Below are 57,671 nucleotides of genomic sequence, written 5' to 3'. Positions count from 1 at the left end.
ACCCATGAATTAAAAACCCCATTAACCTCTATAATTGGATATGCAGATTTTCTTCGTTCAACATCATATGATGAAAAAATATTTATAGAAGGCTTAAATCATATATTTAAAGAAGGAAAAAGATTAGATGAATTATCATGGAGAATGATGGATTTAATATTACTTAAAAGAGAAAATTTTACAATGAAACAAGAGAACATAGAAGAGATATTATTAGATTTAAAATATGCTCTAAAGCTTAAATTACAGAATAAAAATATAAAATTAATAATATGCTGTAAGCATCGTGAAGTTGTTGTGGAAAAAAATTTAATTAGAAATTTAATTAGTAATTTAATTGATAATTCTATTAAAGCGTCAAAAGAAGGTAGCAATATATATTTAAATGTATACAAAAATGAAGAAGATAAAATTATATTTGAAATAAAAGATGAAGGTATAGGAATTTCAGAAGAAGATATACCTAAAATTTTTGAAGCTTTTTATATGGTGGACAAATCAAGAAGTAGAGCTAGTAATGGGGCGGGAATTGGACTTACTATATGTGCTGAAATATTAAAAATTCATGAAGCTAAATTAGAAATAGAAAGTAGACTAAATGTAGGTACAACAATAAAAATAATATTTAAGTAGATATTACAACTACTTTACAACTAAAATATAGTTCATATAAATACCTACTGTATACTTTAGTTGTAGCAAGGAATTAATTAAGTTTAAGCTTGCAACTAATTTAAAGGAGGAACAAGATATGAAATCAAAAACAATGGTAGCATTAGGCCTATTGGGAGTGCTAAGTTTAGGAGGTATTAGGGTTTCAGCAGAAACATTGAAAAATGCAGTGCCCAAAAATACATTGATGACTGAAAAAAGTATTACACAATCATCTAATGCAGGAGTTGATGAAACTAAGTTAAAAGAAATAGCAAAGAATGCTTTTGAAGACTATTTTAATGAAAAATTAGATACTAATAATTTAAAGGGATCTATGAATTTAATTAAAGCAAATGCTAAGTGGAATTCACATGGAAAAGATTATTATCAAATAGTATGGAATAATGGAGACAAAGATTATTATGCAAATGTTGAAATGGATGGAAAAATATTTGATATAGCGATTATTTACAAGAAGGCAGCTAATTCTCAAAAGGTTACTTTAATTGAACTAGAAGAGGCTAAAAAAATAGCAGCTGACTTTATAAGGGAGAAAAACTTAGTAGCCAACAGTAGCGAGCTAAAATTCTTAGGAGAGGCAACAATCGGACCTGAAACATGTGGTGTTGTATATGAAGGTGAAAAAGGTACTGGTATACTTGTTTCCGTGGATTCTGCTACAAAAAAAGTAAGAGGTTTTGTATATAAGACTTTAGAGGATGCTAAAAAAGCTGTAGAACTTAATGATTTTAGAAATAATGGTATTCTTGGATAAAAAAATAGGTTATACAAGGGGAGTTAAATGGAAAGGATATAAAGTTAAACTTAGTTAAAGTGGCAGAAAATAAATAAATATAAAAACATAATCATGATTAAATGGAATGTATTAAAGATGATGTAAAAAAGTTTAAAAGCAAATAAAAAGCATAACTCTTACAACTATTGTACGAGTTATGCTTCAAATATTATTTATTTAATTGTTCAATGATATGTTCAAAACCATATTTTTTATAATCCTCCCAGAATTTATTACGGATTTCTGGCAACTTGACAGGTTCACTTAAACGTTGCTGCTCTGCAAGGGATTCTTCCTTTGGGCGCTTTTCGTATTTCAATTCTTTACTACATTTCTCAAGAAGCTCAGCACCTTTTTTATTGTTAATTAAAATTACAGAAACGCCTCTTTTATCCATCCATTCAGGAGCGTACTTTTCAATCCCCCAATAATCTGCAATGGTAATGTCTGATGCACGATGTATATCCGTAAATGGGCATTGTCCACAAGAAGGACGTGTTATAGTCTTTTCTCCGAAGAAAAGTTTATAAAATCTTTCATCGTTATGGATCTCCTGGCTTTGGGAAGTGGTAAATAAGAAGGATTTGTTGCTATTTTCTCTACTCCAATCAATTATCTTAGATCTAAATTGAACACTTGTTAGTTCTCCTCCATATTCTTTTTCTAATAGCTTTTTATAATCCTCCCAAACTAAAGGACTAGGGATGCTATGACAAATCAAATCGCATATATATAGATTTTCAACCAAGGATGAATCTCCCATATATCCCCTTAATCCTGCAGCTTGGCATGGTGTTCCAGTGAATAACACTTTTCTTTTATCCATTAAGTCCTTTTTTATTTGTTGAAAAATATCCCCCATGTTGCTCTGTACATACTTGGATACTCTCATTCTATTTCTCTCTTCATAATTTTCTGCCCTCTTATGCAGCACATGAAATTCATCGTCATAGTCAACACCATAAACTACTCCGCCTTCTTTAAGTATTGCATCGGAAATTGCTGTAAAGGCTCCTCCAGACGTGGAATTCATTAAAACTTCTTCTGATTTGTGTTTAGCTACTAAAAACTCAGGTATAGCTTTTTCTTTATAATTTCCATTGTAAATTAGAGGACAAACATTTACACAGCTATGACAGTCTATACATAGTGATTCGTCTATAACAGGATATAAAAATCCTTCTTCATCTGGTTTCATACAAATTGCTTGTGTAGGACAAGCATTATAGCATGCGCTACAACCACAACAATCTTCTTTTTTTAAATAAACACTCTCCATTATAAATCTCTCCTTTGCTTTAATAAAAATATAGATTATTTGAAGGTTTTAATTTATGCAGACAGTTGAAGTTTATTACTCCTGCTAAAATATCTTAAATATATAAAATGTGTGAGCGGCAATATATATAAATAAAATCCATAGGGAATAAAGCCACTCATGTCTATATTCATGGAACTTGTAACAACAAGGGGAGTAACGCTCCAAGGAATTAGTGCAGAAAGCAAAATTGCAGAATTTTCTAGATCAAGAGCAAGCTTATCAGCTTCAACTTTATTTTCACTATAACAATCTTTCATAATTTTGCAAGTCATTACAGTTGAAGTTGGCTGGTTACAACTAAATGCTCCAGTCAGTATACTTACTATTGAAGTTAAACCGAACAACTCATGTTCTCCTAATTGTCTTTTCAATAATATTCTTTTCATACCATCATAAATTTTAATCTCCTCAAATAAGCTAGAAAGTGAGAAGGAGACAATGGTTAGTAGGCATGTTTTTAACATGGATAAAATTCCTCCTCCTTTAATTATGTTTTGTAATGAATTGCCACTTTCTAATTTAAATCCAAAGAAAATATGATAAATAATTTCACTTAGTTGATATTTTTGCAAAAATATGCTTAAAAATACAGCTGAAAATATACTAAAAGGAATAGAAACATTAATTTTAACTTTAAAAATAGAAAGAACTACTATTATTATGGCAGGCATCAACATAATTGGCTGTATGTGAAACTCGTTTAATAGTTCATTAGCCAGATTATTATTGAAAATATTTAGAGGCTCATAAATTGATAATGAAAAATAAAATACTATTGCAAGCAAAAATGGAATAATTGATGTTTTTAACATGTTCTTTATATTAGTAAATAAATTTGTGTTAGTTAAAGCTACAACTAATGCAGCGCTTGAGGATACTGGTGAACATCTATCACCAAAGTAGGCACCTGCAATTACTGCTCCAGCCACCATGTTCAAATTAACATTTCCACTTTTAGCAATAATCAATAGAGGGATTCCTACAATACTGGCAGTACCTAGTGAAGAACCTATTAAAAAAGAAGTTATTGAACAAACTAAAAATACAGAAAGAATAAATGTATTTGGTTTTATTAGATTTGTACAATAATACACAATTGCAGGTATTGTCCCACAAGAAAGCCATGTTGCTGTTAGAGCCCCAATTAAAATTAAAGTCTTTAAAACTATGAAGGACTCCTTTGCTCCCATAAAAGATATTTTAAATATATTCTTTATTGTAAATCCTCTTCTCAAGCAGATGACTACAAATATTCCCCAGCAAATAAGGAGCATATATCCAATTGAGAGATTTTTAAATACGCCAAAAATTAGTAAACAAAAAGAAGTTATCAATCCCAGATACATTTCCATATATTACACCTATCCTTCTAATGATTTTCAAGCTGATAATTTAGAATATTCCTTATTTTTATAATAACAAATAAAAATATATACTTAAAATACTAAAAATGTATTACAATTATATTAATTAAGTATAAGTAACTATTAAAGGGGCGATGGTTTTGGACATTAAGTCACTTACGTACTTTCGTACAATTGTGGATGAGGGAAATATAACAAAAGCAGCTGAAAAACTACATATGGCCCAACCGCCACTCAGTAACAGCCTTAAGCTTTTGGAGGAGGAACTAGGAGTTAAACTCCTTGAAAGAAATACACGAAAGCTTCAGGTAACTGATGCAGGAAGAATATTGTATCGAAGATGTGACCAAATGTTAGAACTAATGGACACTACAATTAAGGAATTGCGGGATTTAAATGAAGGACTTGAAGGAACATTATCTATTGGAATTATTTCTGCCTGTTCAAATACTATTTTACCATCTAAAATCCATGCTTTTAATTTAAAATATCCTAAAATCAATTTTGATATAAGGGAAACAGGTTCAGATAATATAATAGAGTTATTAGAACGTGGAGTAATAGAGATTGGAATTATAAGGTCACCGTATAACTTGGAAACCTTTGAATCCATATTATTACCTGATGAACCGATGGTAGCTGTTGCCAAGGACAATTATTTAAATCATATCAATACGGAAAGTATTTTACTGACTGAACTTGCTGATAAACCATTATTAATACATCGTAGATATGAAAGGATGATTTTAGAGACTTGTCGCAAAGCAGGATTTGAGCCAAGGATACTGGGCAAAATTGAGGATACAAGTTCAATTTTATTATGGGCATATACTGGCATAGGAGTAGCTATTATTCCGAAGGACTGGATAAATCTTGTTCCAAATACAAACTTAAAATATAAAGAAATTAATGAACCATCTTTAATAACAAGGACAGCCATTTTGTGGATGAAAGATAGGCACTTATCCCGTGTTGCTAGAAACTTTATTAAAACTTTTAGTGAACAAACAAAAATATAGTATTGGAATTTTAGTTTGGATGAGGCATGACGCGCCTGGAATCTGTCGCAACCGTATTATATTGTACATGTTTCATAGAAAGGGGTATGGGGAGATTGAAAATTAATAAGTATGTTTTCTTGATTACAATGTTTACAGTATATATTTTGATTGGGATGGCACCATGGTTTAGGATAAAACTTGCTCCGCCAGTAGAGATGTCAGAATTTAATGGAAGGATGTATTATTTTTATAACAATTTTATTCACGCCTGGGGATTTAAAGTAATCGTTGCTTTAATAATTGCAACTATAGTAAGTTTAATTATAAGAAAAAGAGCAATCAATAACTAATTTCAGAGCTTTCTTAAAAGCAACCATCACTTTGGGGAAAACGGAAATATTGTTAACTTGTAAGTATCTTAAGAGATTAATTCATCTTTATGGGGGTGTTAAAAGGTGAAGGCTTCAGATAAAAAAATACTTATTATTGGTGCGGGTGTTATTGGAAGCATATATGCTGTAAACCTATCAAATGCTGGATATTCTGTCAATATGCTTGCTCGTTCTCGTAGATTAACTGAACTAGAAGAAAAAGGACTTACTTTTTATAATAATAAGACTGGTAGCATAGATAGGGCGCATGTGAAAATTATTAATAAGCTTTATGATGATGACATCTATGACTATGTTTTTGTGACTGTTAGATATGAACAAATTGAGGATGCGCTTTGGGGAATAAAAAATAATTGCAGCCGCAATATAGTAACTATGGTCAATAACCCTTTTGGATACGGCAAGTGGGGGGAGATAGTAGGAAAAGAAAAAATCATACCTGCCTTTCCAGGAGCTGGAGGGAAAATTGAAAACGGCATTTTATATTATAAGCTAACATCAAGGGTGATTCAGCCTACCACATTTGGAGAACTTTCAGGTGAAAAAAGCACAAGGATAACAGAACTTTATGAGATTTTAAAATCAGCTGGATTTCCTATAAGCATTTGCAATAATATGGACCCGTGGCAGAAATCTCATCTTGCTATGGTGATACCCATGGCTAATGCAATATATTTTGACGGAGGGGACAACTACTCAACAGCTAGAAATGTGCAGGCAATGCGCAACATGAGTTTATCTCTAAAAGAAAATTTTAATTTCCTGAAATCTATTGGAATCATTATTACTCCTATAAAGTTGAACATATTTAGAATATGTCCTACATGGTTTTTAAGTTTCATACTTAAATCTGTATACAAAACTAAATTCGCTGAAACACTTATTAGCAATCATGCTAATAACGCTAAACATGAGATGGACTTGCTGAGTAATGATTTCAATGAGTTAGCTAAAGGGAACGGTGTTTCTTTGAAGTATTTACACTCAATGTAGCGTTATTTACAGTTTATCATTAATAAAATATCCTGCCTTAGATACTCTAGGCAGGATAAAAATTTGTTATTGTAGCTTTTAAAGTTCCTTTTCCACTGTTAACATATATATGTTCATTAGATGCGGGGAAGTTTATTGAATCATTGGGATTTAATTTATAAGTTTCATTGTTTGCTTCTAATGTTAATTCTCCTTCTAATACCATAATATATTCCTGGCATTTTTTGGAATGACCTACGGATTTATATGAGTGACCTTCATCAAGTTCAATTTGAAAAAGTTCAAAATTACGATAGGGTGTACTAGTGTAGTAACAATATACTCGATAGTGGCCTTCTTCGGTAAGCTGGACTTCAATATCAGATTTCTTTATAATGTGAGTATCATGTTCCTTTTGTTCAAGTAATGAAGTATAGGAAACTTTTAATCCTTTAGCTATTTTCCATAAAGTGTTTATAGTTGGATTAGTATCGCCTTTTTCAATTTGAGATAGCATGACTTTACTCACGTCAGATAGCTCGGCAAGTTGACCTAAACTTAAATTTCGTTCAGTGCGAAGTGTTTTTAAGTTTTCTGCAATAATAAAATTTATATTCATTAAGGTAAAACCTCCTATAATCTATTGACAATTATAATTAACAAAAGTAAAATATATCTAATGTTAAATATATTTAACGTTCGTAAATTATTATAACGCAATCGCTTAAATGATACAAGAAAAATGAAAAAATATTATTCTAATATTATATTTTATAATTTTTAAAGGAGGATATTACTATGATAACAAGAGAAGAAGCATGGAATTTACTTAAGGAATACAATAAGGAGGAGTTTCATATTCAACACGCTTTGACAGTGGAAGGTACCATGAATTATTTTGCAAAAAAATTAGGCTATGGAGATGAAGCAGAATTTTGGTCTTTAGTTGGACTACTTCATGATTTAGATTTTGGAATGTATCCAGAAGAACATTGCATCAAAACTCAAGAAATTATGAGAGAACGCGGTATTGATGAAAGATTAATAAGAGCAGCAGCTAGTCATGGATATGGACTTTGTTCAGGAGAAATTCCTAAACCAGAGCATGAGATGGAAAAAGTATTATTTGCAGTGGATGAACTTACGGGATTGATTGGTGCAGCTGCAAGAATGCGCCCATCTAAGAGTGTTATGGATATGGAACTTTCAAGTCTTAAGAAAAAGTTCAAGGATAAGAAATTCGCCGCTGGATGTTCACGTGATGTAATTAAGCAAGGTGCAGAGATGCTTGGTTTGGATCTAGATAAATTATTTGAAGAAACAATTTTAGCTATGCGTTCTTGTGAAGAAGATATTAATAAGCAAATGGAAGCCTATAATAATTAGCAAATACATTTATGTTAAAGAAAATTAAATAGAAAAGAATAATACAGTATTTATGTTGCAATTAGTTGGAAAAAATTATAATATTAAATTAAGAGATAAGCCTCTCATATCTGTGCAGAAAATGAGAGGTTTTTATAATAATTATCTACTATACTATTATTTATAAGGGAGATGGCTTAATGGAATGGTTAGAAAGACTAAACGAATCGCTTAAATATATTGAAGCAAATCTAGATGGAGAAATTGAATATGTAAAGGCAGCAAAAATTGCCTACTGTACTGTATATCACTATCAAAGGATGTTTCCATATATAGCAGGAATACCGCTATCAGAATACATAAGAAATAGAAGATTAACAAGAGCTGCCCTTGATTTGCAAAATGGAGATAAGGTAATTGATGTAGCATTGCGTTATGGCTATGATTCTCCAACTGCTTTCAATAGAGCCTTTCAAAAGATACATAATGTATCACCTTCAGTAGCACAAAAAGAAGGGACAATCCTAAAAGCATATCCTCCTATTAGTTTTAAAATAACAATAAAAGGAGTAGGGGAAATGGAATATAGTATAGTTAATAAGGAAGAAATTAGAATAGTGGGAGTAAAAGCACTATTAGAAAAGAATATTGACAAAAATTTTGAAGCTGTACCTAAGCTATGGCAAGAATCATCACAAAATGGAGTGATTAATGACATAGTGTCTCTTATGGATGAAAGTTCTAAGGGGATATTAGGGGTTAGCGCTTGTATGGATGCTTTAAATAATTGGGAATATTATATAGCCACAGAAACAAATAAAGAAGTTCCAAAAGGTATGTACGAATATATAATACCAGCAGGCACTTGGGCAGTTTTCCCTGGAGAGGGAGCTATGCCAACAGCAATTCAAGAAATTGAAAGAAGAGTAATTACAGAGTGGTTGCCAACATCAGGGTATGAATATGCAGATGCACCAGACATTGAATTATATTTAAATCCAGATCCAACTAATGCAAAATTCGAAGTTTGGATACCCGTTAGAAAAAAGTAATATAAAAAGTAATATAAATATGAAAAGTTATGGCCTTATGTAAAGAGCAGAGAAAGAGTTTGAATTAAATAAAATATTATTAAAGACTAAGAAATAAGCCAATGATATGGAAGGTGTCATTGGCTTATTTTAGATTAACTGTTATTTTTTTAAAGCACCATTGACTCTCACCTTACAGGAGGAAGTATTGTTTAGATGTAATCAATATCTTATGTAAGAAGGGAGTAAAGTAATGAAAAATGTTATTGAAGTGGAGCACTTAAAAAAGAGTTACAATAATAAACTGGCAGTAGATAATCTTTCTTTTAGTGTAAAAGAAGGAGAATTCTTTGGGTTGCTTGGTCACAATGGAGCAGGAAAATCCACAACCATTGATTGTATTCTAGGCTTAAAATCCTTTGAGGATGGAAAAGTAAGAATATTAGACATGGAGCCAGTAAAAAATAGAAAAAAACTATTTGAAAGGGTAGGAGTACAATTACAACAATACTCCTACCAAGATAGAATAAAAGTATTGGAATTATGTGAAGAAACTTCAGTGCTTTATAAAGAAGCAGATGATTACCAAAAGCTATTAAAAGAATTTTCATTAGACAAGGTTAAGAATCAATATGTATCCACTTTATCAGGAGGAGAAAGGCAAAAGCTATCCATATTATTAGCGTTATTACCAAGACCAGAGGTTATTTTCTTAGATGAATTAACAACAGGGCTAGATACAGTAGCTAGAAGAGAGGTATGGAAACAACTAAGTGAGTTAAAGGAAAAGGGAGTAACCTTACTATTAACTTCACACTATATGGATGAAGTTGAAGCCTTATGTGATAAAATATGTATTATAAAGAGTGGAAAAGAAGTTATTAGTGGAACCGTAGAAGAAGTTATTTCCGCCAGTCCATATGCCAAGTTAGAGGAAGCTTATTTATGGCATATGGGAGAGGAGGAGATAGTATGAGAAAGTTTTTAACTTTAGTGAAGATAGAGGGAAAGCTAGCATTAAGAGGAATTGATGGAGTATTCTTTGGCATATTCATGCCTATTGGGATTGCAGTGTTAATAGGTATGATTTCTGGAAATAAACCAGCTTATGCTGGAGCGACTCATAGCTATATTCAAGAAAATATTCCCGCTCTTATTACTGTGGGAATATGTGCAACTGCATTTATGGGAATACCACTGGGAATAGCAGATTATAGAGATAAAAAGATATTAAAGAAGTATTTTGTTACCCCTGTTAGTCCTGCAATAATATTATTTGTACAAGTGGTTCTTAATATGATTACAGCAATTGTATCAAGCTTATCAGTGTTGATCGTAATGAAAATATTCTTTGGATACAAAATGAATGGTAATGTTAAGGGGGTTATATGTGCATATTTTTTAGTAATGGCATCTATGTATGGCTTTGGAATGTTAATTGCAAGTTTGTGTAGAAACATAAAACAGGCAAATCTAGTATGTACACTAGTTTATTTTCCAATGCTATTTTTATCTGGTGCAACAATTCCTTTCTCAATACTACCTAAACCATTGCAGTATTTCTCAAATATACTTCCTCTATCACAAGGGATTAAGCTATTAAAAGGATATGCTTTAGGAATAGAAACAAATTTACAGGCGCCACTTTTAGTAATGATTATTTCAACAGTTATTACAGTAATACTTTCTATTAAATTATTTAAGTGGGAGTAAGGGGGACAAAGTTTATGGATAACATGTATAAATGTGAGCATGAGGAAGAAAGAACTCTATATAAGATAGGACTATTTTCACAAATGAACAGGGTAACAATTAAAACTCTTCATCATTATGATGAAATTGGACTTTTAAAGCCTGCTTATATTGATGACTTTACAGGATATAGATATTACTCTTCAGCAGAAATTCCAATGCTTCATGAAATATTATCCCTTCGTCAAATGGGATTATCATTAGAGGAAATAGGAAAGGTTCAAAAGGGAGTATCTGTAGAAGCCTTATTAATTAAAAAGAAAGCAGATCTTTTAAAGAAGATTGCAGAAGAAACAATGAAGCTATCTCAGGTGGAATATTATTTACATCATAAAAATGAAGTTGGAGATTATAATGTTATTTTAAAGGAATTGCCAGAGGTTATTGTGGCATCTATGAGAACTATTATTCCTAGCTATAATAAATTACTCGAAATTATTCCTCCAATGGGAAGAGAAATGGAGAGGCTTGGGTGTGTTTGTGCAGTTCCTGAGTATTGCTTTAATATTTATCATGATGGAGAGTATAAGGAAACTAATGTAGATGTAGAAATATGTGAGGCGGTTACAGAGAAAAAAGAAGATTCTCATATGGTTAAATTTAAAAAGATAGATAAGGTAGAAACTGCAGCTTGCGTATTACATAAGGGTTCATATGACGGATTTCCAAAGGCTTATGGAGCAGTAATGCAATGGATGGAGGAAAATGGTTTTGAATTAATAGATTTTCCACGAGAGTCTTATATTGATGGAATATGGAATAAAGATTCTGTGGAGGAATGGTTAAGTGAAATACAATTCCCAGTGAGAAGGAGAATAATAAATTCTTAGAAGTATAAACTAAAAAGAGTCGAGTTATTACAAAAGTTTATATCTTAAAAATTATAACTTCTATGATTTTCGTTTCATGTAAAAAATAAAAGAAGAAAGGGAGATACAATGAAAGAAGGAAAAGTAACAATAGAAACAGGATTGAACTTGGAAAATAGTTATGCTCACCTTCCAAAAATATTTTTTACTAGACAGAGCCCAAGCCATGTACCATCACCAAAATTGTCTGTACTGAATTATCCCTTAATAGCATCCTTAGGACTAGATGCCAAAGCACTAGAAAGTGCTGATGGAGTAGATATACTTGCAGGAAGCAAGACTCCAGAAGGGTCTACACCTATTGCTCAAGCCTATGCAGGACATCAATTCGGGCATTTTACCATGTTAGGTGATGGGAGAGCTGTTCTTCTTGGGGAACACATCACTCCATTAGATGAGCGATTTGATATTCAGCTTAAGGGTTCAGGTAGAACTTCATATTCACGAGGAGGCGATGGGAAAGCAACGTTAGGTCCAATGCTAAGAGAATACATTATAAGTGAGGCAATAAATGCACTAGGTATTCCTACCACCCGTAGTCTAGCGGTGGTTACAACAGGTGAGTCAATAGTAAGGGAAAGGGAACTACCTGGTGCAATACTAACTCGTGTAGCTTCTAGTCATATACGTGTTGGCACATTTCAATACGTTTCCCAATGGGGTACAGTTAAAGAACTTAAAGCCCTAGCTGATTATACTTTGCAAAGACATTTTCAAGAAGGGGAGGATAAAGAAAACCGCTACCTTTTCTTGCTTCAGGAAGTAATTAAAAACCAGGCTGAGCTTATTGCAAAATGGCAACTGGCTGGCTTTGTTCATGGAGTAATGAACACCGATAACATGACAATTAGTGGAGAAACAATTGATTATGGTCCCTGTGCCTTCATGGATGTCTATGACCCTGGAACTGTATTTAGTTCCATTGATACTTATGGTAGATATGCTTATGGTAATCAACCTAATATTGCTGCCTGGAATCTTGCAAGGTTTGCTGAAACACTGTTACCATTGTTGCATAGCGATGAGGATGAGGCTCTCAAGCTAGCACAGAATGCGATTTCAGATTTTGCTAATTTGTATAAGGATAATTGGCTTTCTGGAATGAGGGCAAAACTTGGAATATTTAAGGAAGAGTCTGAGGATGAATACCTAATTGAGGGTCTTCTAAGTATAATGCAGAAATATGGTGCAGACTATACCAATACCTTCCGTGCATTAACTTTTGATAAGAGGGAGGATACTGCACTGTTTGGTGCAACGGAATTTGATAAGTGGTATGAGCTATGGCAGGAGAGACTAACAAGACAAGAGGAATCAAAAGCCTCCTCAAAGCAGCTTATGCAAAGGAGTAATCCAGCAGTAATACCACGTAACCACAGGGTAGAAGAAGCGCTAGAAGCTGCAGTGACAAAAGGAGATTATAGTGTGATGGAGCGACTTGTAGATGCTCTTTCAAAACCCTATGCTCACTCTAGAGAGCAGGATTATTACGCTACATCGCCTGAACCATCAACTTGTGCGTATCGAACCTATTGTGGAACTTAATATAAAAGTAAGCTAGTAAAATACATTGAGTTTTACTAGCTATTTTTATGTAAAGACATAAATAACGCTTAAGTGTGTTAAAAAAATAACTAACAAACCAGTTCATCTTCAACTAGCTATTTTTTAATATGCCTAATTTGACAATAGTTTGTCAGATTAATTCTGTTGAGGGTTTTCATACAATTAAACACATAAGCAATACCCTTGAAATATTAAAATAGCTTATGAAATCAAGTGTTTAGAAGGAAAGAGCTATTTAAAGCAACAATGAATAAGAGATGGGAAACAAATAAAAAAAGTATAAGAATATCTATAATAGCAGCACATATAAAAAATATGATTATATTAACTATAAACTAAAGTTTGAGATAATTTTAACGATATATATAGTAGATAGAATATTTTTAAAAGAACCATATCACGTTATAACATATAGGAGGTGTTTTATTATGGAAGTAAATTTTCAATATGAAGAAAATAATTATTTCCAAATTGAAACTATATCTGTAATAGGAAAGTTTAATGATTATGATCATAACAAAGGGGTTATGGTTAAAGAGAATAATAAGTGGACATTTAAATGTGATTTACCAACAGGTGAGCATCCCTATAGATTTCTTATTAATGGGGAATTAAGACTTAATGATCCAACTGCAAATATATATTTACCAGATGATAATGAAGAACTTTGGTCTATAATTAAGATTAATGAAAATGGCCAGAGGATGTACAATAATACTCAATATACAACACATATAGAAAATTACAATATAAGTTCTGTAGTAAGTGAGCAAGAAAATATGGTGAATAAAAAAGTTTTTAATGTAGCTTTAGATAAGAAAATAGTAACAAGATTTCAATTCACCAATGTAACAGGATTACACACTGTAACAACAGCATGGTATACACCTGTAGGAGAGTTATTCCAAGTAACTGAGAATAATTTATTTACGCCACCAAATGATGAAGAACCAATAATGTTGTGGTTTTGGATGGATTTAACAGACAATACCCGTGAATATCCCCTTGGAAATTGGACAATGAGATTTTTTATAGATGGTGAATTTATATTAGAAGACCAATTTAAATTATGGAAAAATTCAGCATATTCATCACAAGGAGAAATAAGATATTAGTTTGTGAATGTAGCTTTACAAGATATAAGCACTTAGTAGTGATTATATATTATTTAACAAATAAAAAAGAAAAGGATGTGAAAGGGTATGAAAATAACTAACAATGTTAGTCTAAACGCAAATATTATCAACAATGGCAATGATAATAAGATCAAAGATAGAAAGGTGGAAAATACTAATCCCAGTTCAGATGTACAAATTACTAACATGAAAGCAGCTAAAGATGAATATAAATCGTCAATTGTTAATGCTGTGAAAGACTCTTCAGAGGTTACATCTAAAGAAAGGAAGACAACTAAGAGTTCAATAGGAGGATTTTTTAAATCAGCAGCTAGTAAATTTTATTTTGCAACTAGTGAGGTTTCAAAATTTGTTAAGACAGCAGTTTCTGTAGGTGAAAGTGTTATTAAAACAGTAAAGTCGGTGTCAAATACTGTTGTTGATACAGCTAAGGTTGTAGCAAAAACTATAAAAGACATGTCAGATTCAGTAACTAAAAAAATAACAAATAGTGCATCACAAATAGCTAGTACCTTTAAGCAAGTAACAACTACTGCCGCCGATTTGAAAAAAGCAGCTGAAGATACTAAAAATTCAGCTACATCTCTAATAAATACAATGGTAAAGACAGCGGTCACAGTAGGGAAAGATGTTATAGAAGTAGCAGGAAAAATTAAAGTGTCGGTGGATGGAATTAAAGGTGAGTGGAACAATCCAAATAGCGGCATTATAAGTAAAGTAGTTAAAACTGGTGGAATGATCAAAGTTGGAATAGACTCCATAAAGGAACCAATAAAAGAAATAAGAAATACAATTCCAACAGGATATAATGAAATTAAAAAGAATTATAAAGACATAAAGAATAATATTGAAAATTCACTGTCTTGTATTCAAGAAGTTAAAAAGGCAGTTGTATCAGTTAGTAAGGATGTAATTGATACAGCAAAAACAGTTATAACTGAAGTTAAAGATGCAAGCAAAATTGTAGTTGATAGCATAAGCAATTCTTCAGCTAATATAAAAAACATAGCTAAAAATGGATATAATGAAATCAATGAAACTATACAAAAATCACGTAATGATTATGAAAAAGATAGGAATAATCTAGAAAACAATAGTGGCATGATACCTGTATTAGCTTAAAGGGTTTTATATAAGAATAATTAAGTAATAATAATTAAATAATAATAACGGCAGCGTGTTAAATTGAAATTTAATGCGCTGCTTTTTATCAATTACTTATGATAAAAATATTCCAACCACCGATTTAAGTGTGAGAAAATTTAAAATGTTTATTGACATACAGTAAAATAAGTTATATTATAAATACATAATATCAATTTGATATTATCTAACTGAGATTAAGTTGAGGTGGAAAATAATTTTGGATAAACATTTTATAGATAAGGAAGAAAAATTCTTAAAAAGTTACGATGAGAATGATTATAAAAGACCAAGTGTTACAAATGATATCATAATATTGACAACTGATGAAAAGGAAGAAGATAATCTCCGAAAGGTACCAAAAAGAGGAATGCAGGTTGTTTTGATTAAAAGAAATGACCATCCCTATATAGGTAAATGGGCGCTTCCAGGTGGTTTTGTTGGTGTAGAAGAAAGCTTAGAGGTAAGTGCTAAGGGAAAACTTAAGGAGAAGACAGGAATAGATAATGTTTATATAGAGCAGCTCTATACTTTTGGAGATGTTCATAGAGATAAAAGAACAAGGGTTATTAGTGTAGGAAATATTGCTTTAGTGGAAAAGAGCAGCATAAGGTTAAAAGAAGGGGATCTGCAAAATAAAAGTGAATGGTTTTGGGTAGATAAAACCCTTATTAGTTCTGAAAAGTATGAAGAGTATATAGAAAACAAACATCTTCTATCTCTTAAATCCATTGATGAAACAATAATAATGAATTATGAAGTAATAGAGAAAATCGGAAGAGACATCTTTAGAAGGAAGGAAACATCTTATAGGTTATTAAATAACTCTACAGAGGAATTGGCTTTTGATCATTATAAGATATTAGATTATGGAATAGATAGATTAAGAAATAAAGTAGAGTATACGCCAATTGCCTTTAATCTTTTGCCAAGAGTATTTACTGTAAAGGAACTGCAGAATGTCTATGAAGCAATAATGGGAAGAGAAATTTTAAATTTCAGAAGAAAGATGGGAGAAATGATTATAGAAACTGATGAAAAAATAGAGGGTAAACCCTTTAGGCCAGCTAAGGTATTTAAATTTAATGAAAATTGGGAGCATAATTTTTAAAAATGGGGAGATTATAAAATGATTTATTTTAATAATGAGAGAGTTGATATTAAGAAATTTCCTAATGGTGAATCTCTGATTCATAGTGAAAATTTAAAGTTAAGAAGTGGTGATAATGAGATTAGAGTTTGTTTTGAGAAGGATGAAGATATAACTCATTTAATATTTTTAAAAAGCCATTTAGATGAATTAAGAATAAAATGTAATTTAATACTTCCCTATATGCCGTACAGCAGAATGGATAGGACCGAGGGTATAACTATTTTTACATTAAAGCATTTATGTAAGCTAATTAATAGCTTAAACTTCGAAAGCGTAACTATTTATGAGCCGCATTCAGAGGTATCAACCGCATTGTTAGATAGAGTTAAGGTAGTGAATATGTCTAAAATGTTAGCTGAGAGCCTCTTAAAAGAATTGAATAATGGAAAAGAAGAGGTATATTTAGTTTATCCTGATGCAGGTGCAGCAAAGAGATATGGGAAAGAAATAGACTATGAAAAGATTTTAACTGCAAACAAAGAACGGGACTTTAAAACAGGATTTATTAAGAAATTAGAGATAAATGGGGATACGGAAAGTAAAAGCTTTAAGGCAATTATAGTGGATGATTTATGTTCAAAGGGTGGCACTTTTATGCTTACAGCTTCTAAGCTAAAGGAAATTGGGGCAACGGAAATATATCTGGTAGTTACCCATTGTGAAAATACAGTTTTTCAAGGTGAGCTTCTAACCTGTGATTTAATAACGGGTATATATACAACCAATAGTATTTTAAGTAAAGACCATGAAAAAATTAAGGTGTATAAAATTTAAGGGGGTATTTATTATGACAAAACTATTAGTAATTATTGATTATCAAAAGGACTTTGTAGACGGAACACTAGGATTTGAAAAAGCGGTAACCTTAGAGCAAGGTATATATGATAAGATCAATAAATATTTAAAAAACGGTGACAAGGTATTGTTCACTTACGATACTCATTATGAAGAATATTTACAAACTAGAGAGGGTAAAAACTTACCTGTGGTACATTGTATCAAATGTACTGAGGGTCATAAGCTGTATGGAAAGATAAATGATTTCTCAAACTCAGAGAATACAATGCATTATGAAAAAAAGGGCTTTGGGATATCTCCAGAGGATATGCTTCAAATAGCTAATGAAGTAGGAGAGGACATTAAAGAAATTGAGTTAGTTGGAGTTGTTACTAATATATGCGTAATTAGCAACGTGGTACTGTTTCAGTCCCAATATAGAGAAGCTGACATCATAGTAGACGCAAGCCTTTGTGCCAGTTTTGATGAAACTTTACATGAAAAGGCATTAGATGTAATTGAAGGCTTACAGGGAAAGGTAATTAATAGGGGGAAATGATTATGACAAACCCATTGTTATTAACGGATTTTTATAAAACAATCCATCATATGTGCTATGCACCGGGAATGATTAAATTAGTAAGCTATTGGACTCCGAGGATGTCTCGAAAAGATGATATGGATAAAGTTGTTATGTTTGGGCTACAGCCTTTTATAAAGAAGTATTTAATTCAGTACTTTAATGAAAATTTCTTTCAAAGTGATAAAGAGGCAGTGGTTTCTGAGTATAAAAGAATTATATCTAAAACCATGGGAAATATGGCGGCAGATACAAAGCATATAGAAGCTTTGCATGATTTAGGGTATTTGCCAATACAAATTAAAGCTGTAGCAGAAGGCTTGAGGGTTAATATTAAAACGCCAATGATTGAAATTACTAATACCCATGAGGATTTTGCCTGGCTAGTGAATTATTTAGAAACCTTTATGAGTTGTAATATATGGCAGCCAATGACAAGTGCCACTATTGCATATAGGTACAGAGAAATAATAAAAAAGTATTTTAATCTTACTGTAGAAAATGGTGATATAAAAAAAGCTTGTGGAGATTTTAGCATGAGAGGTTTTAGCTCTGTGGAAAGTGCGGAGCTTAGTGGTGCAGCACACCTGCTTTCATTTGTAGGAACGGCAACAATACCTGCCATCAGCTATTTAGAGGAATATTATAATTGTAATATAGAAGAGGAAATAGTTGGACTAGGAACACCTTCTACAGAACACAGTGTAATGTGCAGTTACGGAGAAGATGAATATAAGGCCTATAAGAGATTGATCACTGAAGTATTTCCAAATGGAGTTTTGAGCATAGTATCTGACACCTATGATTATTGGAATGTTATAACAGATATACTTCCAAGGGTAAAAGAAGATATTATAAATAGAGATGGAAAAATTGTTATTAGAGGGGATAGTGGAGATCCGGTAAAAATAATTTGTGGGGATAAGAATGCACCAAAAGATAGTGAGGAATATAAGGGAACTGTTGAGCTACTATGGGACATATTTGGTGGTGAAATCAATTCAAAAGGATATAAGGTTCTAAATAGTAAAATAGGGACAATTTACGGAGACAGCATAACTGTAGAAAGATGCAAACAAATCTGTGAAGGCTTAGAGGAAAAGGGCTTTGCAGTAAATAACTGTGTATTTGGGATAGGTTCATACACCTACCAATACAATACTAGAGATACTTTTGGATTTGCTTTAAAGGCTACCCATGCAGTAATAGATGGTGAAGAAAAGTTTATCTTCAAGGCTCCAAAAACGGATAAAGATAACTTTAAAAAGTCACAAAAGGGAATGTGTTATGTATATAGAGAAGGACAGGATATTTTATATAAAGATGAATTAACTTTAAAAGAGCAAGCAGAGTGTAAGGGTAATCTGCTAGAAATTGTATTCAAAGATGGTAAGTTGATAAAAGATTATTCATTATCGGAAATAAGAAATAGGCTACACGAAAGGTTTTAATAGCATTCTAACAAGATTTTAAATAATATTATCATAATATAAGAAACTATTTTTCGATTTTCAATGGAGGGGTAAAAAGTGAGAAAAGATTTTAATGAAGAAAGGGAATGTAAAAATATTATAAATTGGATTAGGGAATATTTTAAAGCTCAACCTAATGCTAAGGGAGCTATTATTGGAATTAGCGGTGGAAAGGATAGCTCCGTAGCAGCTAAGTTATTAGTTGAAGCTTTAGGAAAAGAAAGAGTATTTGGAGTATTAATGCCAAATGGTGAGCAGAAGGATATAGATGATAGTTTAAGGGTTGTAGATATTCTTGGAATTAATTATAAAATAGTTAATATAGAAAAAGCCTATAATGGATTATTGGAAGCTATTCAAGAGGAAAGTTTATCTATTGATGCTAAAGTCAATATTCCTCCGAGACTCCGAATGACTACTCTGTATGGAATTGCAGCTAACATGCACTATAGGGTATGTGGTACTGGAAATAAGTCAGAGGGCTTTGTAGGATATACAACAAAATGGGGTGATAATGCTTTTGACTTTAATCCTATAGGAGACCTAACTACTGAAGAGGTGGTAGCAATAGGAGATGTTTTAGGATTACCTTATGAATTGGTTCATAAAACCCCAAATGATGGGCTGAGCGGAAAATCTGATGAGGAAAAATTAGGCTTTACCTATCGACAAGTTAATGAGTATATAGAAAATGGAAGCTGTGGAGATAAAAAAATAGATGAGAAAATCAAGTTGAAGCATAAGTATAATGAACATAAGAGGAATTTGCCACCAAAGTATGAGCGAGCATAAGATAAGAATGACTCAACATATGGCAGATGCCTGCACTATGTTAAGTCATTTCATCTTCTAAAGTCTCTATCATCAGCTTGGTAATATAATGCTTCTCTTCTTTTTGGGCAATATCAGAAATTAGATACTCCTCAAAAGAGTAATCCCCCAAAATAATTCCATTATCATCGGCATAATTCAGCATTTTTTCATAAGCAATGTATAAGTCATAGTATGCTCCTTCAAAGTATGTACACAGATAGGTTCCTGGCTTGCGGATTACTGTTTTTCCAGGTAGAAAGGATTTAGCATTAATATATAAATGAGAAAGGTTTGTGAAATTATTCTTACGCAGATTGTTCACCGACATGATGCCGCCCACAGATTCTTGAACAGTAATTCCTAGCCCTTGGCAGAATTTAATATATTCCTGCATAAAGTTGGCGAAACTTTTATTAGGGGAATTTTCCATATTATCAGATGGAAGAATAATTTGTGGGGGTAGGGTTTCTAGGTAGATTTTATCGTGGCTGTTTATGCCTTCTGTAGTCATAGCTTTCATATTTTGAATATTTCGTTGTATATCCTGAAAATATTTTATCTTTTCATCTACTTGTTTACTTTTTTCTTCTAGCAAATCTAAGAACATGGAGGGATTGCGCTGTTCGAGATAGATTTTTATGTCCTTTAAAGACATTCCCAGTTTTTTTAGGTTGGTGATAACAGAGAAGGTAAAATACTGATGGTAAGAGTAATAACGGTAACCATTTTTCTTGATGATTTCCGGTTTGAACAAACCTATGTCATCGTAGTGAAATAGAACATGTTTTTCCACATTGCACATTTTAGCAAATTCCCCAGTAGTAAAAAATTTTTCCTTCATTTTTAAAATCTCCTCTTGACTATAAGGTAACATTATAGTTTATCATATTATATATTCACGGGGAAAGCAAGTATTGATTTTAGTGCTTTTTCTTATGCATTCAATTTGATCTTTAATCTTAATGATTGCTCTTGGAGGAACTTGAAAGCCTTGTTCTTCTAATATAACTACAATTTTAAAATATGCTTTAATTGTTTAAGTGTTCTTTGCTTCATTATTTACAGATTAAAAGTAGATAGGAGCAAGGATTATGAAATATGAAAAGGCACAAAATATATTGCCAGAAGATGTAATTGAATTAATTCAAGAGTATATAGAGGGTGGGTATTTATATATACCTGTAAAATGTGAGAATAAGAAAGCTTGGGGAGAGAATAGTGGTGCAAAAGATAGTTTGAAGGAAAGAAATAGAGAGATTTTTGATTTATACAATCAAGGAATATCTATTAAAGAACTTGCTAGGCAGTACTACCTTACTGAGCATAGTATTAGAAGAGTAATTAGAGAAAAAAACAAATAATATAAATACAAATCGGTATTTTAATATTATTAATATAGATAATTGAATACCGATTTTTTTATTTGCAATTTTAGAATTAAATATGAACGACTTTGATACATAATCATCTATGAACTTGAGAAGCGAGACAAGCTAATGATATGATGTGACTAGAAGGATCAATCTTAGATAGGTGAATTTTAAATTTTCTCTTGACTATAAGGTAACATTATAGTTTATCATATTATATATTCACGGGGAAAGCAAGTATTGATTTTAGAAAAGATCACTAACAAGAGAGGGTTGAATATGAAGTTAATTTTACAGTATTTAAAAAACTACAAGCTATATGTATTCTTCAATATCCTAGGGGTACTTGGATTTGCTACAGCAGAGCTTGGGATTCCTACAATTGTCTCAAATATGATAGACCGAGGCATTGTATTGAACGATAGAGCTTATATTTATAAATTAGGTGTTCTCATTCTGACGGTAGCCGTTATAGGTGGTATTGGGAACATTGTGCTGACCTATTGCAGTTCCAAGGTGAGTACGTCAATTACAAGAGATATAAGAAATGATATTTTCAAAAAAGCACAGGAATTTTCTCATACAGAATACAATAAATTCGGTGTATCCAGTATGATTACTAGAACAACCAATGACGCTTTTATCCTTATGCAATTTATCAATGTTCTACTTAGAATGGTGCTTATAACACCGGTGATGATTTTAATCAGCATGTTTATGGTAATAAAGACAAGCACCACATTGTCTATGGTAATCGGAGGTTGTATTCCTATTATCTGCTTTGGAGTATATCTCATTGCTAGGACAAGTAACCCAATCAGCACTAAGCAACAGAAGGGAATGGACCTGTTAAATCGTATTACTAGGGAGAATTTAACTGGAGTTAGAGTTATACGTGCATTCCGAAAAGATCGCTATGAAACTCAGCGATTTTCTGAAGCTAATGAAGATTACGCATCTAATGCGAAAAAGTTATTTAAGCTGATGTCTGTTACGCAGCCAGCTTTTTTTATGTTATTAAATATAGGAATTGTCATTGTATTTATCTTATCTAGCCGCATGATTGATGCAGGCACACTACAGGTAGGAAAATTAGTAGCATTCCAAGAATATATGTTCCATGCCATGTTTTCTATGATGCTGTTTTCTATGGCATTCGTTATGTATCCCCGTGCAGAAATCAGTGCCAAACGTATCCAGGAGCTGCTGGAAGAAGAACCGCTTGTTCAAAATCCGGAAAATGCAGCAACTCATGGAGATGAAAGCGGAACCTTAGAATTTGAACATGTAACTTTTAAGTATCCCGATGGTGAAGTACCTGTGTTACATGACATAAGTTTTCAGGCAAAAAAAGACGACACCATTGCTTTTATTGGAAGTACCGGTAGCGGTAAAAGTACATTAATAAATTTGATTCCTAGATTCTATGATATAAGCGAAGGCAGTATCAAAGTAGATGGAGTGGATATTAGGAAATACGATTTAATGTCATTGCGTCAAAAAATCGGTTTTATTCCCCAAAAAGCTCTATTGTTTTCTGGCAGTATCAATGAAAACATACGCTATGGTAAACATGATGCTGTACAATCTGAAATAGAGCACAGTGCTAAAGTTGCCCAGGCTTATGATTTTATCGCAGATAAGCCAGATCAGTTTGAGGAAATGATAGAAGAAGGAGGAAGTAACGTATCTGGTGGACAAAAACAGAGGCTGAGCATTGCAAGGGCTGTTGTAAGAAAGCCAGACATCTATATATTTGACGATTCCTTTTCCGCATTGGATTTTAAAACAGATGCCAAACTGAGAAAGAGATTAAAAAGTGAGACTACAGGTGCTATTACCCTGATTGTGGCCCAGAGGGTATCCTCCATTATGGATGCTACGAAGATTATTGTACTAAACGAAGGAAAAGTGGTTGGTATGGGAACTCATGAGCAGCTACTAAAAGACTGCGAAATTTACTATGAGATAGCGGCTAGCCAGATGTCAAAGGAGGAATTGGAACGATGAAGAAGAAAAACACTGGTATTAAACGTTTGGTTCCCTATTTGAAGAAATATAATATAAAAATTATCTTAGCAATATTATTAATTATTGTAGCTTCCTGCTTGATTGCATTAAGCCCAACTTTAGAAGGGATGATTACCACTCAGTTATTTTCCGATGTTATGGGAGGACGAGGGGTGGATTTTGCAAAAATCAATAAAATTATCTCAACTCTAATCTGTGTCTATGTGGCAGGGGCTTTAAGCAACTCTGCTTATCAGTTCTTATTGACCGATGCAATCCAAAGCGCTATGGTGGATTTGAGAAATGACGTGCAAGGCAAAATCAGAAGACTTCCTATTTCATATTTTGATAGAAATGCACTGGGAGATATTTTGAGCCGTGTATCCAATGATATGGAGACTATTTCCAATGCTCTTCAGCAAAGCTTTGCCCAGATTTTAAATGCTATCTTAGGATTGAGCCTTGCGGTATATATGATGTTTAAGATTCAATGGGTAATGGCTCTGTCTGCGGTGGCAATTATAGGAGTTTCCGCTATCATATCCAAGGTGATCGTTAAAAAATCTCAACCAATATTCCAAAAGCAGCAGAATGCTCTGGGACATTTAAACGGCGTTGTTCAAGAGAAATTTACTGGCTTTAATGAAATTAAATTATTCGGAAAACAGGAAGATACATTGGAAGAACTTATGAATGCCAATGAAGAACTGTGTGAAAGTGGTTTTAAAGCTCAGTTCATCAGCGGATTAATGTCCCCACTTGTAACCTTTGTAACTTATATTGGAATTGGTTGCGTAACCATTGCAGGCACATTTTATGCCATTGCGGGAACCATTACTGTAGGACAGCTCCAGGCATTTATCCGTTATATTTGGCAGGTAAACCAGCCTATGTCCCAGATAACTCAGCTATCCGGAGCAATTCAGTCCTCTGTAGCGGCAATTCACAGAGTTTTTGAATTCTTAGATGAAGAGGAAGAAGTGGAAGGATTAGAAGAAATAGAAGAAGTAGAGATGATAAAATCACATAAAGAAGTGCAGGGAAATGTGTCCTTTGAGGATGTGGCATTCTCTTATACAAAGGAGAAACCTTTGCTTCATGATCTAAATGTGGAAGTAAAAAGTGGTCAGATGGTTGCAATAGTAGGTCCTACCGGTGTAGGAAAAACTACATTAATCAATCTACTGATGAGATTTTATGATGTTACCGGTGGATCCATTAAGATAGATGGTGTGGATATTCGCCATATGAAACGTGATGACCTTAGAGCAAAATTCGGAATGGTTCTTCAAGACACTTGGCTCTTTAATGGCAGTATTAAAGAAAATATAGCCTATGGAAAAGAAGGCGCCAGCGAAGAAGAGATCATCCGTGCTGCAAAGGTGGCAAATGTCCACCACTTCATTACCACCCTGCCTGAAGGCTACAACATGATACTGAATGAAGAGGCCAGCAACATCTCCCAAGGAGAAAAACAGCTTTTAACTATAGCACGTTCCGTTCTTTGTGATCCACCTATCATGATTTTGGATGAAGCCACCAGCTCCGTGGACACAAGGCTGGAACAAAAGCTTCAGGATGCCATGAGAAACATTATGAAGGGCAGAACTTCCTTTGTAATCGCCCACAGATTGTCTACAATTAAAAATGCAGACTTAATCCTGGTAATGAGCAATGGAAATATCGTGGAGCAGGGAACTCACGATGAACTACTAGAGAAGAAGGGATATTACGAACAGCTTTACCATGCGCAATTTGAAGATATGGACATAGCTTGATAATATTTTCTTTGTATTCAATTAAGCTAAATACAAAGGCAACAACGTCAATATATTAAGTCTATAAATATATATGATAAAAGTACAATAGCTCTTGCTTGTATAGAGAATACAGGTAAGAGCTATTTTTATGCCTTTATCCTTTACATTATTTATGGAAAATTATATTGACAGAGATGGAGTAGAATTGTATTATAAGTATAACAAGTTATACAAATATTAAATTATAATAAAAAGTAATACTAGAATGAGAGGGATATATGTCAATGAAAAAAGTAGTAATTGTAGGTGGGGGTATCAGTGGTCTTACAGCAGGTGTGTATGCACAGAAGGCAGGCTTTGAATCTGAAATATATGAAAAACACAGCATTGTAGGCGGTGAGTGTACCGGATGGGATAGAGAAGGATATCATATTGATAACTGTATTCATTGGCTTATGGGTACCACAGAAGGTACGGAACTTAATAAAATTTGGAAGACGGTAGGTGCTATTGGTGATGGAGTAGAGGTTATTACTTCGGATAGAATGTATACATCTGAGTTAAATGGAGAGAGCATTACCCTTTGGAAAGATTTAGAACGCACTGAGGAAGAGCTGATTGCGTTATCGCCTGAGGATGAAGAGGAAATAAAACATCTTATGAAATTTGTAAAAATGTCAAAGAAGGTAGAAATCCCAGCAGGGAAGCCACCTGAACTGATGAATCCTATTGATATGATTAAAATGGGAGTGACCATGAAGGAAAGCATGGCTGTTTTTAAAGCCTATGCTGGCATGGATAGTACAGATTTGATAAATCGATTTAAGCATCCACTAATAAGATGTATGGTTACTGATTTTGTTACAAAGGAATCTTTGGCAAGTTCATTTCCTATGGCTTATGGTAATTTTATAAGTGGAGATGGTGGCATACCAAGGGGTGGTTCAAGGAACATGGCATTTCGTATGGAAGAAAAATATAAAAGTTTAGGTGGTAAAGTATTTACCAATGCTAGCGTAGAAAAAGTGATATTAGACAATGGAAAAGCCACAGGAATTCAGTTAGCGGATGGGACAGAGATTCATGGGGATTATATTATATGTGCTTGTGATACAGATTATACCTTTGGACATTTATTGGACAAATCCTATATGGAGCCATTAATGAAAGAAATGTATGAAAATAGGAAAGCATATCCTGTCTATGGAATGTTTCAGGTTGCATTTGCAGTTGATAGTGACGTAGATGTAGTTGGATCAGAGAAAATCATTGACTTTAGTGATTCACAATTTGCCCCATGGGTAAATGACAGACTTACCATTAAATCCTTTGCCTATGAGCCTAGCTTTGCACCTGATGGCAAGCAAATTGTTCAGACCTTGTTAGGTCTTACAGAGGAATCCTATGATTACTGGGTAGAACTTTATAAGGATAAGTCCAAATATCGCGCTAAAAAAGAAGAATTTGCAAATATAGTTTTAAAAAAGGTGGAAGAAAGATTTCCAGAATATAAAGGGAAGCTAAGAATTTTGGATATTTGGACACCTATGACATATAAGCGTTATTGCAATGCATATAAGGGTTATAATCAAGCATTTATGATTACAAAGCATAGTGCCAAGATTCCCTATCCATCTGCGTATATTAAAGGGCTTGACAATGTAATCTTAGCAGGTCAATGGATAAGCCCACCTGGCGGACTTCCAGGTGCAGCAATTACCGGGAAATATGCAATTCAAAGAATTCTTAATAAAGAGAAGCGAAGTATTAAAATATAGAAAAGATGAAATTGAAGAATGTCTCTTTTTCACTGAAATAGAGCTACGACAATAAAATCCTCGGGAGTAATATCGAGGGTTTTGTTTTTGTTTAAATAGTGGATAAGTTCTTCCCCTAAAGGATAAGGATTTCTAAGAAGCAAAGCTTCTAAGAACTCTCTTAATAAGCTTCAGTTGGAGTAAGTATTCCTTTTAAGCAAACTTCATCTGAAGCTAAGAATCACTTGATAAATAAATGGACATTTTATAATATGTAAACAAAATGAAAAAAGTTAAATAAAGTGCAACAAATTATAGTAAAGTTAAATAAAATACAACAAAACACTTGACGGATGCAAAAGGAATTATTATAATTTGATTATAAACTAATTTTGAAAGGATAGATTTTTTATGGAGAATCAATTTTATACAATAGATAAAATCGCAGAAATGTTAGGTATGCATCACAAAACTATAAGAAAGTTTATAACAGAAGGTAAGCTTGGAGCAAGCAAAGTTGGAAAGCAATGGAGAATTTCCGGTCATGATTTAAGTGTCTTTATGGAAAAAAATAATGTTAATATTAATGATAAAAAAACCAGTCAAGGGTCAAGTATTGATTTTTCTACTAATGGAGAAGAAGGTGATACTGTACAGAAAAAGATAAATGTATCAACCGTTGTAGACATCAGCGATATAGATAAAGATGAGTATATGAGGGTATCAAACACTCTTATAGCTATGATGAACTGCAAAGACCCTAAAATGGGAAAGTCTACAATTAATATGAAATATGATGATAAAGAAAACAGATTAAAAGTAATATTGTGGGGAAGTACGAAATTTACTGAAGGTATGCTCAGTACAATTTCACTCATAGTATACCAAAAGGATTTATAAGGGGACAAAAATAATGAATTATAAAGTAATAAAAAAATACAATAAAAAATATATTGAATGTATTTCTTTGGAAAAACAAATTTCTTCAGAGCAAGATATATTAGATATTATTTCTATATGTATGGAGAATGATGTGAATATAACAATATTCTACGACAACGCATTTTCAGAAGGTTTCTTTAATCTTAGAACCGGGCTGGCAGGAATAATGTTGCAAAAGTTTATAAACTATAATATAAAACTTGGAATTGTTTTAGATGAAGAAAAAGTTAAGGGTAGATTTAAAGAAATGGTCATTGAATCTAATAATGGAAATCAATTCAGGACATTTAAAAGTATTGAAGAGGCTGAATTTTGGATTTCAGAATTATGATATAATTATAAATATTATAGTAATAAGTTATTGAAGTTAGTTGTTATGATTTTGTTAGATATTGTGAAATAAATGGAGGAATTATGAAAATAGATAGTATTATTTTTGACTTGGATGGGACCTTGTGGGATTCCACAAGCAGTGTTGTAGATTCTTGGAATAAAACATTAGATAAATATGATGAAGTAAAAAATAGATTAACAGTTGATGATATGAAGGGAGTTATGGGATTAGTAATAAGTGATATTGCAAAAATTTTCTTTCCATACTTAGAAGATGCTAAGAGATTTGAAATAATGAAAGATTGTTGTGAGAGTGAATGCGAACATCTAGAAAAGCACGGAGCCATCTTATATGATAAATTAGAAGAAACTTTAGAGGGATTATCAAAAAAGTATAATCTGTTTATTGTTAGTAACTGTCAATGTGGATATATAGAATCATTCTTTAAATCACATAGATTAAATAAATATTTTATAGACTATGAAAACGCAGGTAGAACAGGATTAACTAAAGGTGAAAATATAAAATTAATAATAGAAAGAAACAATTTAAACAATTCAGTATATGTTGGAGATACTGAGGGGGACTTAAAGGCAGCGAGATTTGCTGGTATACCTTTTATTTACGCAAGATATGGTTTTGGACAGATTAAAGAGTATGATTATGTTATTGATAGTTTTGATGAACTTTTGAAATTGATATAAAAGTTAAATTCATATTGTGTGGAAGAGTAGAGCCTAGATATAGGCTCATTTTTTTATCCACATTAATCTTCAGCCTCCACAGGATTTTCTTTTGCACGAAATACTTCATTGGCAAAATGTTCAAAGGCCTCAAAGCTTTGAATGGCTATTCCACGGTCCACATCTGCAAGTAAAAGTAATGTATCACCGGGTTTGATTCCAAATAAGTCTCGTGCTTCCTTTGGAATTACAATCTGACCCTTTGCTCCAACTTTTACTGAGCTCATGTACTTACCTTCATGTTTATTATCAGATGCTTTATTGTTACCATCGTCCATGTTGTTATCTCTCCTTTTTCTTAATCTTGAGTTATACAATAGAGTAAATATCATACTTTTGATACTTATCATACTGCAAAGAAGTAAAAGGGTCAATAGTGAAATGTCTACTTGTATGTGTATTCCAAGAAAACTATAATTAATTATATAATGCCTGGATATCAATTACCAAAAACTAAGAGAATGGATTCTAATCTATAGATTCATAATATATTTAGGGGGAAAAAGCATGGCGAGGAAATATAATTTATATCAAATTGATTCATTTACAAATGAAAAATTCACGGGAAACCCAGCAGGAGTGATAACCAATGCAGACGGACTGACCGAGGGTGAAATGCAAAAAATAGCTAGGGAACTTAATAATTCTGAGACAGCATTTATCTTCTCTTCAAATAACAAGGAGTATGATGCTTATGTAAGATTCTTTACTCCAACAAATGAAGTACCCATCTGTGGACATGCTACTATTGCAGCCCATTATGCTCGTGCAGTTGAAAATGGACTAGATACTTCAAAGGTTTATCATAAAACAGGTGCTGGAATTTTACCTGTGGATATAATAAAGGAAAATGAGGATTACAAAGTTGTTATGACTCAGGGTAAAGTTGAGTTTGGTGCAACTATTGATGGAGAAAATAAAAAAGAACTTTTGGCGGCTCTTAATATAAAAAATGATGACTTACTGGAAAACTATGAAATTCAGATCGTTTCAACAGGTCACTCTAAAGTTATGGTTGGTATAAAAAGCATTGAAGCTTTAAATACATTAGAGCCAGACTATGATGCACTTTCTATATTGAGTAAGATTATTAAATGTAATGGATATTATGTTTTTGTGGTTAATTCACAGGATAGCGAAATTTTAATACATGGTAGAATGTTTGCTCCTGCAATAGGTATTAATGAGGACCCTGTTACTGGTAACGCAAATGGTCCTTTGGGTGCATATCTTGTTCATCATAATCTTGTTAAGCACAATAATTCTTTGTTTAAATTTAAGGCTAAGCAAGGTGAAGCTATAAAACGACCAGGTATTATTGAAGTTGAGGTGAAAATAGAAGATAAAGAACCTATTGAAGTTAAGGTTTCTGGAAATGCTGTGATAATATTTAAATCTGAATTATCATTAAATGATTAAAGAAAGATCTTAAGTTATACTCCTTACGGTGAGCAAATGGATGAAGAAAAAAAGAAATATTAATACAGAATGATAAATAGTGCAAGAGGTTCTTGCACTATTTAATTTTAAAAAAATATAATAGAAACTTAAAATTGAAATAATCAAATTTATCATTAACATAACAAAAATGTAATGTTAATGATATATAGTTCAATTGCTGATATAAATACAATCGTATAAAATAAGTTATATGAAGTTAAATTAACAATATTAGCTAATGTAAAGAAAAAATGGAGATTTGTAAATGGAAAATATATTAAGCGTAGAAAAAATTGAAAAGTATTATGGTAGCAAAGGTAATGTAACAAAGGCTATAGATAATATCAGTTTTAAGGTAGATGAGGGGGAGTTTGTTGGGATAATGGGGCCTTCAGGAAGTGGTAAAACTACATTACTTAACTGTATATCAACTATTGATAATGTTACTACAGGAAAAATAATAATAAATAATAGTGATATTACTAGGTTAAAATCAAAAGATTTAGATAAGTTTAGACAAAATGAGTTAGGTTTTATATTTCAAGACTTTAACTTATTAGATACTCTCACAGCGTATGAGAATATTGCTTTAGCATTAACAATAAAAGGAGAGAAAAGTTCAGAAATAGATGGCAAAATAAAATCAGTAGCAAAACATTTAGAAATAGGACAGGTGTTAGATAAATATCCTTATCAAATGTCAGGTGGACAAAAGCAAAGAGTTGCTTCAGCAAGAGCAATAGTAACCGATCCATCCTTAATACTTGCGGATGAACCAACAGGGGCATTAGATTCTAAATCAGCTAGACTATTACTTGAAAGATTTGAAAGCTTAAATAAAGAACTAAAGGCCACTATACTAATGGTTACTCATGATGCCTTTACAGCAAGCTATGCTCATAGAATTCTTTTTATCAAAGATGGAAAAATCTTTAGTGAGTTAGTAAGAGGTAATGATACTAGAAAAGAATTCTTTAATAGAATTATAGAAGTTATAACCCTCCTTGGAGGTGATGATAACAATGTATTCTAAGGTAGCCTTGGGCAATATAAAAAAGAGTTATAAGGATTATACTATATACTTCTTAACACTAATATTAGCTGTTTGTATATTTTATAGCTTTAACTCAATAGATTCACAAAAGGCACTTAGTGATATGAAATCTTTAAATGCAGATTACATATCTAGATTAACTGAAATTATATCTGGTGTGTCAGTATTTGTATCAATAATATTAGGTGGTTTAATATTATACGCAAATAATTTTTTAATAAAGAAACGTAAAAAAGAATTAGGAATATATATGACTTTAGGTATGGGAAAAAGAAAAGTATCTAGAATCTTAGTAACAGAGACCTTTATAGTGGGAGCTATATCTTTAATTGCTGGTATTATATTAGGAATGGGAGCATCGCAGGTTGTATCTGTTTTTACGTTAAAATTGCTTGAGGTTGGAATAAATGAATATAGATTTGCTATTTCAACAAGTGCTATAGGCAAGACTATATTATACTTTGGAATAATGTTTTTACTTGTCATGATGTTTAATGTATTTGTTATTTCTAAGTACGAAATAATTGATTTACTAACAGCGGGTAGAAAAAATGAAGATATAAAATTTAAAAACTCATTTATATATTTATTATCATTTGTTCTATGTGTAGCATCACTTGGATTTGTATATAAATCTATACTAAAGATAGGTTTGGATTTAAGAGATCCTATGTTTAAGTCATTAATAGTCCTTGTAATAGTAGGTACAGTATTATTTTTCTTTAGTTTATCTGGAGCCATACTATATATAGTAAATAAAAATAAGAATGTATATTTAAAAGGATTAAATATATTTGTAGCAAAACAAATAAATAGTAAAGTTAATACAAATTTTATATCAATGTCAGTAATATGTTTAATGCTATTTATTACAATACTTGTATTATCTACAGGAATAAGTCTTAAGAAAGATTTTGAAGCAGGACTTGAAAAAGAAGCACCTTTTGATGCTAGTATAACAGTTTACAATAATAGTAAAAAAGACAATTTAGAAGATGTATTAAATAAGATTGATTTTAAAAGGAGTAAAAATGAAAAATATGCAGATTACAATGAATATTTTTCAGGAGTAAAAGTAGGTAGTTTATTACCAATTACGGATGAAGATTATAAAGATGATGAGGTATCCTTTGTTAAAATATCTGATTATAATAAAATGTTGAGACTAAGGGAGAAAAAAGAAGTAAGTTTAAATGAGGATGAGGTTTTATTTATGTCCAACTATAATGTGTTGGCTAAGCAAGTTAGTGAAAAGCTAAAAAGCAGTAAGAAAGTTAATATTAAAGGAAAAGAGTATTTAGTGAAAAATGATAAAATAATAGAGGAGAATCTTGCAACTTACCTGCTACCGAATAACTTTTTAACCATAGTTATAAATGATGAATTTTTATGTGATTATAATGAAATTAGTAGCTCCGCACTTAATATAATGTATTCAGATAAAAATAGAGAAGAAAATAATAAAAAATATAGGGAAATAAACGAGAACTTTTTAAATGGTAAGTATAAAAGCTTAAATGTTCCAGTTATAATTTCTTATTCCAAGGATGATATTTATTCTAATAGTAAGAGAGCGACAACATCGGTATTATTTGTCGGAATATATTTAGGACTAGTATTTTTAATAACCAGCATGGCTGTATTAGCTCTTCAACAGTTATCAGAAGCCAGTGATAGTATAGAAAGATATAAAGCTTTAAAGAGAATTGGTGCAAACAAAAAAATCATAGACAAAACAATCTTCATTCAAGTATTGATACATTTTAGCCTTCCAGTGACCCTTGCATTAATCCATTCAATTATTGGTGTTGCAGTAGTTAATAAAGAAATAAGTAAGTTTAATCAAATAGATATTAGATTTTCAGCTTCAGTAACAGCTTTATTATTTATTGTAGTTTATGCAGTATATTTTTATATAACATATACAGGATATAAAAATATAGTAAAAAATAATATTTAATCCTATACATTATATATAAAACATGGAGATATTAAATAAGTCATATGAAAGGATGATAAAACCATGAATATTTCAGTTAAAAATTTAAATATGACATATAAAACTGGTAAAAAAGCATTAAAGGATGTTTCATTACAAATAGAAAGCCCAAGCCTCATTGGACTTTTAGGACCTAATGGAGCAGGAAAGTCAACACTCATGAAACTCCTTGTAGCAGGATTGATACCAACTAGCGGAGAAATTCTTATAGATGGTGTGCCATTACTTAAGAATGAAAAAAAGTTAAAAGCAAGTCTAGGATATCTACCACAATCCTTTGGGCTTTATGATGAACTTACTGTGTGGGAGTTTTTAGACTATATGGCAGCACTAAAAGGAATTAAAAATAGTAAGAAGGTTATTAAAGAGGTCATTGAGAAGACAAATCTAACAGAAAAACGTAAAGCGCGTATTTCCACTTTATCTGGTGGGCAAAGGCAGCGTGTAGGCATTGCTCAAGCTCTTATGGGCAATCCAGAATTATTAATTTTTGATGAGCCAACCGTTGGACTTGATCCCGAGGAGCGTATTAATTTCCGTAACTTATTTTCCAAGACCGCACAGGATAAGATTGTCTTATTATCTACCCATATAATTGAAGATGTACAATCAGTATGTGATAAACTGATTGTTATTAATCATGGGCAAATTTTGTTTACAGGTACACCAGAGGAACTAATTGCCTCAGCACACAATCATGTTGGAGTGTTTGAAGAAAAAACAGAACAAAGGGTAAACCAAGAATATAAGATAACATCAAGGGTCAACACAGCCCGTGGTATTGCTTGCCGTATTGTAGCGGAAACACTGCCAGCTTTTGCGCAAGCTGTAGAGCCTACCCTTGAAGATGCCTATATGTATCTTATTATGGAGAAAGAGGTGAAATAGTCATGAAGTTCTTTTCCTATTTAAGGGTAGAATTGAATCGTATTTTTCATTCGAAAATTGCTTATTTAATTATGATATTGACTATGCTTTGCCCAATGGCTGGATATAATTTGTACGATGGCATGGTTAATAAAACGTTATCTGGACACTTTATTGGAAATCCATCTATTGCTGGAGCGGTAGGTGGAGGAATTTTATTTGCAATACTAACTTTACTAGAGTTCAATAGGGTACATAAATATGAAACTGAAGTACTAACAAATAGTATTGTATCTCCCTTAGTATTAAATGTGGTGAGATTACTTACCATAGGAATAGCAGCCACTGTTACTGTTTCTATTACTTCAGTCCTTTATTATCCATATACAGTTATAAAAATGGGCAATGTTTTTGATGGATATACCTACTTAAATAGCTTCTTTCTTTTGATGCTTCCATCCGTATTACTATCAATTTTAGCGATTTCTGCATTTTATCAGATTTTCTATCGTGTAGATCTTAGTATGGCTACATTTATTCTATTAATGTTGCCAAACTTAATTGAACGTCTCCCTATTGGAAATATTTTGCATTGGATAAAACCTTCAGTTCCAACACTCTCAGATTATTTCAGTAATGCACAAATATTTCGCTTAATGAAACATAATAGATTATTTTGGTTTTTGATATTTGGCGGTTTGTGGCTAATTGGGTTATTGTGTGTACGTTCCTATGGTAAAAGAATATTTGGTTCTATGCTGCATAATTTAAGGAAAGTTTATATTCCTTTAATGGCTGTAGCAATGATTGGTGGTGGATGCTACGCTTTTATAAATCAACCTGATGTTTTTTTAATATCTAAAGAAGAACTTATTAAAGCGTTTAATAGTGATTCGGCGGATAGTTCTGATAAGGTGAATAAAGAGCTTCAGTTGTTAAACAGTGATTTGAAAATTTCATTTGATGGAAGTAAAGGAAGTCTTTCTGCAAAGGCAGTATATTCACTTGAAAATTTGAGCAGCAGTAAACAGGAATGCAGATTTACAATAAATCCAGGATATACTATTCATAAAATAATTGTAAATGATAAAAAGGTTACATTTAAAAGATTAGATGCTATGAGAACTAATATTATATTTAACCTTCCTGAAGAAAAAAACATTAAGCTCACTATAGAATATGAGGGAAGACCTAAAATTCTATATTTTATCAGTGATATTATTCTAGATACTACTATTAGCGACAAATATATTGATTTGTCAAGCAATAAACTTCTTCCCGATATCAAAGTAGCAAACAGCAGAGATAATTCTGAACTTACATGTGAGCTTACCATGCCCGCTGGGCTTATACCAGTAGTGGATCCATCACAAAAGGATGAGAATGGTGAAGCAGTAGCAAATATGACTGGTGATAGCACGAAGTTACTTTCAGAGGATGGGGATAAGAAAACATGGCTTGTTCATCTTAAAGGAACTCGGTTATCTTTAATGGCTGGTGATTATGTTATGAAGCAGTTGGGAAATGAAGAATTGCCTATAGAGTTTTACTATAGCAGTAAACATGAGGATACTATGAAGAATGCCAGTGCTGAAAAAGTGATGAAGGATACTATTGATTATTGCATTAATCATTATGGCAAGTTAAATGATGTTTCTAAAGATTCCCCCTTAAAAATAGTAGAAAAAACAGCCTTGTTTCCAGGAGGACTAGCATATCCTAATTATAGCACCATGGGAGAATTCTCTTTTAATGATGAAAATTTAAGTAATACATTAGAAGGAGCATCAAGTGGTGAAGTATTAGCTCATGAACTTGTTCATCAATGGTGGGAGTGCACACTATAGGTTCAGGTGGGAATAATAGAAATTGGTCAGCTGAAGGACTTACTGTCTATACAACTTATCGAGTTGCTAAGGAAACTCATGGAGAAGAATATGCTCAAAAAAATTATGTGGACATGTGGAAGGCTCGCATGAAAGAAAATAATAATAATTTTTATACTAGGCATCCAGAATATTTAAATATTCTGCCTCAAAAATATGTTCGAGATATTGATGGTAATAATAGAACTGTGCGACTATATTCAAAATCACCTCTTCAAATTTTGAAAGCTGAAAAGCTAGTTGGTGGCGAAGATGAAATGGATAAAATTTTAGCTAAACTATATGAGAATAAATCAAAAACAAGAATCACATGGCAGGACTTTTTAGATGCTTGTGGACTAAAAGAGGAGGAATTAAACCTTGAATAGAATATTTAAATATGAACTTAAAAGGCTGATTATAAATAAATTTTTCTTAGGATTGCTTATTATTTCTGCTCTCTATAGTCGTGAAATTATGTGTAGAGATATAATTCTTGGGGTTTCAAATACTGCTCCATTCTCTGGCTGGAGCTATGGAACATACCTTGCTAAAGTGTTACCAATATTGCTTGTTACCTTACTATTTTTTATATCTTTTCTTTATCAAAAACAGGAAAAGAGTGTGCAAGCGTTAACTAAAGCAACTCCTATTGATCCATTTAAGTTTCAAATGCTCCGCTTTGGCACTATTATTATAGGATTTATTTTAATTTCTGCAGTGCCTATTGCCTATAGCTTCTACTTCTATGCTGCAAATTTTGACTTTGCTAATTTTGGAAGTCTTGTGTTACCAACAGTTATAACACTGTTGCCTGCTATGTTGTTTGTGTTTGGTTTAGGAGTTTTCGGAGGGCAATATCACCAAGGATTAGTTTTTGTACTTATGACAGCGGTAATATTAGTAAGTTTCATTTCATTGCCATATGCAGTTGATTTATTTGGAGGAAACTTCTTTACAAAATATCCAGAATCTCTTGATGCAGTTGAACCAGCTTTCTTTATGCCCGCAAGTGTAGTAATTGGAAAAGTTATATATGGACTAACTGGACTTGGAATGATTCTGCTATCTGGTATTCAAAAGAAACGTAAAATATGAGGATATTAATTAAAAAATATAGTAAAAAGTAACATTTAATCTTATAATAATGATTAAGGCTATTAGATTTTGTTTCCCAAAGTTTAATAGCCTTATATTCTATGTTAGGGAGGTAGAGTAAGTAATGAAAAAAATCCTTATTATTGAAGATGATGAAGTCATAAGAGAAGAATTACAGGATTTTTTAAAAAAGTATGGATACGAAGTAAATACACCTGTAGAGTTTAATAATATAATACAATATATTGAAAATGAGAATGCAAACCTTATATTACTAGACATAAACCTTCCGGAGTTTGATGGCTATTATATATGTAGAGAAATACGTAAAACATCAGATGTTCCAATTATAATAGTTACAAGCAGAGACAGTGAAGTAGATGAATTAATTAGCATGAATTTAGGGGCAGATGATTTTATAACAAAGCCTTATAATACAGAAATATTATTAGCGAGGATAACAAATGTATTAAAAAGAACATATGGAAACTTAAAAACTAATAATATATTAAGGTACAAGGATTTTAATTTAAATCTTTCAAATGCAACGGTTATTTATAAAAATAAATCTTTGGATTTAACTAAAAATGAGGTTAAGATACTTTATTATTTAATAAATAATAGGGGGAATATAGTAAAAAGAAATTCACTTATGGAATACTTGTGGAAAGCAGATTATTTTGTGGATGACAGCACCTTAACTGTTAATATCAATAGATTAAGAAAAAAGCTTGAAGAGATAGGCATAGAAAATCCAATAGAAACAAGAAGAGGGTTAGGGTATATAATGCCATGAGCATAGGTGAATTTATTAAGGATAAAATTGTTATAATATTATGCAATATGTTGATGTTTATTATATTAGCGGCTATAATGATTGCTATTAATATTAATTTCATTATAATTATATTTGTTTTTGTTATCTGGTTTTTTCCGTTAGTTTCATATATGGCTTTAGAATTTATAAAATATAAAAACTATTATGATGAGATTAATAGCGTATTAGAAAAAATGGACAAGAAATATCTACTTCCAGAGATGATAAAGGAAGCAAACTTTATGCAGGGGGAAAAACTTAATTCTATACTTAAAGAAATAAGCAGGGATATGCATGAAAATGTAAAATACTATAAAGATATGCAATCAGATTATAGAGAATACATAGAGACATGGGTCCATGAAATTAAAACACCAATAGCTTCTACAAAGCTGATAATTGAAAATAATAGAAATGAAGTAGCTAATAAAATAGACTTCCAGATGTATAGAATTGAGGGATTTGTAGAACAGGTGCTTTATTATTCCCGAAGTAATAATGTTGATAAAGACTATATTATAAAACAAACTAACCTTGATAATGTAGTAAGAAATGTAGTCAAAAGAAATTATAGAGATTTTATTCATAAAAAAATAAAATTAGATATAAAAGATATTGATGAAACTGTATATACTGATGGAAAATGGACTGAATTCATTATTAATCAGATAATCGGAAACTCTATAAAGTATTCAAGTAATAAAGAGCCAATGATAAATATATATTCGGTTAAGAAAGCTAATTTAGTAATGTTAATTATAGATGATAATGGAGTAGGTATAATAGATAAAGATATAGATAGAGTCTTTGAAAAAGGCTTCACTGGTGAGAACGGAAGAAGATTTAGCAAAAGCACAGGAATGGGTTTGTATCTATGTGAAAAGCTTTGTTCAAAATTGGGATTGAAAATCAGTATTCACTCTGAGGTCGATAAAGGAACTAAAGTTACATTAATATTTCCTTTGTCAAGTATGGCAACTTTTACAGATGACTAAGGATATAAGAACTCTAACCTATTGTAGGTTAGAGTTCTTTTGAATTTAGAGTCATCGGATAAATTATTATTTTACTTCATCAATAAATTTTTGTAATTGTTCTATAAATTTTCCAACGTGAACTCCATCCAAAAGCATATGATTTACCTGTATAGAGTAGGGTAGTAAGATTTTATTATCTTGAGTAAAATATTTTCCGAAGGATATTCTAGGAATAGAGTCTTCTTTATTCATAACTATTTCATTTGAAATGCTAGTAAATGAAATCCAAGGAATACATGAAAAATAAATTAACTTATCTTGATCAACATTTATCTCTGGAAAGTACTCCTTTTGAGATTTAGACATTTCTTTAGCAGCATTTGAAAACTCCTTTATACTATTATTTAAAGGCAATGTAACAATTTTAAATAGATTTTCTCCAGCATCCATATCGATAAATGATGGTTGCAAAGAGTCATGAAGAATGATCTTTCCATCTCTAATTTTATAGCGAAAATCCTGAATTTGATTCATAACATATGTAGATGCATATACCATGCTGTAATAAAAGGATAAATTATTTTCCTTAACAAACCTTAAAAAATTTGTAACATTTAAATTCATACAAATATTAAATTGAGGATTATCAACACTTTCGAAAAATTTATAGTGTTCTTTTCTATTCCAATTATCAAAATCAATATATTTCATAATTTCCTCCTTGTAGTAATTAGTAATGTTATATAATATTATATAAAAGTATATAATATACAAATTGGCATGTACACTTTATCTTAAATTATTTCACATTGTAATATAATCGTCCATTATATTACATTCAGCCTCTTTTCATTATTATGACACTCTCCTTTTAGAAAGTATATTACTAAAAAGTGCATACTTCCTTTTTTTTACTATCTTGATTATAATGAAATTAGTAAGAAAGAAAGCATTTTTAAAACTGTATTAAGCTATTAGGAGGAAGATTTCAATGAAAATATTAAATTCAATCAAAATAAAAAATGTGCAATTCAAAAATAGAGTAGTAATGGCGCCTATGCTTAATTTTGCTGTACCGATAAGTACGGATGGAATTATGAGTCAAAAATTAATGGATTATTATTTTCAAAGAGCAATTAGCGGAATAGGTCTTATGATATGTCAAAATCTTTCAGTTACTTCTAAGATGAGGTTACATGGTGGACTAGGTGCTTATTCAAATGAGCATATAGAATATATAAAAAAGTTAGCCGAAGAATGTAATAATCATAATACAAAATTTTTTGCACAACTTGCCTATCCTAGTACTGGGTATCAAAATGGAGACTCTATAAATAATCTTACTCAAAAGAGTATTGAAGAAATCAAAGATGAGTTTGTTAGAGCAGCAAAAATATGCAAGAAAGCTGGTTGTGATGGTATTGAATTACATGGTGCACATGGATTTTTCTAAATATGTTTGCATCTCCCATAGCAAATAAACGTGAGGATAAGTATGGGGGAGAACTAAGAAGTAGGTTATTACTTGTAGAGAATATTGTTAAGGATATAAAAGAGTTCACTGATGATGATTTTATTATTTCTTACCGTATGGGATGGAATGATGATTTGAATTTAGATATAAAAACAGCTCAAGCATTAGAGAGCATAGGATTGGAGAGTTTGCATATATCTTCTGGCATACCTAATGATAGAAAAATAGAAATCATGGATGATTTTAAATTTAATGATATTGTATATACTGCCACTCAAATTAAGAGTCATGTTAATATTCCTATCATAGCTGTGAATGATATACAAACTTTAAATAGAGGTAATAGTCTACTTGAAAATAATTTATGCGATTTTGTAGCATATGGTAGACCTTTCTTAGCTGATGGAGCCTTTATGGAAAGATCATTACATGACTATAATTATAAGCCATGTTTTGGATGCAAAAATTGCAGATGGTTCATAGATGGTAAAAAATGTCCAGGGCAAATAAAATCAAGTAGAAGTAACTCAGCCCATTAAATTTTGTGATAAGCTAAAGGAGGACAAAATGAATTCTACAAGGGAAGAACTGTTTCAAATACAACGTGATTTACAAATGGAAGCTTCGGAATTGGAGAAGTTATTAAATCTTAATGAGTTATTACAAAGAGTAGGAAAACCTATTAGAGTAGGAAGTTCTGCATTGGGGTTAATGGTATGGCGAGATTTAGATATTACAGTAGTTTGTAATGACTTAAATATTGAGAAAATAGCTGACATAGCCAAGGACTTAATGGCAAGCCCCTATATTAGAGAATTGAAATTTAAAAATGATACAGGTACATGGAATGAAGAATCTCATATTTATCCTGATGGCTTTTATTTTGGTCTTAAATGCAAGTCTAATACAAATCATATTTGGAAAGTAGATATATGGTTTGTAGACCAACCAGAAAGACAACCAGACTTAAAGCATATAAAGACAATACCTTCTAGACTAACTCCAGAGAAAAAAGAAATCATACTGCGTATTAAAAAGGCGTGGGCAGAAAAACCTGAATATGGTAGCGCAGTTACTAGTTATCTAATTTATAAAGCGGTATTAGATGAAAATGTAAAATCTTTGGATGAATTTAATTCATATTTAAAAAAATAAATACTTGTTGACAATAATAGGGTTTTATTATAAGATTAACTAAAATTATAATTATAGAAAAGGAGATTTAATCGGATGATTAAAGTTGTTCTTAACTAAACTATTAAAAATAAATAGTGTAAAATGCTTTAAAAGTTCTGGAATAGAACTTTATTTAATGACGCATTTTAAGAACAATATCGTCTATTAAACTCTTTTATATAAAAATAAAATAACTATAAATGCACATATAAAAATTATATGCTTATTTATATTACAATTAAAACATGTATAAATATATTGTGTATTAAGTTTGATTTGAATATAGTAAGAGATATTTATATAAGAAAGATCCCCATGGATGATATTGTTCATCTGTGGGGATTTTTCAAACATAAAAAATTAAATTTAATTGCAAAGGAGAGAAGATATATGAATAAATTTGGCCCAAACCCAAACAGCATTTACCCTAATGAAAACATAAAGAGCATTTGTTATATAAAAAACGTTATTAAAAATCCTAATATTCAGGTTGGAGATTACACTTATTATGATGATGTAAATGGAGCAGAAAAATTTGAAGAGCATGTTACGCACCATTATGAATTTATAGGTGATAAACTTATTATAGGTAAGTTTTGTGCAATAGCAAAAGGAATAGAATTCGTTATGAATGGTGCAAACCACAGAATGAACTCTGTAACAACCTATCCTTTTAATATTATGGGAAATGGATGGGAAAAAGCTACACCTACACTTGAAGATTTACCCTTTAAAGGTGATACCGTAGTTGGAAATGATGTATGGATTGGACAGAATGTTACAGTAATGCCTGGTGTGCATATTGGAGACGGTTCAATTATTGCTGCTAACTCTGTAGTGACAAAAGATGTTCCTCCATACCATATAGCAGGAGGTAATCCATGTAGAATTATAAAAAAGAGATCTGATGATGAATTAATTGATTACTTATTAAAATTAAAATGGTGGGATTGGTCTGAAGAAAAGATATTTAAAAATCTTGAGGTACTTTGCAGTCCGGATTTAGATAAAATTAAGTCTATCAAATAACTTTTTTATTATTGAAACAAAGGAAAGCTATGCTGACGAAAAAGCATACAAACAATATGTATTGTTGATATATTGCATATTAATTTAAATATAAAAATTAATTGAAAGGATTATAAATATGAAATTTGATGAACTATATGATATTGCAAAAAATACATTAAATCCTAGAGAACTTTCTAAAAACTCCTATGCTGGTTCTGTTGCAGCAGCTATTTTGAGTGAAAGTGGAAAAGTCTATACTGGAGTGTGTATAGATACTCCTTGTTCTATGGGGTTTTGTGCAGAACATGCGGCTATTGCAGCTATGATTACTGCTGAAGAAAATAAAATAACAAAAGTAATTGCAGTGTATAAGGATGGAACAATAATTCCGCCATGTGGAAGATGTAGAGAATTCATTTGTCAAATTCATGATGAAAATTATAAATGCGAAGTAATGATAGAAAAAGATAAGATACTTACTATTAATGATTTGCTACCCTATCGATGGGAATAGAATTAATTCGTAATTTAAAATAAACAAAAATAATGAGATAAAAAGGAGGCAATGGTTTATGAAAAAGCTTATCATTAACGCGTAGCAAAGGCTATTGCGTTAATAAAACATAATCAAGAAAATAGCCTTTGTTTAATCCTAAGTAAAAAGATTTAAATTTAGGAGGAACAAAATGTGCTATATTAAAGCTGAAGATATATTTCCAAAAGAGATAATGGACCTAATCCAGCAGTATGTGGAAGGAAAAAATATATATATCCCCAAAAAAGAATGTAATAGAAAAAAGTGGGGAGAAATAACTAACACAAGAAAAGAAATTAAAATTAGAAATGAAGCTATTTATGAAGAATATAATAATGGTATAGATAAAGAATCTCTTGCTAAGAAGTATTTTTTATCAAGAAAAAGCATAGACAGAATTATTTTACAGGAAAAAAGAAAATAAATAAAAATATGAACAAATAAATTGAAAAGGGGGGATGCATATGTCAATAAATTTAATCAGATTCATTGAATTAAGCTCCGAGCAAAGACTGTAATATCAATCAAAACATGATTTGTTAGGGGTTTTATATAAAAATTTAAATAAGTGTTTTGTGCAGTTTTTGCTTAATTATTTACCCCAAAAGTAAATAGGAGTAGATAAAGTGAAATATAAAAAAGCACAAGATATATTGCCTAAAGATGTTCTTGAATTAATTCAAGAATACATGGATGGTGGTTATTTATATATACCAAGAAAATTTGAAAATAAGAGATCTTGGGGTGAATCAAGTGGTTCAAAGCTTGAGATAAGAGAAAGAAATATAGAGATATATAATAAATATAAAGAAGGTATATCAGTTAAACAGCTTGCTGAAGAATATTATCTATCTCAAAGTAGTATAAGAAGAATAATATGCCAACATAACATATAGTAAAGTGGATGCTTAGTCTAAGATTAAGTATCCACTTTACTATATAAAGAGGACTGTGATTTTTAATAGACAAATTTAAACAAGTAGCGAAGATAATTTGTGCTCAAAATCTTTACAGAGGCATTCTCAAGCGTGCAATAAGCAAAGAGTGTATGATAAAATTAAATTAAATTTGAATATTTAATTTTAAAGGTTACTATAAAATTAATAAAGTGAGGTATGAATAAATGATAGATAAACAGAATGTTACAAAAATTCAAAGAGTAAATCCTACAAATATTCCTTCTCCTGTGGGAAAATATAGGCATATAACAAAGATACCAAAGAATGCTGATATTTTTGTGACTTCAGGCCAAGTAGGTGTGGATAGGAATAACAATATTCCTGAATCAATTAATGATCAAGTGGAAAATACGTTTAAAAATATTGCAGATCTATTAGCATCTCAACAATTATCTGCTGATAATGTAATTAAGGTTAATATTTGGGCAACTGAAGAAATTGATTGGGATTATTTAGATGGTAAGTGGGATTCATTATTTGGAACAGAATATCCTTCAATGACTGTTGCATATATAAGTGCATTAGGCTTACCTGAATTAAAAATAGAAATAGAATTATGGGCTGCAAAATAATTAGCTTAATGAGCCATAAATTAGTTTTATATAGTTTATGGCTCATTTTTATTTAGTAAAAGTTATTGAGGTTGTTCCACAAAAAATACTAGGATAAGATATAGAAGATATAAGAATATAATACAAATGCAGGAAAGGAGAAGCTAAAAATGGATGGAAATTTATTAATTAATAATAAAAAATATATTTATAAGTGTAATTACAAAGATGACAGTATTTTAAGAAATAGTTTTAATAGATTAACGGAAAAAACTTATGATTTTAATTTTGAACAATGGTATGAGGATGGCTATTGGGGAGATAAATATATACCATATTCTTTGTTAGATGGAGATAAGGTAGTATCCAATGTTTCAGTAAATATCATGGATTTTTTGATTTTAGGAGAGCAAAAGAGATATGTACAAATTGGGACTGTTATGACAGATGAAGACTATAGAGGACAAGGATTGAGCAGAGCACTTATGGAAGTAGTTTTAAAAGAATGGGAGGATAAATGTGATCTTATTTATCTTTTTGCTAATGACAGTGTTCTTGACTTTTACCCGAAATTTGGATTTAGTAAGTGTGATGAATATCAGTACTCAGTAAGTAAAACTAAAGAGGATAGGCCAGAGAAAATAAGAAAGATGAGTATGGATAATGATAAAGATAGAGAAATTGTTTATAACATGGCTTGTAATACACTACCTTTCTCAAAGGTTTCTATGAGAAACAATGCATCTCTTATAATGTTTTATTGTACGTATTTTATGAGGGATAATATTTATTATCTTGAGGACTGTGATGCTTTAGTTATTTTTGAGCTTAATGAAGATGTTTTATATTTGCAAGATGTGTTTAGTAGAAAAGAAGTAAAGTTAGATAGTATAATTAATGCAGTGATCACTGAGAAAAGTAAGAAAGTAGTTTTAGGATTTACTCCAAATAATAGTTCTTCTTATGAAAAAAGTTTAGTAAATGAGGAGGATACTACTCTTTTTATTAAGATAGGAAAAGATAATCCATTTAAAAGGGGAGATTTAATGTTCCCTATATTATCTCATGCATAATGATAAATATATATAAAACCCTGGATAATACAGAAATGTGTTGTTCAGGGTTTTTATTGTACATTTAGAATATATATTTAATTTTAATTATCATATAGTTTGATTGTTTCATAGGCTATTGGAATAATTTCTACAGTATTTTATAAAAAATACGTACATTTTCAAATAATATGTTGAAAATGTTCGAATATGGTGTTATTATAAAGATGAAAAAAGTTGATATCTTCGTATATTTATGACCATATGTTTTAGATGTCTCTATCAGGACTCCGTAAAAGTTCTGATTATGAGGATTTATTTATTACTAGAGGATAAGTGCAAAATTTGAAGGGGGAAAACAAGGATGGCAGACTTTTTTACTGACTTTCTAGCGATCATAGGTGTTGTTCTAAATGGCTTACCGCAAGGGTTGTTAGCATTAACATTTGGATTTGCTTCAATTCCAACAGCATTTGCTTTTTTAGTAGGGGCAGTTGGAAATTTACTAACAGGTTCAGTTGCACCCATTTCTTTCCAAGCAGAAACTATAACATACGCAGGAACTGCTGGTAAGGATATGGAGGAAAGGCTTTCAATGATATTCTTTGGTGCGGTTATAATGACCTTTATAGGAATGTTCGGATTTTTAGGTAAAATCGTAGATTTTATAGGTCCAACAATTACCACAGGTATGATGGCAGGTGTGGGAATAATGCTTGCAAAGGTATCTATGGACATGTTAAGAAGTGAAAAAGTTGTAAGTATTGTATCAATTGCTGCTGCGGTAATAATATACTTTGCTACAAATGATTTAGTTCTAACTATTACTATTTCAGTAGTTATTTCAAGCATTGTTGGAAATATTCTTAATAAGGACATGAGAAATGTTGAAATACCTAAGGAGAAAATAGAAAGACGTAAACTTAGCTTTAATAGTAAAATATTAAGAGGAGCACTTGGAATGGTGTGCTTAAATATTGGATCTAATATAGCCTTCGGACAAATTACTGGAAGTATGGCTAATACAAATGTAAATATTGATCATCTTTCTGTTATCAGCAGTTTAGCTGATATGGGTTCTGCATTATATGGTGGTGCGCCAGTTGAATCTATAATCTCAGCAACAGGAAGTGCTCCACATCCATTAGCAGCTGGTATAATCATGATGTTAATTATGGCTGCTATATTATTTTTAGGATTGCTTCCAAAGATAGGTAAGTATGTACCTTCTCAGTCAATTAGTGGTTTCTTATTCGTACTAGGTATTTTAGTAACAGTACCAGGAAATGCAGCTGCTGCCTTAGCAGGAACAGATAGTTTAGTTGGTGGTGTTACTATGGGAGTAACAGCAATAAGTGATCCATTCTTTGGAATGCTTGCAGGAGTTATAACTAGATTTGCTGTAGGATTATTTTAGGAGGTAAGTTAATATGAATACATATGAATTAGAATTACTTTCATTAAAGAGAGAATTACCTTTAATGAAAATTAAAGATGACTTAGCTATTGCAAGCTTTGTAATACTAGGTGATACTGAACTAGTACAAACAGTTGCGCCTGTAATAGCAGATAGATTAAAGGATATAGATGTAATTGTTACTGCTGAGGCAAAGGGAATACCTTTAGCTTATGAAGTCTCAAAGCTTTTAGGTTTGAAGGAATTTATTGTAGCTAGAAAAAGCATTAAAGCTTATATGGATTCACCAATAACTGAGGAAGTAAATTCAATTACTACTCAAAAGAAACAGTTTTTGTGCTTAGACAAAATTGATGCAGCAAAGATAAAAGGAAAAAATATTGCTATTATAGACGATGTTATTTCCACTGGAGAGTCATTAAAGGTTGTTGAAAAGTTAGTTGAAAAAGCTGGAGGCATCGTAAAAGCAAAAGCTGCAATTCTAGCTGAAGGAGATGCTTCAAATAGAGATGATATTATATTTATAAAAAGACTTCCACTATTTAAAGTTGATGAAAATGAAAACTTCATAGAGATATAATATATTTAAAGATATTTCAATATTGGTTATTATTGAAATATCTTTTTTATATAGGTATTATATAATGTTAATTTTAATATCTTTTCGCCATGCCAACAGACCTTGGTGCTGAATAATCAAAGCCAAACTTTTTGTATAATTTATCAGCCGGAACATCAGCAAGTAAGCTTACATAAGATTTTTGGGGTGCATGATTATCTAGATATTTAGTTATTTCCGACATAATTAAATTACCGAACCCATTGCCCTGATAAGAAGGGTCTACAGCGATATCTACTACATGATAAATGCATCCTCCATCTCCTACAATCCTTCCCATACCAATTAATTTATCAGAATCTCTTAAAGTAACCATAAAAATAGAATTTTTCAATCCTATTTCTGATGCAGCTTCATCCCTAGGACTCATCCCTGAAATTATTCTTAAATTATTATATTCTTTTCCATTTGGAGTTTCATATGAAACATCTATATTCAAGTTAAATCTCCTCCATTTCTTTTCCTTTGCTTTATATATTAAATTATACCCATTATTCATAAAAAATAAAAGTATATACTTAGCAGTGAGTAAATTAATGGAGATTGCATTAAAAAATTTTGCTAATTGTGAATGAGAATAGAAGGGATTTATTAGTAAACCAATTACCCGGCTATCTGAAAAAGTTAGCCGGGCAGTTCTTATATTTTGAGATTATAGAGTTATGTTACCGCATTGAGAGAAGTCTATTGTTACTGTAGCTTCTTTAAAATGAATTTCATAAAGAGCCAACTGACTTCCAGCTTGTTCTATTGTCATTTCGTAATCAGGAATTTTTTTAACAAATCCATCCTTTAAATCATATATTGTTAAATCACTTTTTTGAATCATTGCTCCAGTAACTCGAACATGCTCATTTCCTTTAGATGGAACAGTAGTAAATGCCACTACATTGTTTTTTGAAAATTCCTCTACCTTGGAATTATCTTTAAAGGTTGAAAAGTATACTATCCCTTTCTTTTTAGTATCATAATAGAAATTTACAATTCTAACATTTGGGATATTGTCTACACAAGTTGCTAAAGCTATCTCACTTTGCTCCACCATAATCCTATTAAATTCTCGTGAAAAATCCATTTGTCTTCCTCCTTATAAATTTATTATGTCATAGAAAATTATTATAGTTTTAATATAACATACAAATGTTGACACCATTATGTCATAGTTATAAAATGAATTCATAAATAAGTTTGAGGAGCGATACAATTGAAAATAGATAGATTGATGTCCATAATTATGGTATTGCTGAATTGTGAGAAAATCAGTGCAACAAAACTTGCTGAAATGTTTGAGGTTACACCTAGAACTATATATAGGGATATAGAAACGATATCCCTAGCTGGTATACCGATTATTACTCATCCAGGTATTAATGGCGGCATTAGCATTATACCTGAATATAAAGTAGATAAAAAATTTTTTACTGATGCAGATATTTCAACACTTTTAATGGGGCTTGCTAGCGTTTCAACAACGCTACCCAATAAAGAAATTATAGGTACTCTAGAAAAGGTAAAAAGCCTACTTCCTAAAGAACAATTTAGGGATATTGAATTAAAATCAAACCAAATAACCATTGATCTTACCACATGGATGGGGAATAAGAACTTTCAGCCAAACCTTGAAAAAATAAAAAAAGCTTTAAATGAAAGTAAATATCTATTGTTTGAATACTATGGTGGAGGCAGAGAAAAAAATAATCGTTGCATTGAACCTTATCAATTGGTATTAAAAGAAGGACATTGGTATTTACAAGGCTACTGTACTTTAAGAGAAGATTTTCGTGTTTTTAAACTATCTCGAATTTCAAATCTTGAAATATCAGATTCTACATTTATACCACGAGAATTTCAGGCAAAGCCGTTAGATGGAAAGGGTTGGATAGATAAAAGACTTATTACAATTAAGCTTTTAGTGGATTGGTCTCTTAGAGAACAAATGATTGAACGTTGTGGGGAAGAAAATATTAAGCCTTATGGGGATGATCAATTTATGGTTGACTTTCCATTTGTAGAAGATGATTTAGGATATAATATTTTGCTGGGGTTTGGAGATAAATGTGAATGTTTAGCCCCTGAAAATGTACGTAAAGAGCTTATCCATCGTATAAAAAAATTATCTAACATTTATAATAAATAATATTTATTAATTGCTCTATTGACCGAACTGAATGAAAGAGGGAGAGAAACGTCATTAAGGTATTAAGTTTTTATTTATTAGATACTTTTAGAAGGTGATTAAAATAAAAGATGATATAGAAGTAAAGATAGTGGAAATGGAATGGCTTTCAGAAGAAGCAAATGAAGCGATTGTAACCTTTGAGATTAATAATAAAGAATACCGTGCATTTGGATTTCCAGTAGGTTTTGAGGTTGGAAACTCTTATAAGGTTGAATTTGATTTTTTAGAGGGGATAGACATTCAATGGGAAGTTATGTTTAGTGAGAATAAAGATAAAGTGAAGGATTTAATTATTAAGTCAAATAGTATATGGTCTTATTCTGCATATGGACAAATAGTATCAGTTAATCCTGTTATAGTTGATTGTGGTATTGCAGAATTTGATTTAGGGTACTTTTCAAGAGATGAACGATTAATAGGTGAGTATATGTTTTTCGATATTGCAAGATTAGACATATATGATAAAAAATTATATTGAGGAGGATATGTATGGATACTGCTGTTACCCTAGAAGAATTAGAAAGTATGCTTGGTGTAAAGTTTCCAAGAACTTTTCATGAAATTTATAGATCTGGAGCAATGGAATGGTTAAAGCATTCATATGATTGGCTTAATCAAAATAGAGAGACAGTTGAAATGAATATAGAATCATTTTTTTATAGGGTTGGAGGTGATTGTGAACCAGTTGTTTTTCCAGAAATACAAGAAACAATAAATTACTTTGAGGAAATGTTAGAGTATGATGAAGATTATAAACTTGGAAAGGTAAAAATTAATCCTAAATATAGGTTTATTCCTTTTGGGCAAATGGGTTCAGGGGATTTGTATTGTTTTTGGTATGAGGAGAATAAGAAAGAGCCAAAAGTAACTGTATATGGACATGATACAGGAGACATGGATCTTTTGGCTAATGATTTTGAAGAATTTTTATTTATCCAACTAGGAACATCTGTAGTAGATTGGGGAGATGATATTACTGATGATTCTATACAGGCCCATGTAAGATTTTTAAAGGAGGAATATAAAGAACTTTTTCAAAGTGGAGATAGAGATAAAATAAAATCAGTTATCGAAAGTATGAGTGAACCTAAGCAGATAGAGTATCTTGTATAGTTATATGAAGTGGGAGAGATAGAATGAATTTAATAGATTATCTAGATGTTGATATATCAAGTCTTTGGAATAATTATGCAGAGACTAGAAACAAGGGATTAAAAAAGATTGCAAATATAAAATTGAAAAAGTTAGTTGAATATTTGGAGTCAAAGAGTAAAGATGATAAGCGAAAGTTTGTTGAGTATCTTTGTAATGAAAGATTTGAAAAAGAAAACATCAAAGACTTTCAGCAGCCAATAATAGAAGGAATAATATTGCCTGTAATTGTTGAGGCTGTTGAACATGATGAAATGCCATATTTAAGGTGGATATATCAATTGCATTTATATAGTTGCTGTAATTATAAGAACATTGATAACATAGAGTATTATAATTCAGAAGATATACTTATACGTGCAAATAAGATAGATCCTAGTGATATAAAGACTATTAATTTATTGTTAAAGTTATATATGGATAGGCTATGGTTCGGAAGTCACCATTTACCTGAGTATATTTTAATAAATGAGAAAGAAGTAAAGAATTTATTAAATAAAACAAACCATTTACTTGAAGAATATGAGAATGAAATTAATGATATAAGGTGCATTTTGGAAGATATAAAATATTACGATGACTTATATAAAAGTTGGTTTGAGTATAAAAGTAAAAATACAGATATTACATTTATTGAATGGTGTGAAAGTAATAAGAAAACTTATTCATGGGTTAAGTCTTATTATTATGATAAAAGAAACCACACTTAAGGTGGTTATGAATTCTACTGCTATAAAATGATGAAGTCCATGTAGTGCAGATAGTGAAAATGAGTGCAGTAAATATTTAAGTAATGATATAGATTTAAAATAACTTATAGGAAGCTATAGGAAGAATTATTCTTATGGCTTTTTTCATTAAACAAAATAAATTATATTAGCAGTGTAATCATAATAAGAAATTAATTTTATTAAGATTGTTGACAAGGAAACAAAAAAGCGATATTATTGTTTCTGGGGAAACAAAAAGGAGATGCTTAAAGTGGATAATATTAATATTATTATGAAGAGTCTTAAAGCGATATATGAAAAAGAAGAAACCTTAGGAAAACTAGCATTTAAGGGTGAATATGAAGAGTATGGAGTTTCAGAAATACATTGTTTAGATCTCATAGGAAAAATAGAAGATCCTAATGTTACTAAAATATCTCAAAGTATGAATATGACAAGAGGTGCTATAAGTAAGATTAGCAAAAAACTTTTAAATAGCAATCTTATCGATAAGTACAAAAAGCCTGAGAATGATAAGGAAATATATTTTAAGCTAACAGAATTAGGTGAAAGGTTATATAAACATCATGAAGTAAAACATAAGCAGTGGGAAGAAAGAAACAACAAGTTTTTCAAAAATGTAGATGAAAAAAATCAAGAAATTGTAGCTAGTTTCTTGAAAAAATTTAATAACTATTTGGATGAAATAATAGAATCAGAAGGAGAGATATAGTATGAATTTACATTTAAAGGAATTTAACATTCCCCAGGAAATATTAAAATGGGGAGATTCACAACCAGCACATCAAAGACAACATATAGGAACTCATATAGATTGTTACAATCTATCAAATATAGAGTTACCATCAGAAATAAATGTTAAGGTAATAGATGTGAGAGGATTAGATATTATAGATGTTAATATATTAGAAAATATTAAAATAGAAGAAAACTCATTTGTAATATTTAGAACAGGATATTTAGAGCAATATGGATATGGAAGCGAAGAATATTTTAATTCTAAAACAAAACCTTATTTAACAAATGAAATCATAGATAAATTGCTAGATTTAAATACCAAACTAATAGGAATAGATTTGGTTGGAATACAGCATGGTGAAGATCATGTGGCAATAGATAAGTATGTTGAAAGTAGAAAATCCTATGTTGTAGAAAATATATGTAACTTAGATAAAGTTTCTTCCGACTTTAAAGCAAATCTAAAATGGTTTCAATTAGAAGGTGCCACAGCAATAAAGGTTGAGATTGAAACTATATAAAAAATAGTAAATTTTATTAGATTATGATAGGGTCCATTCTCAATATTGACATTAACAGTTATTGGCATTAATATAAATGAGAGTTTAAAGAAAAATTGATGAGGTGAATGATGAAAACTGTGATAATAAGGGAATTGGGGGATTATGAATTAGAATCAATTTATGAGCTAGATCTTACTAAAAACCAAATTAAAGACTGCTGTGGTTGCTGGAGTTGCTGGTTAAAAACTCCTGGCAGGTGCATAAATAAAGATTTAGACCAATTTTATTTTAAATATTTAGAGGCGGATAAGGTAGTTATATTTTCTAAGCTTACAAAAAGTTTTGTAAGTGGAAATTTAAAGAGTCTTTTTGATAGGATGATACCTTTATTTTTACCTCAAATAGAACTATCAATAGGAGAATCAACAGGACAATTTAGACATATGGTCAGGTATGAAAAATATCCAGATATAGAATTTTATTATGAAGGTAATTTTGTAACTAAAGAAGGTAAGCAGATTTTTGAAGATTATATTTATCGTACATTTGATCAATTTTACTCAAAAAATATTACAGTTAAAACATTAGAAGAGTATAGGGAATAATTTAATGGAGGGGCTTATGAGTACAATAATTCTTAACGGATCGCCTAAAGGGAAAAACGGTAATTCTGAAATATTTATTAATCAATTTTTAAAGGGGATGAAAACTCCCTGTGAGGTAAAATATATAGTCAAAGAAAATCCTAAGACTCTTGCTGAGTATGTTAAGAACTTTGATACTATTATTTTTGTGCTTCCATTATATATTCATAGCATGCCAGGAGTTACAATGCGTTTTATTGAGTACTTAGAGCCTGCAGAGCCTTCTGAAAATAAATCAATAGGTTTTATTCTGCAAGGTGGTTTTCCAGAATCATCTCAATACAAATATGCTGAAAAATACTTTGGTTCACTTTCAGAGGAACTTAATAGAGCTTACTTAGGAACTGTAATAAAAGGCGGTTCAGCAACCGTTTCTACCATGTCAAGTTTTATGACGAAAAAACTCTTTAAGTCATTAGAATGTTTAGGTGAAATATATGAGCAAACTCACACCTTTGATAAAGCCATTATTGAAAGCCTAAAAAAACCATATGAATTTACAGGATTTGATCTTAAAATTATGAAATTTTTTATTAAGACAGATTTAGTCAATCAAATGTGGAATAAACCTTTAAAACAAAATGGTGTTTTTGATAAAAACCTAGATAAGCCATTTTTATAGAAAAATTGATATTATATAAATAAGAAATGCTTAGTGGCGATAACACTAAGCATCTTTTTATATAAATTATAAATTTAGGTTAAAAAGGGATTAATTACATAGGGGAAAAACTTAAGAAATTAGAGGAATAAAAACTTTATTATAGAAATAAATATTAGAGTGGTAGTGAATGCTATTGGTAATAGATACTATTACTATAAAATAATACAAGAAGGAGGTCATCATGAGTATTTTAACAAGATTTAAAGAGATTATGTTAAGTAACATTAATGCAGTATTAGATAAAGCTGAGGATCCAGAGAAGATGATTGATCAATGTTTAAGAAATCTTAATAGTGATTTAGGTAAAGTAAAATCAGAAACTGCTTCTGTTATGGCAGAAGAGCAAAGAATAAAAAGAGCATTAGATGAATGTACATCAGAGATTGATAAAATGGAGAAATATGCAATAAAAGCATTAGAAGCTGATAATGAAGATGATGCTAAAAAGTTTTTAGAGAAAAAATCTGAATTAATAAAGAAAGAAGCTGAACTAAAAGAAGCATATAGAGTAGCTTCCTCTAATGCTGATCAAATGAAACAAATGCATGATAAACTTGTTTCTGATATTGGTGAACTAGAAGGGCGTAGAGCTATGCTTAAAGGGAAAATGGCAGTAGCTAAAACTCAAGAAAGAATTAACAAAATCGGTTCATCGGTAAACAGTGCTAATAAATCTATATCCGCATTTGATAGAATGGAAGAAAAGGTGAATAAAGCCTTTGATGAAGCCAATGCAATGGCAGAACTTAATGCAGGCCCTAAAGATGAGATAAAAGATTTAACTGCTAAATATGATAGTAGTACAAAGATAGATGATGAATTAGCTGCTCTTAAGGCGAAATTAAATAAATAAGTAATGATGCCTTAATGTTAAAAGCTGTAGTTTTGGCTACAGCTTTTATAATGATCAAGTGATTCTTAGCTTCAGATGGAGTTTGCTTAAAAGGAATACTTACTCCAACTGAAGCTTAGAAGAACTTATCCAGGGACGTAGCATCCGTTATACACAGCATAAGAACTCTAAATCGCTGAAGCTCAAGAGTTCTAATATCTCTCACTTGTAGAAGATGGGAGTATTACGGATGGTAGTCATCGGATAAATTATCTTCTTAATTAATAGTCAGAGGTGAAAAAATCATGGTAATACATTATAAATGTCCTAGTTGTGGTGGTGACATGGTCTTTGATAGCCAATCAGGGAAGCTATCTTGCCATAGTTGTGGAAGAAAAGATAATATAGAAGACTTTTCTGAAGAATTTATTACCACTACTTTTTCAGAAGATGAAGCAAAAGAATACCATTGTAAAAATTGTGGAGCAGTACTTATGACGGATGCGGAAACTACCGCAACTACTTGTAGTTTTTGCGGTGCAGGAGTTGTTCTTGGAGACAGGTTATCTGGAGCAATGGCGCCGGTAAAGATTATTCCTTTTACCATTAGCAAGGAGGAGGCTATGAAAGCATTTAAATCTTGGTGCAAGAACGGGCGCCTCACTCCAAAGGGATTCATGACAGCTGATAGAGTAAAGGATATAACAGGGATGTATGTTCCCTTTTGGTTATACGATCTAAATAGCAAAGTTAAGGTAAACGCTCATTGTACTAAAGTTTCAAAATATACTAGGGGTGATTATATATATACAGAAACGAAGCATTACGATGTGTACCGAGATATCAATATTGATTATATAAAGGTACCCGTTGATGCTTCTGAAAAAATGAGCGATGAAATTATGGACAAGTTGGAACCATATAATAATTTTAAGGACTTCAAAACCCCTTATCTTGCGGGATATATTGCAGAAAAATACAATTTTGATGATAAGGATCTACTCCCAAGGGCTAAATCAAAAATAGGAACCTATATAGAGTCCTATATAAGTTCAACCATAACTGGGTATTCTTCAGTTAACTATAATAGCAAACAAATTGATACTAGGTCAAGGCAGGCTTATTACACCCTTCTTCCTGTGTGGATGGTTTGTTATGATTATAATAAATCTGAACATACCTTTGCCATGAATGGACAGACAGGTAAGGTTGTGGGCAAACCTCCTATTAGTTTTGAGAAAGTTGCAATGTGGTTTGGAGGAATTGCTGGAGCTACATTCATAATACTAAAATTAATATCAGTGATTATGGGAGGTGGCCTTTGGTGAAAAGAAAAACATATTTAAAAGGAATTCTATTTTTAATTATGTTACTCATTTTTCTGCCTTTTGTATCAAATGTAGCAATAGCTGCTTCCGATGCAAAACAAAGGATTTATGACTTTGCAGGCCTTTTAACCCCAGAGGAAATAGAGGAGCTTGAAGTTATATCTAGTAAATACAGTGCTAAAAGAAAAACAGACATGGTTATATTAACCTCCAATGATATGGAAGGTAAAGATGTAGTAAAATACATGCAAGACTTTTATGATGAAGAAGCCTTAGGATATGACAAGCCCCATGGTAATTGTGCTATATTAACAATTGATATGGAAAATAGGGAAGTGTATTTAGCAGGTTTTTATCTAGGAAAGGAATATCTAGATGACAGTAGGCTTGATCTTATAAGAAGTAAAATTACACCTGATTTATCGCAGGGAGATTATTATAAGGCTTTTCATGACTTTATTAAAACTTCCTATAAGTATATGGGAATAAGGCCAGGAGTGAATCCGGATAATGTAGTATTTAATTTAGGGTTTCAGATCATTGCCTCTCTTGCAACAGCTGGGATTATTGTTGGCATTATGGCCCATAATTCAGGGAGTAAGATAACCGTTAATGAAGGTACTTACCGAGACTCTAACAATTCGAGAATAATTCAAAGAAGGGACGATTATATAAGAACAACAGTCACAAAAGTTCGAAAGCCATCCCAAAATACTTCTAGTAACAGTAGTTCTGGAGGAGGCGGTGGTGGCGGGGGTGGAGTCACATCAGGTGGTCACTCACACAGCGGCAGCAGAGGTAGCTTTTAGAACTCTTGATGATAATAGGATGAAGTGAAAGGAATGATAATATATGGCGTTTTTTAAAAAACAATTTGCTAATGTAGTTGAATGGGAAGAGTTCAGAGATGATATGA

General features: G+C 31.3%; 62 protein-coding genes, 1 pseudogene and 1 riboswitch (1 of these 64 running past the window's edge). Of the genes and pseudogenes, 55 read left to right on the top strand and 8 right to left on the bottom strand.

All coding sequences use genetic code 11. From position 1 onward, the window contains the following. Together RYO54_RS13755 and RYO54_RS13750 are read left to right on the top strand one after the other, a co-directional pair. Positions 1 to 633, top strand: the final stretch of a protein-coding gene (locus RYO54_RS13755; RefSeq protein WP_315119837.1) for a HAMP domain-containing sensor histidine kinase. Its footprint begins 789 nt before the window's first position; the window shows 633 of its 1,422 coding nt (coding positions 790-1,422); its start codon lies off the left edge, out of view; it ends in the stop codon at positions 631 to 633. 118 nt (positions 634 to 751) lie between these two features. Beyond that, positions 752 to 1,429 carry a hypothetical protein gene (locus RYO54_RS13750; protein ID WP_315119834.1) on the top strand — a complete coding sequence of 226 codons (678 nt, stop codon included), beginning with the start codon at positions 752 to 754 and terminating at the stop codon, positions 1,427 to 1,429. A gap of 190 nt (positions 1,430 to 1,619) precedes the next feature. Here the strand turns inward: RYO54_RS13750 and RYO54_RS13745 are convergent, their stop codons facing one another. Further along, complete coding sequence (locus tag RYO54_RS13745) at positions 1,620 to 2,729, bottom strand: Coenzyme F420 hydrogenase/dehydrogenase, beta subunit C-terminal domain (RefSeq protein WP_315119831.1); 1,110 nt, start codon at positions 2,727 to 2,729, stop codon at positions 1,620 to 1,622. Between the two features lie 53 nt (positions 2,730 to 2,782). Further along, on the bottom strand, positions 2,783 to 4,123 hold the full coding sequence (locus RYO54_RS13740) for a Na+/H+ antiporter NhaC family protein (protein WP_315119828.1): 1,341 nt from the start codon (positions 4,121 to 4,123) through the stop codon (positions 2,783 to 2,785). Between the two features lie 152 nt (positions 4,124 to 4,275). On the opposite strand from RYO54_RS13740, the gene RYO54_RS13735 reads away from it, so the two are divergent. The 3 genes from RYO54_RS13735 (at position 4,276) to RYO54_RS13725 (ending at position 6,521) form a co-directional block, all read left to right on the top strand. Beyond that, complete coding sequence (locus tag RYO54_RS13735) at positions 4,276 to 5,154, top strand: LysR family transcriptional regulator (protein ID WP_315119825.1); 879 nt, start codon at positions 4,276 to 4,278, stop codon at positions 5,152 to 5,154. A 95-nt stretch (positions 5,155 to 5,249) separates the two neighbouring features. After that, positions 5,250 to 5,486, top strand: coding sequence for a hypothetical protein (locus tag RYO54_RS13730; protein WP_315119822.1), 237 nt, complete (start codon positions 5,250 to 5,252; stop codon positions 5,484 to 5,486). Positions 5,487 to 5,591: 105 nt separating this feature from the next. Then, positions 5,592 to 6,521, top strand: coding sequence for a 2-dehydropantoate 2-reductase N-terminal domain-containing protein (locus RYO54_RS13725; protein ID WP_315119820.1), 930 nt, complete (start codon positions 5,592 to 5,594; stop codon positions 6,519 to 6,521). Between the two features lie 46 nt (positions 6,522 to 6,567). Here RYO54_RS13725 and RYO54_RS13720 read toward each other — a convergent pair whose 3' ends face one another. Beyond that, positions 6,568 to 7,119, bottom strand: coding sequence for an XRE family transcriptional regulator (locus tag RYO54_RS13720; RefSeq protein ID WP_315119818.1), 552 nt, complete (start codon positions 7,117 to 7,119; stop codon positions 6,568 to 6,570). A 179-nt stretch (positions 7,120 to 7,298) separates the two neighbouring features. On the opposite strand from RYO54_RS13720, the gene RYO54_RS13715 reads away from it, so the two are divergent. The 13 genes from RYO54_RS13715 to nadE all read left to right on the top strand — a co-directional run bounded on the left by RYO54_RS13715 (position 7,299) and on the right by nadE (position 20,136). Continuing rightward, the gene (locus RYO54_RS13715; protein WP_315119816.1) at positions 7,299 to 7,886 is read left to right on the top strand and encodes a hydrolase; all 588 of its coding nucleotides are present in this window, start codon (positions 7,299 to 7,301) and stop codon (positions 7,884 to 7,886) included. Positions 7,887 to 8,065: 179 nt separating this feature from the next. Beyond that, on the top strand, positions 8,066 to 8,917 hold the full coding sequence (locus RYO54_RS13710) for a GyrI-like domain-containing protein (protein ID WP_315119814.1): 852 nt from the start codon (positions 8,066 to 8,068) through the stop codon (positions 8,915 to 8,917). Between the two features lie 232 nt (positions 8,918 to 9,149). Beyond that, complete coding sequence (locus tag RYO54_RS13705; RefSeq protein ID WP_315119811.1) at positions 9,150 to 9,872, top strand: ABC transporter ATP-binding protein; 723 nt, start codon at positions 9,150 to 9,152, stop codon at positions 9,870 to 9,872. After that, positions 9,869 to 10,609, top strand: a complete 741-nt coding sequence (locus tag RYO54_RS13700) for an ABC transporter permease (RefSeq protein WP_315119808.1) — start codon at positions 9,869 to 9,871, stop codon at positions 10,607 to 10,609. Before RYO54_RS13705 ends, RYO54_RS13700 begins: the two co-directional genes overlap by 4 nt. 14 nt (positions 10,610 to 10,623) lie before the next feature. Then, a complete protein-coding gene (locus RYO54_RS13695; RefSeq protein WP_315119806.1) occupies positions 10,624 to 11,478 on the top strand; it encodes a MerR family transcriptional regulator in 855 nt (284 codons plus the stop codon). Positions 11,479 to 11,586: 108 nt separating this feature from the next. Beyond that, positions 11,587 to 13,062: a protein adenylyltransferase SelO family protein gene (locus RYO54_RS13690; protein ID WP_315119804.1), complete on the top strand. Its 1,476-nt coding sequence runs from the start codon at positions 11,587 to 11,589 to the stop codon at positions 13,060 to 13,062. Between the two features lie 449 nt (positions 13,063 to 13,511). Beyond that, positions 13,512 to 14,198 (top strand): hypothetical protein, encoded by a 687-nt coding sequence (locus tag RYO54_RS13685; protein ID WP_315119803.1) that lies wholly within the window; start codon positions 13,512 to 13,514, stop codon positions 14,196 to 14,198. A gap of 87 nt (positions 14,199 to 14,285) precedes the next feature. Beyond that, positions 14,286 to 15,341, top strand: coding sequence for a hypothetical protein (locus tag RYO54_RS13680; RefSeq protein WP_315119801.1), 1,056 nt, complete (start codon positions 14,286 to 14,288; stop codon positions 15,339 to 15,341). Between the two features lie 241 nt (positions 15,342 to 15,582). Next, positions 15,583 to 16,473 (top strand): NrtR DNA-binding winged helix domain-containing protein, encoded by an 891-nt coding sequence (locus RYO54_RS13675; RefSeq protein WP_315119800.1) that lies wholly within the window; start codon positions 15,583 to 15,585, stop codon positions 16,471 to 16,473. Between the two features lie 18 nt (positions 16,474 to 16,491). Then, positions 16,492 to 17,289, top strand: a complete 798-nt coding sequence (locus RYO54_RS13670; protein ID WP_315119797.1) for a ribose-phosphate pyrophosphokinase — start codon at positions 16,492 to 16,494, stop codon at positions 17,287 to 17,289. Between the two features lie 13 nt (positions 17,290 to 17,302). Beyond that, on the top strand, positions 17,303 to 17,851 hold the full coding sequence (locus RYO54_RS13665) for an isochorismatase family cysteine hydrolase (RefSeq protein ID WP_315119794.1): 549 nt from the start codon (positions 17,303 to 17,305) through the stop codon (positions 17,849 to 17,851). A 2-nt stretch (positions 17,852 to 17,853) separates the two neighbouring features. Then, positions 17,854 to 19,323 (top strand): nicotinate phosphoribosyltransferase, encoded by a 1,470-nt coding sequence (locus RYO54_RS13660; RefSeq protein WP_315119792.1) that lies wholly within the window; start codon positions 17,854 to 17,856, stop codon positions 19,321 to 19,323. A gap of 78 nt (positions 19,324 to 19,401) precedes the next feature. Then, a complete protein-coding gene (gene nadE / locus RYO54_RS13655) occupies positions 19,402 to 20,136 on the top strand; it encodes an NAD(+) synthase (RefSeq protein ID WP_315119789.1) in 735 nt (244 codons plus the stop codon). Between the two features lie 40 nt (positions 20,137 to 20,176). Here the strand turns inward: nadE and RYO54_RS13650 are convergent, their stop codons facing one another. Then, a complete protein-coding gene (locus RYO54_RS13650; RefSeq protein WP_315119787.1) occupies positions 20,177 to 20,998 on the bottom strand; it encodes a MerR family transcriptional regulator in 822 nt (273 codons plus the stop codon). A 250-nt stretch (positions 20,999 to 21,248) separates the two neighbouring features. Here RYO54_RS13650 and RYO54_RS13645 point away from each other — a divergent pair, with 250 nt between their 5' ends. The 7 genes from RYO54_RS13645 (at position 21,249) to RYO54_RS13615 (ending at position 29,034) form a co-directional block, all read left to right on the top strand. Continuing rightward, complete coding sequence (locus tag RYO54_RS13645; RefSeq protein WP_315119784.1) at positions 21,249 to 21,518, top strand: CD3324 family protein; 270 nt, start codon at positions 21,249 to 21,251, stop codon at positions 21,516 to 21,518. 288 nt (positions 21,519 to 21,806) lie between these two features. Next, positions 21,807 to 23,537, top strand: a complete 1,731-nt coding sequence (locus tag RYO54_RS13640; protein WP_315119782.1) for an ABC transporter ATP-binding protein — start codon at positions 21,807 to 21,809, stop codon at positions 23,535 to 23,537. After that, positions 23,534 to 25,315 carry an ABC transporter ATP-binding protein gene (locus tag RYO54_RS13635; protein WP_315119779.1) on the top strand — a complete coding sequence of 594 codons (1,782 nt, stop codon included), beginning with the start codon at positions 23,534 to 23,536 and terminating at the stop codon, positions 25,313 to 25,315. The genes RYO54_RS13640 and RYO54_RS13635 overlap by 4 nt, the downstream gene beginning before the upstream one ends. 266 nt (positions 25,316 to 25,581) lie before the next feature. Next, positions 25,582 to 27,075, top strand: coding sequence for an NAD(P)/FAD-dependent oxidoreductase (locus tag RYO54_RS13630; protein ID WP_315119775.1), 1,494 nt, complete (start codon positions 25,582 to 25,584; stop codon positions 27,073 to 27,075). 390 nt (positions 27,076 to 27,465) lie between these two features. After that, complete coding sequence (locus RYO54_RS13625; RefSeq protein WP_315119773.1) at positions 27,466 to 27,954, top strand: helix-turn-helix domain-containing protein; 489 nt, start codon at positions 27,466 to 27,468, stop codon at positions 27,952 to 27,954. Between the two features lie 13 nt (positions 27,955 to 27,967). Beyond that, complete coding sequence (locus RYO54_RS13620; RefSeq protein ID WP_315119772.1) at positions 27,968 to 28,327, top strand: DUF4180 domain-containing protein; 360 nt, start codon at positions 27,968 to 27,970, stop codon at positions 28,325 to 28,327. 83 nt (positions 28,328 to 28,410) lie between these two features. After that, on the top strand, positions 28,411 to 29,034 hold the full coding sequence (locus RYO54_RS13615; protein ID WP_315119771.1) for an HAD family hydrolase: 624 nt from the start codon (positions 28,411 to 28,413) through the stop codon (positions 29,032 to 29,034). A gap of 62 nt (positions 29,035 to 29,096) precedes the next feature. Here the strand turns inward: RYO54_RS13615 and RYO54_RS13610 are convergent, their stop codons facing one another. Further along, positions 29,097 to 29,351 carry an AbrB/MazE/SpoVT family DNA-binding domain-containing protein gene (locus RYO54_RS13610; RefSeq protein WP_315119769.1) on the bottom strand — a complete coding sequence of 85 codons (255 nt, stop codon included), beginning with the start codon at positions 29,349 to 29,351 and terminating at the stop codon, positions 29,097 to 29,099. Between the two features lie 229 nt (positions 29,352 to 29,580). Here RYO54_RS13610 and RYO54_RS13605 point away from each other — a divergent pair, with 229 nt between their 5' ends. The 8 genes and pseudogenes from RYO54_RS13605 to RYO54_RS13570 all read left to right on the top strand — a co-directional run bounded on the left by RYO54_RS13605 (position 29,581) and on the right by RYO54_RS13570 (position 39,208). Continuing rightward, on the top strand, positions 29,581 to 30,492 hold the full coding sequence (locus tag RYO54_RS13605; protein WP_315119767.1) for a PhzF family isomerase: 912 nt from the start codon (positions 29,581 to 29,583) through the stop codon (positions 30,490 to 30,492). 286 nt (positions 30,493 to 30,778) lie between these two features. Beyond that, positions 30,779 to 31,546 carry an ABC transporter ATP-binding protein gene (locus RYO54_RS13600; protein WP_315119765.1) on the top strand — a complete coding sequence of 256 codons (768 nt, stop codon included), beginning with the start codon at positions 30,779 to 30,781 and terminating at the stop codon, positions 31,544 to 31,546. Beyond that, a complete protein-coding gene (locus tag RYO54_RS13595) occupies positions 31,536 to 33,527 on the top strand; it encodes an ABC transporter permease (RefSeq protein WP_315119762.1) in 1,992 nt (663 codons plus the stop codon). The genes RYO54_RS13600 and RYO54_RS13595 overlap by 11 nt, the downstream gene beginning before the upstream one ends. Positions 33,528 to 33,590: 63 nt before the next feature. Continuing rightward, positions 33,591 to 34,454, top strand: coding sequence for an ABC transporter ATP-binding protein (locus tag RYO54_RS13590; protein ID WP_315119759.1), 864 nt, complete (start codon positions 33,591 to 33,593; stop codon positions 34,452 to 34,454). Positions 34,455 to 34,525: 71 nt separating this feature from the next. After that, a pseudogene (locus tag RYO54_RS13585) lies at positions 34,526 to 36,687 on the top strand (M1 family aminopeptidase). Then, entirely contained in the window at positions 36,680 to 37,396 is a 717-nt protein-coding gene (locus RYO54_RS13580) for a hypothetical protein (protein WP_315119756.1), read from the top strand. The pseudogene RYO54_RS13585 and the gene RYO54_RS13580 overlap by 8 nt, the downstream one beginning before the upstream one ends. A gap of 124 nt (positions 37,397 to 37,520) precedes the next feature. Beyond that, positions 37,521 to 38,192: a response regulator transcription factor gene (locus tag RYO54_RS13575; RefSeq protein WP_315119754.1), complete on the top strand. Its 672-nt coding sequence runs from the start codon at positions 37,521 to 37,523 to the stop codon at positions 38,190 to 38,192. Then, entirely contained in the window at positions 38,189 to 39,208 is a 1,020-nt protein-coding gene (locus tag RYO54_RS13570) for a sensor histidine kinase (protein WP_315119752.1), read from the top strand. The genes RYO54_RS13575 and RYO54_RS13570 overlap by 4 nt, the downstream gene beginning before the upstream one ends. 66 nt (positions 39,209 to 39,274) lie before the next feature. Here RYO54_RS13570 and RYO54_RS13565 read toward each other — a convergent pair whose 3' ends face one another. Further along, entirely contained in the window at positions 39,275 to 39,901 is a 627-nt protein-coding gene (locus RYO54_RS13565) for a chloramphenicol acetyltransferase (RefSeq protein WP_315119751.1), read from the bottom strand. 280 nt (positions 39,902 to 40,181) lie between these two features. Here RYO54_RS13565 and RYO54_RS13560 point away from each other — a divergent pair, with 280 nt between their 5' ends. From RYO54_RS13560 to RYO54_RS13510, 11 genes are all read left to right on the top strand, one after another. Further along, positions 40,182 to 40,643 (top strand): hypothetical protein, encoded by a 462-nt coding sequence (locus RYO54_RS13560; protein WP_315119748.1) that lies wholly within the window; start codon positions 40,182 to 40,184, stop codon positions 40,641 to 40,643. A 2-nt stretch (positions 40,644 to 40,645) separates the two neighbouring features. Then, the gene (locus RYO54_RS13555) at positions 40,646 to 41,203 is read left to right on the top strand and encodes a tRNA-dihydrouridine synthase (RefSeq protein ID WP_315119745.1); all 558 of its coding nucleotides are present in this window, start codon (positions 40,646 to 40,648) and stop codon (positions 41,201 to 41,203) included. Between the two features lie 28 nt (positions 41,204 to 41,231). Then, entirely contained in the window at positions 41,232 to 41,819 is a 588-nt protein-coding gene (locus tag RYO54_RS13550; protein WP_315119742.1) for a hypothetical protein, read from the top strand. Between the two features lie 411 nt (positions 41,820 to 42,230). Further along, positions 42,231 to 42,869 (top strand): Vat family streptogramin A O-acetyltransferase, encoded by a 639-nt coding sequence (locus RYO54_RS13545; protein ID WP_315119740.1) that lies wholly within the window; start codon positions 42,231 to 42,233, stop codon positions 42,867 to 42,869. Positions 42,870 to 42,987: 118 nt separating this feature from the next. Next, on the top strand, positions 42,988 to 43,365 hold the full coding sequence (locus RYO54_RS13540; protein WP_315119738.1) for a cytidine deaminase: 378 nt from the start codon (positions 42,988 to 42,990) through the stop codon (positions 43,363 to 43,365). A 172-nt stretch (positions 43,366 to 43,537) separates the two neighbouring features. Beyond that, positions 43,538 to 43,810, top strand: coding sequence for a CD3324 family protein (locus RYO54_RS13535; RefSeq protein WP_315119736.1), 273 nt, complete (start codon positions 43,538 to 43,540; stop codon positions 43,808 to 43,810). A gap of 202 nt (positions 43,811 to 44,012) precedes the next feature. Next, positions 44,013 to 44,282 carry a CD3324 family protein gene (locus RYO54_RS13530; protein WP_315119733.1) on the top strand — a complete coding sequence of 90 codons (270 nt, stop codon included), beginning with the start codon at positions 44,013 to 44,015 and terminating at the stop codon, positions 44,280 to 44,282. Between the two features lie 227 nt (positions 44,283 to 44,509). Then, a complete protein-coding gene (locus RYO54_RS13525) occupies positions 44,510 to 44,917 on the top strand; it encodes a RidA family protein (RefSeq protein WP_315119730.1) in 408 nt (135 codons plus the stop codon). A gap of 149 nt (positions 44,918 to 45,066) precedes the next feature. Then, the gene (locus RYO54_RS13520; protein ID WP_315119727.1) at positions 45,067 to 45,969 is read left to right on the top strand and encodes a GNAT family N-acetyltransferase; all 903 of its coding nucleotides are present in this window, start codon (positions 45,067 to 45,069) and stop codon (positions 45,967 to 45,969) included. A gap of 205 nt (positions 45,970 to 46,174) precedes the next feature. Further along, positions 46,175 to 46,276: riboswitch (purine riboswitch) on the top strand. Between the two features lie 36 nt (positions 46,277 to 46,312). Beyond that, positions 46,313 to 47,365, top strand: a complete 1,053-nt coding sequence (locus RYO54_RS13515) for an NCS2 family permease (protein ID WP_315119725.1) — start codon at positions 46,313 to 46,315, stop codon at positions 47,363 to 47,365. Positions 47,366 to 47,378: 13 nt separating this feature from the next. Then, complete coding sequence (locus RYO54_RS13510) at positions 47,379 to 47,945, top strand: phosphoribosyltransferase family protein (RefSeq protein WP_315119724.1); 567 nt, start codon at positions 47,379 to 47,381, stop codon at positions 47,943 to 47,945. Positions 47,946 to 48,018: 73 nt separating this feature from the next. On the opposite strand, the gene RYO54_RS13505 is transcribed toward RYO54_RS13510, so the two are convergent. Next, positions 48,019 to 48,423, bottom strand: a complete 405-nt coding sequence (locus RYO54_RS13505) for a GNAT family N-acetyltransferase (protein ID WP_315119722.1) — start codon at positions 48,421 to 48,423, stop codon at positions 48,019 to 48,021. Positions 48,424 to 48,636: 213 nt separating this feature from the next. Further along, the gene (locus RYO54_RS13500) at positions 48,637 to 49,059 is read right to left on the bottom strand and encodes a pyridoxamine 5'-phosphate oxidase family protein (protein ID WP_315119720.1); all 423 of its coding nucleotides are present in this window, start codon (positions 49,057 to 49,059) and stop codon (positions 48,637 to 48,639) included. A gap of 129 nt (positions 49,060 to 49,188) precedes the next feature. Here RYO54_RS13500 and RYO54_RS13495 point away from each other — a divergent pair, with 129 nt between their 5' ends. The 11 genes from RYO54_RS13495 to RYO54_RS13445 all read left to right on the top strand — a co-directional run bounded on the left by RYO54_RS13495 (position 49,189) and on the right by RYO54_RS13445 (position 57,564). Continuing rightward, complete coding sequence (locus RYO54_RS13495; protein WP_315119719.1) at positions 49,189 to 50,121, top strand: YafY family protein; 933 nt, start codon at positions 49,189 to 49,191, stop codon at positions 50,119 to 50,121. 94 nt (positions 50,122 to 50,215) lie between these two features. Beyond that, complete coding sequence (locus RYO54_RS13490) at positions 50,216 to 50,641, top strand: hypothetical protein (RefSeq protein WP_315119716.1); 426 nt, start codon at positions 50,216 to 50,218, stop codon at positions 50,639 to 50,641. An 11-nt stretch (positions 50,642 to 50,652) separates the two neighbouring features. Next, positions 50,653 to 51,276: an SMI1/KNR4 family protein gene (locus RYO54_RS13485; protein WP_315119714.1), complete on the top strand. Its 624-nt coding sequence runs from the start codon at positions 50,653 to 50,655 to the stop codon at positions 51,274 to 51,276. A gap of 23 nt (positions 51,277 to 51,299) precedes the next feature. Then, positions 51,300 to 52,025, top strand: coding sequence for a hypothetical protein (locus RYO54_RS13480; protein ID WP_315119711.1), 726 nt, complete (start codon positions 51,300 to 51,302; stop codon positions 52,023 to 52,025). Positions 52,026 to 52,287: 262 nt separating this feature from the next. Continuing rightward, a complete protein-coding gene (locus RYO54_RS13475; RefSeq protein ID WP_315119708.1) occupies positions 52,288 to 52,758 on the top strand; it encodes a MarR family transcriptional regulator in 471 nt (156 codons plus the stop codon). Position 52,759: 1 nt separating this feature from the next. After that, positions 52,760 to 53,305, top strand: coding sequence for a cyclase family protein (locus RYO54_RS13470; RefSeq protein ID WP_315119706.1), 546 nt, complete (start codon positions 52,760 to 52,762; stop codon positions 53,303 to 53,305). A gap of 110 nt (positions 53,306 to 53,415) precedes the next feature. Next, entirely contained in the window at positions 53,416 to 53,892 is a 477-nt protein-coding gene (locus RYO54_RS13465; RefSeq protein WP_315119703.1) for a flavodoxin family protein, read from the top strand. Positions 53,893 to 53,908: 16 nt separating this feature from the next. Next, entirely contained in the window at positions 53,909 to 54,553 is a 645-nt protein-coding gene (locus RYO54_RS13460) for an NAD(P)H-dependent oxidoreductase (RefSeq protein ID WP_315119700.1), read from the top strand. A 223-nt stretch (positions 54,554 to 54,776) separates the two neighbouring features. Continuing rightward, a complete protein-coding gene (locus RYO54_RS13455; protein WP_315119697.1) occupies positions 54,777 to 55,448 on the top strand; it encodes a PspA/IM30 family protein in 672 nt (223 codons plus the stop codon). 284 nt (positions 55,449 to 55,732) lie between these two features. Further along, complete coding sequence (locus tag RYO54_RS13450; RefSeq protein ID WP_315119695.1) at positions 55,733 to 56,755, top strand: TFIIB-type zinc ribbon-containing protein; 1,023 nt, start codon at positions 55,733 to 55,735, stop codon at positions 56,753 to 56,755. Continuing rightward, a complete protein-coding gene (locus tag RYO54_RS13445; protein WP_315119694.1) occupies positions 56,752 to 57,564 on the top strand; it encodes a TPM domain-containing protein in 813 nt (270 codons plus the stop codon). The genes RYO54_RS13450 and RYO54_RS13445 overlap by 4 nt, the downstream gene beginning before the upstream one ends. Positions 57,565 to 57,671: the final 107 nt, after the last annotated feature.

It is taken from the genome of uncultured Clostridium sp. (assembly GCF_963515715.1).
In the GTDB taxonomy this organism is placed as follows: Bacteria; Bacillota; Clostridia; order Clostridiales; family Clostridiaceae; genus Clostridium_AW.
The sequence above is the reverse complement of the archived record's forward strand: the minus strand, read 5'-3'. Positions and strand labels throughout refer to the sequence as shown.

Bases quoted from the DNA above. Each gene is read 5' to 3' on its own strand.
- RYO54_RS13535 (WP_315119736.1), top strand. From the start codon at position 43,538: ATGTGCTATATTAAAGCTGAAGATATATTTCCAAAAGAGATAATGGAC.
- RYO54_RS13695 (WP_315119806.1), top strand. From the start codon at position 10,624: ATGGATAACATGTATAAATGTGAGCATGAGGAAGAAAGAACTCTATAT.
- RYO54_RS13685 (WP_315119803.1), top strand. From the start codon at position 13,512: ATGGAAGTAAATTTTCAATATGAAGAAAATAATTATTTCCAAATTGAA.
- RYO54_RS13460 (WP_315119700.1), top strand. From the start codon at position 53,909: ATGAGTACAATAATTCTTAACGGATCGCCTAAAGGGAAAAACGGTAAT.
- RYO54_RS13715 (WP_315119816.1), top strand. From the start codon at position 7,299: ATGATAACAAGAGAAGAAGCATGGAATTTACTTAAGGAATACAATAAG.
- RYO54_RS13565 (WP_315119751.1), bottom strand. From the start codon at position 39,901: ATGAAATATATTGATTTTGATAATTGGAATAGAAAAGAACACTATAAA.
- RYO54_RS13480 (WP_315119711.1), top strand. From the start codon at position 51,300: ATGAATTTAATAGATTATCTAGATGTTGATATATCAAGTCTTTGGAAT.
- RYO54_RS13590 (WP_315119759.1), top strand. From the start codon at position 33,591: ATGAATATTTCAGTTAAAAATTTAAATATGACATATAAAACTGGTAAA.
- RYO54_RS13645 (WP_315119784.1), top strand. From the start codon at position 21,249: ATGAAATATGAAAAGGCACAAAATATATTGCCAGAAGATGTAATTGAA.
- RYO54_RS13470 (WP_315119706.1), top strand. From the start codon at position 52,760: ATGAATTTACATTTAAAGGAATTTAACATTCCCCAGGAAATATTAAAA.
- RYO54_RS13600 (WP_315119765.1), top strand. From the start codon at position 30,779: ATGGAAAATATATTAAGCGTAGAAAAAATTGAAAAGTATTATGGTAGC.
- RYO54_RS13720 (WP_315119818.1), bottom strand. From the start codon at position 7,119: ATGAATATAAATTTTATTATTGCAGAAAACTTAAAAACACTTCGCACT.
- RYO54_RS13740 (WP_315119828.1), bottom strand. From the start codon at position 4,123: ATGGAAATGTATCTGGGATTGATAACTTCTTTTTGTTTACTAATTTTT.
- RYO54_RS13595 (WP_315119762.1), top strand. From the start codon at position 31,536: ATGTATTCTAAGGTAGCCTTGGGCAATATAAAAAAGAGTTATAAGGAT.
- RYO54_RS13710 (WP_315119814.1), top strand. From the start codon at position 8,066: ATGGAATGGTTAGAAAGACTAAACGAATCGCTTAAATATATTGAAGCA.
- RYO54_RS13510 (WP_315119724.1), top strand. From the start codon at position 47,379: ATGAATACATATGAATTAGAATTACTTTCATTAAAGAGAGAATTACCT.
- RYO54_RS13630 (WP_315119775.1), top strand. From the start codon at position 25,582: ATGAAAAAAGTAGTAATTGTAGGTGGGGGTATCAGTGGTCTTACAGCA.
- RYO54_RS13650 (WP_315119787.1), bottom strand. From the start codon at position 20,998: ATGAAGGAAAAATTTTTTACTACTGGGGAATTTGCTAAAATGTGCAAT.
- RYO54_RS13700 (WP_315119808.1), top strand. From the start codon at position 9,869: ATGAGAAAGTTTTTAACTTTAGTGAAGATAGAGGGAAAGCTAGCATTA.
- RYO54_RS13665 (WP_315119794.1), top strand. From the start codon at position 17,303: ATGACAAAACTATTAGTAATTATTGATTATCAAAAGGACTTTGTAGAC.
- RYO54_RS13570 (WP_315119752.1), top strand. From the start codon at position 38,189: ATGAGCATAGGTGAATTTATTAAGGATAAAATTGTTATAATATTATGC.
- RYO54_RS13520 (WP_315119727.1), top strand. From the start codon at position 45,067: ATGGATGGAAATTTATTAATTAATAATAAAAAATATATTTATAAGTGT.
- RYO54_RS13610 (WP_315119769.1), bottom strand. From the start codon at position 29,351: ATGGACGATGGTAACAATAAAGCATCTGATAATAAACATGAAGGTAAG.
- RYO54_RS13500 (WP_315119720.1), bottom strand. From the start codon at position 49,059: ATGGATTTTTCACGAGAATTTAATAGGATTATGGTGGAGCAAAGTGAG.
- RYO54_RS13745 (WP_315119831.1), bottom strand. From the start codon at position 2,729: ATGGAGAGTGTTTATTTAAAAAAAGAAGATTGTTGTGGTTGTAGCGCA.
- RYO54_RS13705 (WP_315119811.1), top strand. From the start codon at position 9,150: ATGAAAAATGTTATTGAAGTGGAGCACTTAAAAAAGAGTTACAATAAT.
- RYO54_RS13625 (WP_315119773.1), top strand. From the start codon at position 27,466: ATGGAGAATCAATTTTATACAATAGATAAAATCGCAGAAATGTTAGGT.
- RYO54_RS13615 (WP_315119771.1), top strand. From the start codon at position 28,411: ATGAAAATAGATAGTATTATTTTTGACTTGGATGGGACCTTGTGGGAT.
- RYO54_RS13515 (WP_315119725.1), top strand. From the start codon at position 46,313: ATGGCAGACTTTTTTACTGACTTTCTAGCGATCATAGGTGTTGTTCTA.
- RYO54_RS13635 (WP_315119779.1), top strand. From the start codon at position 23,534: ATGAAGAAGAAAAACACTGGTATTAAACGTTTGGTTCCCTATTTGAAG.
- RYO54_RS13575 (WP_315119754.1), top strand. From the start codon at position 37,521: ATGAAAAAAATCCTTATTATTGAAGATGATGAAGTCATAAGAGAAGAA.
- RYO54_RS13670 (WP_315119797.1), top strand. From the start codon at position 16,492: ATGATTTATTTTAATAATGAGAGAGTTGATATTAAGAAATTTCCTAAT.
- RYO54_RS13465 (WP_315119703.1), top strand. From the start codon at position 53,416: ATGAAAACTGTGATAATAAGGGAATTGGGGGATTATGAATTAGAATCA.
- RYO54_RS13640 (WP_315119782.1), top strand. From the start codon at position 21,807: ATGAAGTTAATTTTACAGTATTTAAAAAACTACAAGCTATATGTATTC.
- RYO54_RS13690 (WP_315119804.1), top strand. From the start codon at position 11,587: ATGAAAGAAGGAAAAGTAACAATAGAAACAGGATTGAACTTGGAAAAT.
- RYO54_RS13680 (WP_315119801.1), top strand. From the start codon at position 14,286: ATGAAAATAACTAACAATGTTAGTCTAAACGCAAATATTATCAACAAT.
- RYO54_RS13485 (WP_315119714.1), top strand. From the start codon at position 50,653: ATGGATACTGCTGTTACCCTAGAAGAATTAGAAAGTATGCTTGGTGTA.
- RYO54_RS13550 (WP_315119742.1), top strand. From the start codon at position 41,232: ATGAATTCTACAAGGGAAGAACTGTTTCAAATACAACGTGATTTACAA.
- RYO54_RS13605 (WP_315119767.1), top strand. From the start codon at position 29,581: ATGGCGAGGAAATATAATTTATATCAAATTGATTCATTTACAAATGAA.
- RYO54_RS13660 (WP_315119792.1), top strand. From the start codon at position 17,854: ATGACAAACCCATTGTTATTAACGGATTTTTATAAAACAATCCATCAT.
- RYO54_RS13620 (WP_315119772.1), top strand. From the start codon at position 27,968: ATGAATTATAAAGTAATAAAAAAATACAATAAAAAATATATTGAATGT.
- RYO54_RS13555 (WP_315119745.1), top strand. From the start codon at position 40,646: ATGTTTGCATCTCCCATAGCAAATAAACGTGAGGATAAGTATGGGGGA.
- RYO54_RS13750 (WP_315119834.1), top strand. From the start codon at position 752: ATGAAATCAAAAACAATGGTAGCATTAGGCCTATTGGGAGTGCTAAGT.
- RYO54_RS13450 (WP_315119695.1), top strand. From the start codon at position 55,733: ATGGTAATACATTATAAATGTCCTAGTTGTGGTGGTGACATGGTCTTT.
- RYO54_RS13540 (WP_315119738.1), top strand. From the start codon at position 42,988: ATGAAATTTGATGAACTATATGATATTGCAAAAAATACATTAAATCCT.
- RYO54_RS13525 (WP_315119730.1), top strand. From the start codon at position 44,510: ATGATAGATAAACAGAATGTTACAAAAATTCAAAGAGTAAATCCTACA.
- RYO54_RS13560 (WP_315119748.1), top strand. From the start codon at position 40,182: ATGAAAATATTAAATTCAATCAAAATAAAAAATGTGCAATTCAAAAAT.
- RYO54_RS13545 (WP_315119740.1), top strand. From the start codon at position 42,231: ATGAATAAATTTGGCCCAAACCCAAACAGCATTTACCCTAATGAAAAC.
- RYO54_RS13475 (WP_315119708.1), top strand. From the start codon at position 52,288: ATGCTTAAAGTGGATAATATTAATATTATTATGAAGAGTCTTAAAGCG.
- RYO54_RS13455 (WP_315119697.1), top strand. From the start codon at position 54,777: ATGAGTATTTTAACAAGATTTAAAGAGATTATGTTAAGTAACATTAAT.